A 48,874-nucleotide genomic window follows, 5' to 3' on the forward strand; every position below is an offset into this window, starting at 1 on the left:
TGCTGGCCCCGCCGCTGACCACGGTGGACCTGCCGGGCGAGGAGCTGGGCCGGGCCGGGGTGGCCGCGCTGGCGGCCCTGCTGCGGGGCGAGCCCGCCCCCGAAGTCCCGCCGCTGGCCACCTCGCTGGTGCTCCGGGCCTCGACCGTCCCGGTTCTCTGACGGTCCGCCATCCTGATCTGGCGTTAGTCCTATCGGATGAAAGGCCGTCAGGCCTGGCTTGTCGCTGCCCGGACATGCGGACGGCGCGGGCTGTGATGGGACCATGCGGAGAACCATCCCTCGGGGCCTCACCCGAACATCGCGCCTGGCGGCCGCCTTCGGCCTGCTCTGCGGCACCCTGCTGAGCAGTACCCTCGGCGCCACGCCGGCCCATGCGGCGATCACCTTCAGCAAGACGGTGGACAAGGCCACCCCCGCCCCGGGGGAGAACGTCACCTACACGCTGTCGTACACCTGCTCCACCACGGAGTGCGACAACGCCGTCATCACCGACCAGCTCCCGCCCGAGATGGAGTGGGTCGGCTGGACGCCGGACTCCACCACGGTGGACGTGGCGGGCTCGACGGTGCCCACGGCGGGGGCCAAGGGCGGCACCGCGACCATCAAGATGAAGACCCCGATGGCGCCGGGGACGACGGCCACCGTGAAGGTGGTGCTCAAGTACCCCAACTTCAGCACTGCCAACGGCACCAAGGCCGTCAACAACGCGAGCTTCACCGCCGACAACCAGACCCCCCAGACCGGCTCGGCCACCACCACGGCCGTCGTCCAGCCGCAGTACAACGTCACCAAGGGCGTCCAGACCAGCAGTGCGGACGGCCGCACGGTGACGTACCAGTTCAGCGCCTGCTCCAAGGACCAGGTGCCGAACGTGGACCTGGACGCCAGCCGGCTGGTGGACCAGCTGCCGGCCGGCGCGGTGGTGGACGTCAGCCGCTCGCCCGGCTGGAGCGAGAACCCGGCGGGCAGCAACAACTGGCAGTACGACATCGGCCCGTTCGTCTCCGGGAACGGCCAGGCGGGCTGCCGCAACCCGGGCGTGCTGGTGGTCCACTACCCCGACCCCACCTTCCCGAGCGGCACCACCTCGAAGAACACGGTGGACCTCAAGGGTGACCCGCTGGGCCCCGACCCCGAGCAGGACCTCTCCACGGCCGAGGCGACCACGCCGACCTTCCAGCCGCCGGTCACCGGTGTCGTGGTGCACACCTCGAAGACCTGGGGACCGACCGTCACCTCGGGCGACGTCAACGGCTTCAGCCTGTTCGCCACCAACACCAACGGGCCGATCACCAGCATGGTGATGACCGACCCGGGCACCGGTACCAACCCGGCGAACATCTACAACTGGCTGGACCCGCAGTCGATCCAGCTCGACGCGTGGAACCCGACCTCCATCGTCATGACCTTCCAGTACCGGCTCAACGGTGACCCGACCTGGCTGACCTTCACCGGGGCGAGCCCGTTCAACGGCTCCGCCGCCCGCCGGGTGTTCATCGACCACGGCGCGGGCGACCCGGCGAACGACCGGCTCGGCATCCCGGCCGGCCGCTGGATGGACGGCCTGCAGTTCACCTGGAACGGCCCGATCCCCAGCGGCTGGAGCCCGGGCAACTCGATCCAGGTGCTGACGCAGGTCAACTGGACCGGCCACGACGGCACCCCGGCGACCAACCCGCTGCACAACTGCGTGGACGTCATCGGCACCGACGCGGCGGGCCAGACCGGCACCGCGACCGCCTGCGCCGACACCAGCGTGACGGACGCGACCAACCTCGGCGCCGCCAAGACGACCGTCTCCGGCGCCGTCACCTCGCCCGGCGGCACCACCACCTTCCAGGTGATCCCGTACAACCGCACCGGCAAGGTGCTCGACAAGCCGCTGGTGCTCTTCGACCTGCTGCCGCCGGGCATGGTCTTCGTCGAGGGCAGCGTCCGCAAGGACCCGCAGTGGGCCGACAGCAGGGCGCCGGACGCGGTGAGCGTGCTGCCGGGCAAGGAGGGCCGCCAGCTGGTCAAGATGGTCTGGAACCCGCCGATCCCGGACCAGACCTACCTGCACGACAACCTGGCCTACCGGGTGCTCTTCGACGCCACCGTGGCGGGCAGTGCCAAAACCGGCACCGTCACCAACGACATCTTCGTGACGGCTGAGAACCCGTCACCGCCGGTCACCTGCTTCTACTTCGGCACCGACACCTCCGTGCCGGACTCCGACGACCTCAACGGCAACGGTGACACCACCGAGAAGCTCTGCAAGGCCAGCTCCCAGGTGCAGATCCAGGTGCCGGCCGTGCTGAGGGCGTACAAGGAGGTCAAGGGCGACAAGGACGCCGACTACGGCTCCAGCGGCACCACCTCGCCCGGCGGGGACATCTCGTACCGGATGACCGTCCGCAACGACTCGCCCGAGGCCGTGACCGACTTCATCGCCTACGACCGCCTGCCCACCCCGGGCGACGGCTACGTGCTCAACCCCGACACCGGGCGCGGCTCGACCTGGACGCCCTCGCTCACCGTGCCGCTGACCAGCAGCGACCCGACCGTGGTGATCGAGTACACCACCGACCCGAACCCGTGCCGCCCGGCCGCACTGCCGACCACTCCGGCGAACGCGCCCTGCAACTCCGGCGCGAGCTGGTCCACCACCTTCCCCGGGCCGGGGGTTGCCACCTGGTTCCGGATCCGGCGGCCCGGCTCGATGGCCTCCGGGGAGAGCTTCACACTGACCTGGTCGATGGTCGCCTCGGTCAACGCGCCCGACGCCGGCTTCGCCTGGAACAGCTTCGCCTACACCGCCACCGACAACACCGGCAAGCAGCTGCTGCCGGCCGAGCCGGCCAAGGTCGGCATCGGCGTGCAGTGGCCGCCCACCCCGCCGAACTCGCTGGGCGACTTCGTCTGGGACGACCTGAACAAGAACGGCCTCCAGGACGCGGGCGAGCCGGGCGTCGCGGGTGTGAAGGTGACCCTGATGGACGGACAGGGCCGGGTCGTCCGCGACAAGGACGGCAAGCCGGTCACCACGACCACGGACGGGGGCGGGAAGTACCTCTTCCCGAACCTGCCGAACGGCACCTTCGGCGTGCAGTTCGACCTGGCGACGATCCCGGCCGGCTGGACGGTCACGACCCGGAACGCCGGTTCGGACCCGGCGAAGGACTCGGACGCGGACCCGGCGACGGGGCTGACCCAGACGGTCGCGCTGACGGGTGGCACCGACTACCTGGACCTGGACATGGGCCTGGTGAAGCCCCCGGTGCCGCCGAACTCGCTGGGCGACTTCGTCTGGCACGACCTGAACAAGAACGGTCTGCAGGACGCAGGTGAGCCGGGCGTCGGTGGCGTCCGGGTGTACTTGGTGGATGCCCAGGGGCAGAAGGTCAACGGTGCCGACGGCAAGCCGGTCAGCGTCGTCACGGACGCGGGCGGCAAGTACCTGATCACCGACGTGCCGAACGGGGAGTACGGGGTCCAGTTCGACCTGGGCACCGTCCCGGCCGGGATGAAGGTGACCACCCGCTGGGTGGGCGGCCGGGTGCTGCGCTCGGCGACGGACAACTCGGACGCCGATCCGGCGACGGGTCTGACCCAGACGGTCGCGCTGACCGGTGGCACCGACTACCTGGACCTGGACATGGGTCTGATCACCGAGGAGTCGCCCTCGCCGACCCCGACGCCCACCCCCACCCCGACGCCTGTCCCGACGCCGACTCCCACCCCGACCGCGAGCCCGACGGAGCCGCTGCCGCACACCGGCAGTGACGTGCCGTTCGGTCCGCTGGGTGCGCTGGCCGGTGTGCTGGTGGTGTTCGGTGCGCTGCTGACGTCCCGGCGGAAGGGGCGCCACGGCTGACCCTCAGCGGTCCGAGGCGCCGTTCGCAGCTGCAGGTCAGGCGACTGACTCCAGCTCGCGGGCGGCGCCTCGCGCCGTGTCCGGGGCCGCCTCGGGCATGGGGGTGAACCAGCGGCGGGCGCCGAAGAGCAGCAGGGCGCCGAGGCCGATGCCGCCGGTGGCGCAGAGGGCGACGGCGGTGAGCGAGTGGGCCACCAGCGAGCCGGAGACGGCGTAGCCGGCCGCGTTGCCGGTGGCGAAGAGCGTCACCAGCCAGGCGAAGGCCTCGGTCACGGTGCCGCGCGGGGCCAGCTCGGCCACCAGCACGAAGGCCGCCGCGAGCAGCGGGGCCAGCCCGATGCCGGAGAGCAGCGCGAGGCCGGCCATCGCCCACGGGCCGGGCAGCAGGAGCAGCGGCAGGTAGCCGGCCGCCATGGCCAGGGCCAGCGCCCAGGTGCGGGTCGCGGTGGTGGAGCGCCACTTCACCGCGCCGTACGCGAGTGCGCCGACCAGCCCGCCGAGCGCGGCCAGCGCCAGCAGGGTGCCGGCCCCGCCGGGGAGAGCGCCGGAGTGCTGCTCGGCGTAGGCGATGAAGAGCACGTTCTGCGCGCCGACGGCCCAGCCGGCCCCGGCCAGGCCGACCAGCAGCAGCACCAGCCCCGGCGAGCGCAGCGGCCCGAGCAGCCCGGCCGCTTCGCCGCCGGCGCGGGCCGGGGCCCGCCAGGCGCGGGCGGGGGCGGTGGTCGCCACCACCAGCGCCCCGGCCAGCCCGAGCGCGGCGGCCGTCCACAGGGCTGTGGACGGACCGAAGACCGCCGAGATCCCGGCCACCGCGAGCGGCCCGGCCACGTACAGGATCTGCTGCGAGGCGGAGTCGAAGGCGTACGCGGTGTCGAGCTGCTCCTCCTTCACCACGCTCGGCCAGAGCGAGCGCAGGCAGGGCTCCAGCGGCGGCATCGCGAGCCCGGCTACCGCGGCCCCGAGCGGAGCGGCGATCCCGTTGCCGGGCGCGAGGGCGAGGAGGGCGTACCCGCCGCCGGCCACGACGGCCGAGCCGAGCAGCACCTTGGGCTGGCCCGTCCGGTCCACCAGCCGCCCGAGCACCGGCCCGCCGACGGCCGCCGCGATGGCGTACGCGGCGGTGGCCAGGCCGATCCGGCTGTACGGCGTGCCGGCCTCGCGCAGGGCGAGGGCGATGACCAGCGCGGTCATGCCGGCGGGGAGCCGGCCGAGCAGGGTGCCACCGAGGAGGCGGGTGACGTGGGGGGCGCGGAGCAGTGCGAGATAGCCCATGGTTAAGTAAGTTATACGTATAACTTCATCGGGTCAAACAGTGGAACTGGCCGTGGGGGGATCGGCGTCCTCCTCCTCGGGAAGGACTTCACCAGGCCGTCGTCGGGACCGTCGGCCGCGAACCGGCCCGGAGGGCCGCGCCGGGAAGCCTGCGGCTCCCGGGCCCGACAGGACCGGATGAACACCCCGAACCGCGGCTTCGGCATGGGCCGCTCGATCCGCCGTGCCTCGCTCTTCTGTCTGCTGCTGGTGCTCGCGCTCATGGTGCGCGTCACCTGGATAGCCGTGGCCAAGGCCGACTCGCTCGACAAGAACCCGGCCAACGCCCGCCTGACCATCGACCGCTACTCGGCCCCACTGGGCAACATCCTGGTCGGCGGGCAGCCCGTCACCGGCTCCAAGGCCACCGGCGGCTCCCTCGCCTACCAGCACAGCTACACCGACGGCCCCCGCTACGCCCCCGTCACCGGCTACAGCTCCCAAGCCTATGGCTCCACCCAACTGGAGAACCTCTTCGGCCCGCTGCTCGACGGCTCCGACCCGCGGCTCGCCTCGCCCTTCGACGCGATCTCCCGCTCCCGCCCGGCCGGCGGCGACGTGGTCACGACCATCGACCCGGCCGTCCAGCAGGCCGCCTGGAAGGCCCTCGGTGGCAAGCAGGGCGCGGCCGTGGCCATCGACCCGGCCACCGGCCACATCCTCGCCCTGGTCTCCACCCCCTCCTGGGACCCCAACCGGATCGCCGGCCGCTCCGCCTCCGATGCCGCCGCCTGGAAGGACCTGAGCGCCGACAACGGCGCCGCGATGATCAACAGTGCGCTGCGCTCCACCTACGCACCGGGCTCCACCTTCAAGCTGGTCACTCTCGCGGCCGCGTTGGAGAACGGCCTCTACCGCGACGTCGACCAGCCCACCGACAGCCCCGACCCGTACACCCTGCCCGGCACCCGGACGGTGCTCACCAACGAGAACCCCAGCGCGCCCTGCACCAACGCCACGCTGCGCACCGCGCTGGAGTACTCCTGCAACAACGTCTTCGCCAAGCTGGCCGCCGATCTCGGCGAGGCGAGGATGAAGGCGCAGGCCGAGAAGTTCGGCTTCGGGCTGTCGCAGCTGGACGTGCCGGTGCGGGCCGCGCAGAGCGTCTACCCGTCCGGGATGGAGAACTCCCAGGTGGCCCTGACCGGCATCGGCCAGTTCTCGGTGACCGCGACCCCGCTGCAGATGGCGATGGTCTCCGCGGCCATCGCGGGCGGCGGGGTGCTGATGAAGCCCTCGATGGTCGACAAGCTCACCGACCGCTCGGGCAGGACCGTGCAGGAGTTCAAGCCCGGGCAGCTGGGCGGCCGGGTGATGAGCGACCGGACCGCCGCGCAGCTGCGCTCGGCGATGGTCTCCGTGGTCACCGACGGCACCGGCAGGTCGGCCGCCGTGCCGGGGCTGACCGTCGGCGGCAAGACCGGCACCGCGCAGAACGGCGTCAACAACAGCGGCATCCCGTACGCCTGGTTCACCTCCTACGCGGAGGACTCGTCCGGGCACCGGATCGCCACGGCCGTGGTGGTGCTCGACGGCTCCTCCAACCGCGACCTGGTGAGCGGCGGCGGCATGGCCGCACCGACCGCCAAGGCGATGGCGGAGGCGTATCTGAAGCGGTAGGCGGGTGGTTCGTGGCCGCCGCGTCGCTCGGCGCGGCGGCCCTGTTCGCTGCTCATCTCAAACTAGAACTTTGAACTTCTCAAAGCTTTGTTGCTAGTGTGTCCGTCATGACCGCCACCGACACGCCTTCGCAGCAGGGGCCGGGCTTCGTGCCCGCCGCCCGCGCCGCCGCGTGTCCTCGGGGTGCTGCGGGCGCTGTGGCCTGCGTGTGTCGCAGCTGTATGCGGGCGGTACGTCGCGCCTGACGCCCTGCCTTCCGGGTGTCCTCGTCTGCCGTCGTACCGCCGTTTCCGGCCCCCTTGCTCGCTTTCCTCCCCCGGAGTCGCACCAGCATGTCCACACCTCCTGTCCTCAGTGCTGTCCGGAGAACCCCGTTCTGGGCCCAGATCGTCGGCGGCCTCGTCCTCGGCGTCGCGCTCGGCTTCCTGGCCCGCAGCCAGGACATCTCCTGGCTGACCACCACCCTGGAGACCATCGGCAAGACCTTCGTCCAGCTGCTCAAGCTGGCCGTCCCGCCCCTGGTCTTCACCGCGATCGTGGTCTCCGTCGCCAACCTGCGGAACGTCACCAACGCCGCCCGACTGGCCGTCCGCACCCTGCTCTGGTTCCTGATCACCTCGCTGATCGCCGTCTCCATCGGCCTCGGCCTCGGCCTGCTCACCGACCCGGGCTCCGGCGCGGGGCTCTCGACCACCGGCCTCAAGGCACCCGAGGACGCCGGCTCCTGGGTCGACTTCCTCACCGGCATCATCCCGACCAACATCGCCACCTCCTTCGTCGAGGTGAACGTGCTGCAGATCGTCTTCCTGGCGATCGTCACGGGTGCGGCTGTCCTGAAGCTCGGCGAGAAGGCAGCGCCGGTGCTGAAGCTGAGCGAATCCGTCCTGGAACTCACCCAGATCGCGCTGTGGTGGGTCATCCGCCTCGCCCCGCTCGGCACCCTCGGCCTGATCGGCAAGTCCGTCGCCAAGTACGGCTGGGACCTGCTCAAGCCCTTCGCGACCCTGACCATCGACGTGTACGCCGGCTGCGCGCTCGTGCTCTTCGTCGTCTACTCGCTGCTGCTGCGCTTCGCGGGCGGGCTCAACCCGGTCAACTTCTTCCGCGGCGCCTGGCCCGCCATCCAGCTGGCCTTCGTCTCCCGCTCCTCGGTCGGCACCCTGCCCGTCACCCGCCGGGTCACCGAGCGGCTGGGCGTCCCGCGCGAGTACGCCTCGTTCGCCGTCCCGTTCGGCGCCACCACCAAGATGGACGGCTGCGCCGCGATCTACCCCTCGCTGGCCGCGATCTTCGTCGCCCAGGTCTACGGCATCCACCTGGGCATCGGTGACTACCTGCTGATCGCCTTCGTCTCCGTCATCGGCTCGGCCGCCACGGCGGGCCTCACCGGCGCCATCGTGATGCTCACCCTCACCCTCTCCACCCTCGGCCTCCCCCTCGAGGGCGTCGGCCTCCTCCTCGCCATCGACCCGATCCTCGACATGGTTCGCACCGCGACGAACGTGGCTGGTCAGGCGGTCGTGCCGATCATCGTCGCGGCCCGCGAGAAGACCCTCGACCTGGTGGCCTACAACAACCCGACGGGCGACCTCCTCTCGGAGGACGCAGCGGTTGTCGCTGAGAAGGTCGCCGTCGCGGCCTGACCCATGACGAACAAGCCGGGCCCTCTCCGTTGTTGGGGGAGGGACCGGCTTGCTTGCTCATCAGGACAGCGGTGCGGCGCGCTCAAGGTCGGCATCTGCTGATCTCGACCCCGTCGAGGGTGATGGCCTTGGTCCATTCCGGGCCGGGGCGGAGCGGCGGGGACGGCCGTGAAACAGTGGCGCCCATGCTCCTGCCCCGCGAGAAAGCCCACTTCGTCCTGGCCGGGACCCCGCTGCTCCTGCTCGACGGCGCCCCCGTCCACGAGTCGCTTCCGCTGTTGCATGCCCCGGACGGGGAGATGCCGCTCTGTCCTGGGTGGTCCGTAGCTGCGATGGCCACCATGTGCGTTGTGGACGGCCCTGGTGACGCCGGCTGCCTCATCCCCGCGCTCGGCACCTCCGAATCCGACCCTGCCACCGCGCTCGCGTCGCTGGCCGACTGGAGCAGCGCGGTGGAGCGGACCGGCGGCGCGGTCGTCGTCTCCCTGCCCAGCCTCCCCGAGAACCTCGCCGAGCTCGACTGGCCCTCGATCCTCACCGGCGGCGGCGCCCACGGCGGCTTTGTGCCCACGGCCAGGCCCTGACGGCGTCCCGGCGGCCTGAGAGTGTGCCGACCTCCGGCCAGGGGCACGCGACTGTCTGCGCATGCCGCAGCCTTCGGTTCAGACCGTCTCGTTCCGCTCAAGGATGAGGCTTGTCGAACCGGCGACCAGTCTGAGGTCAACCTCAAGGTGCTCGTGGTAGCCGTCGTGGACATCGGCATCTGCCAGCCCGATCAGCCTCTCGGCGAGCTTGCGGAGCCCGGCGGCATTGGCCGTGATCATGACTTCGTGGTCCGTGCCCTGCACCTTGATCCGAGATTCGTCCATGGCGGCACGCTATCGCGCGCGTGGGGGAGCGGTCTTGGCCGAGCACGCTACGGCCGAGCCGGGGGAGAGCCCGGCTTCTTGCCGTTGCCGTCATGCCTGTGGGCGACACCAGGTGCCCGTTACCCCGCTGTCGGAGCGCCGGGGCGGCTCAGGCCGAGGCGTACCGCGCGCTCGACCGGGGTGTATGCGCCGTCGGCGCGGTCGAGGTCGAGTGGGGCGGCCGACATCAGCGGGGGCTGGGCGAGGAACCTCGGCCGGGTGCCGCGGTTGGGCTGGGCGGCGTGGATCAGGAACGGGTGGCAGAGGTAGACGTCCCCGGCCCGCCCGGTGGCGAGCGCCAGCGGGCGGTCGGGGGCATCGAGCCTGCCCGCGGTGTCCATGGTCCGACAGAGCTCCATGCCGTCGACGCCGCGCTCGCCCAGCGGCTCGAGGAAGGCCGGAACGTCCAGGTGCGAGCCGACCTTGATCCGAGTCGGCCCGTGGTCGGCGTCGACGTCCGAGAACAGGAACAGCATCAGCAGCGACCGCTCACGGGAGCGGAGGTTGAGCCAGTACCCGGTCTCCCCCTCCGGCGTGTAACTGGCATCCATGTGCCACCCGGTGTCGCCGGGGTCGTCGGGATGCGGAAAGCGGATGGGGAACGTACCCAGGCCGATGCGGGGCAACCAGCGGCCCGGGCCGACCAGTTGGTCGAAGGCGCCGTGCAGGCGCTCGGTGGTCGCGGCGCGCTGGAACGGCTCCTGCGCGTACCCCCACAGCCTGACGACCGGCTGGGTCCAGCCGGCGGGATCGTCCGGGTCGAGGCCGGTCTCGCGCCACAGGAACGCCCGGCATTCGTCGGCCAGGGTGCGGGGGAAGGCCTCCTCGAGGCGGACGAATCCATCGGAGACGAATCGGTCGATCTGATCCGAGGTCAAGACGTTCTGCATGCTGCTGCTTTCGATCGAAGTCGGTGAAGGCCAGGAACTGCCGTGGGGCCAACGCTAGGAGGAGCGGCAGAGGCCCGACCCGACCTTCCGGGGGCGGCTCCGGTCGGGTCGAGGGCGGCGGGGCGGGTATATGTCAGGCCGGGTAGCTTGCTGCGGTGGACGAGACGACGGTGCCGACGCGAGGCATGAGAGTCAGTGTGCGGACTCGGCAGGACGTGGTGATCGCCGATCCGGAGTTGTTCCTGGCTGCGGCGCGCCAGGCTTGTCGGGAGCTGAATCCGGACGCCGACGAGGAGGCTGTCGCTGAAGAAGTCCGCGATGTCCACGACGCCGTGTTCACCTTGTTGGAGCGTCACGGCGGGCTTGCCGCCTCCTTGCTCGAACCGCAGGTTCTTCCGCGCCAGGACGGGCTCTCTGCAGCGGGCGAGATCATGCGGATCGTGCTCGACGACCCGATGCCCCTCAAGGATTACGGCTGCTTCCTGCCCGAGGATCCCTTTGCACTTCCGCCCGGCGCATGAGGGAGCCAGGAGGTGGCGGCGTGTCGATCGGCGTGGCCATGGTCACTACGGCCCGGGACAGGTTGCGGGCGGGGGCGGAGCCGGCGGTGGTGTGCGGCGAACTCGCTGTGCGGGCGCGGCGGTGGTCGGATGCGGCACTGGCCGTGGGGCTGGCGCGTGGGATCCCGGAAGCGGACCTGCGGAACCGGCTCGGCGCGGAACTGGAGCGGTGGCAGGACGAATTCCGCCCTGGCGAGGAGGAGGATTACGGCAGGCTGCTCGAGATCCATGGCGCGTTCGACGTCCCCAAGCGGCTCGACGAGCGAGAACTGGTCATCGCGGAACACCTGCGGGCCGCACGGGCCGCAATGGGAGGCCTGGGCAGCGGCCACGCCATCAGCCTCTCCCGACGGTTCGTCACGGGTGAACTGGCCCTCGCCTTCGGCACGCTCGCCCGGTTCGGCCCGCGTCAGGGCCGTGGGCGGCCGACAGAGTTCTGGACAGCGATGGTGGCCGCGGGCGAACTGCTGGATCCGACGGACGGGGACGAGCGCGGGACCGTGGCCCAGGCGCTCGACGAGAGCCGGCTGCGCTTGGCCGAATGCCTCCGCTGAGGGCGGCCCGGGCCAGACGCCATGCCGTCCGTCGGCTCATCGGCTGGCACACGGGCAGCTCAACACTACGGGCTGTCCCCGCTGTCGCCGAGCCAAGCCAGGCCGGGGGGTGCTCCCCCGGGGGCGGGTGAGGTCAGGCGTCGGTGCCGGTGTAGTGGAGGACGTCGAGGGCGAGGTGGATGGCGGCGGTGGTGATGGTGGGGCCGTCGGTGCGGGTGTGGCGGCCGGGGTGGTAGCCGAGGCCGAGGAGGGTGCGGACTCCCCGGGTGGCCGCCGCCTCGACCAGCATGGCGGCGGCCGGGGCGCCCAGTTTGGGGGTGAAGACGGCGAGTTTGGTGCCGCGGTGGCGGCCGACGGTTCGGCGCGGTGGGGCATGGGTGTTCGCCTTCGGGGCTCCGCCGGCCGTCGCCGGGCGAAGATCGTCACGTTACCAGTGTCGGGGGCGGGCGGTACGCTGCGCGGATGATCAACAGCGAGGGGGATGTGGTGCGGATCAGGCCGAAGGCGTTCCATGAGGCCATGGCGGCGGCCGGGTGGCGGGTGCTCGGGGAGGGCGGGTGCGCGTACTTCCGGACCGGGTCGTTCGCGGAAGGGGCCCGATTCGTGCAGGAGGTCGCACAGTTGAGCGGGCCCGCGCCGGATGTGGACCTCAGGCCGGACGGGGTGACGGTGCGGCTGGTCACCGTCACCGAGGAGTACTACGGGCTGACCGAGGCGCATCTCGAACTGGCCCGGGAGATCTCGGCGTTGGCGGAGAAGTTGGGCCTGCGGGCCGATCCGGCGGCGGTGCAGGGGGTGCAGGTCACGCTGGACGCGCTGGGTGACGGGGTGCTGCCGTTCTGGCGGGCGCTGCTCGGGTACGAGCTCCGGGCCGGCAGCCCGGAGGACTTGATCGATCCGCGGCGGCGGGGTGCGCCGTTCTACTTCCAGCAGATGGACGAGCCGCGCCCGCAGCGGAACCGGGTGCACGTGGACGTCTGGCTGCCGTACGACCAGGCCGAGGCGCGGATCGCCGCCGCCCTGGCCGTCGGCGGGCGGCTGGTGACGGACGAACACGCGCCCGGCTACTGGGTGTTGGCCGATCCGGAGGGGAACGAGGCCTGCGTCGGCACCTGTGGCTAGCGAGGGAGCGGGGCGCCGTGCCACTGCCATTCGGTGCGGCGGGGGTGGCCCGGCAGCTCCGCGCGGCCGGTGGCCCAGCGGAGGGTGAGCCAGGGGGCGTGGCCGGTGGGGGCGTCCGGGAAGAGGCGGTGGAGCACCCGGGTGCAGAGCCCGGCGGGGGGATCCCAGGGCAGGCCGAGGCCTTCGGCGAGATCGTGGGTGTGGGCCAGCGCCTCGACCACGGCCATGGCGGTGAAGCCCTCGGGGTCGGAGCTGCCGTACGAGTGGAAGGCCAGGGTGGTGGGCGGGGCCGTCCGCACCATCGCGCCCAGGATGGCGCCGCAGGCCTCGAAGACCTGGAGCAGCCCGGCGGGGCCGGCCGAGCGGTCGGCCCGGATCGCGTTGGCGGGGGCGCCGGCCCGCACCTGGGACCACGCGAAGGGGACGTAGCCGTCCTGCGGCGGTTGCTTCGGGCCGAGTTGGGCCGCGTAGCCGAGGAAGCCGTCGCTCAGGTGCTCGACCGTCTCCCAGCAACTCCACTCCAGCGACCCGGCCTGCCCCTCCCAGGCCTCCGGTGGCGCGGCCCGGAGAGCGGTGAGGGTGAGCCGGACGGCGAGATCGAGGTCGTCCGGGGTGACGCGCTCGGGGGAGAAGGGCGAGGTTGGCTGCATGGCAGGACCGTACCGCGCGGATGATCACCGGTGCGGCGGATTTCCGGCGGGGTTCAGGGGGTGGCGAATGCGGCGGCGTTCTCGGTGGCCCACTGGCGGAAGGTGCGCTCGGGCCGGCCGAGCAGGGTGCGGGTGGTGTCGGCGATCGGGGCCGGGCCGGCGCAGGCGGCGGCCCACAGGGCCAGCAGTGAGGCGACCATCGGGGCGGGCATGAAGCGGCCCAGCTGCTGCTCGGCCTCCGCGTGGGTGATCGTCTCGACGGTGATGTCGCGGTCCAGCACCTCGGCCAGGACGGCGAGTTGCTCGCGGAAGGTGAGGGAGTGCCCGCCGGTGAGGGTGACGGCGCTGCCCCGGAGGGTGGTGCCGGTCAGCGCCTCGGTGGCGATGTCGGCGATGTCCTCGGGGTGGACGGCCGCTACCTGGGCGTCGGGGTAGGCGAGTTGGACGGGGTGGCCCTGGCCGATGGCGCGGGCCCAGCCGAGGGCGTTGCTGGTGAAGGCGTCCGCCCGCAGGAAGGTGCTGGGCAGTCCGGAGGCGGCGAGCGCGCGCTCGACCTGGAGGCTGTGCGAGGCGAGCGGGTCGGTCTCGGCGCCGGGCGCAAGCACCGAGGAGGAGGAGAGCAGGACGACGTGCCCGACACCGGCGGCCCGGGCGGCTTCGGTGAAGGCGGCGATGCCGGCGGGGTTGGGGTAGAGGAAGACCTGGCGTACGCCGTGCAGGGCGGCGGCGAAGGTCTCCGGCCGGTCCAGGGCCAGTTCGGCGGTGCCGACGACATGCCCGTCCGGGACGGTGAGTTCGGCCGGGCGGGCGCTGGCGGCGCGGACCGCGAGGCCGAGGCTGTGCAGGCGAGTGATGACGGCCTGGCCGATCCTGCCGCGCGCGCCGGTGATGAGAACGGTCATGGGAACCCCCGGGAAGTCGATGTCTGCCGAAGCAAGGACATATGCATGCTGACATGCATATAATTGTGAGTCAACACATGCCTTCGGATGTCCATGGACCTACCATGAGCCGCATGACGACGAACGACGCGCCCGCACCAGCCCCGGCCGGGGCGCCGGGTGAGCTGACGGCGGAGGAGCTGCTCGACGCGGTCGGCCCGGCGTTCGGCAAGCTGCGCCGCACCTCGCTGCTGGAGGTCGAGAACCCGATCTCGGCCAAGGACCTGAGCCGCACCCTGGTGCTCGGCCTGGTCCAGGAGCACACCCGGGACTCCGAGAAGGAGGTCACCGTCGGCGCGGTCGCCGAGCTGCTCGGGGTCGACCCCTCGGTGGCGAGCCGGATGGTCACCGACAACATCAAGGCCGGCTACCTGCTCCGGGCCGCCTCCCAGCAGGACGGCCGCCGCACCGTCCTGCACCTCAGCCCGGACGGCGTCGAGCTGATGGCGCGGTTCCGCCGCCACCAGCGCGAGGCCTTCGAGTACATCACCGCCGACTGGGCCGAGCGGGACCAGCTGGAGTTCGCCCGGCTGATGCTCAAGTACGTCGGCTCACTGGACGGGTTGAAGGACCGCCGGGGTTAGGGCCTGTCCGCCAGGAACGCGGTGTCCAGGCGGGCCAGGCGGGCCGGGTCGGCGAGGATGTCGATCTGGGTGATCCGGTCGCCGGTGACGGTGAAGGCGAGGACGGAGAAGAGGCGGCCCTCGGGGGCGGCGGCGATGCCGAGGGTGCCGTTGACCAGGACGGGGCGGGAGGCCGCGGCGAACCGGGCGAACATGAGGGCGTTCGAGGCGACGGCGTGGGCGCCGCGCAGTTCGCGGTTGGTGCCGAGGGCGAGTGCGCCGTAGTCGGCGCGCAGCAGGACGTCCGGGTCGAGGACGGCCAGCAGGGCGTCGAAGTCGCCCTCGCGGGCGGCGGTCTGGAAGGCGTCGACGGCGGCCCGCTGCCGTCCGAGGTCCGGCCTGGGCGGGGCGGCGGAGCGGACCCGGCGGCGGGCGCGGGTGGCGAGCTGGCGGGTGGCGGCCGGGGACTTGTCGACCACGGCGGCGATCTCGTCGAACGGCACGGCGAACATGTCGTGCAGTACGAAGGCGAGCCGCTCGGCGGGGGAGAGCGAGTCGAGCACCACCATCAGCGCCAGGCCGAGCTCGTCGGCCAGCAGGGCGTCGTGCTCGGGCCCGTCGACCCGGTCCAGGATCGGGTCGGGTACGTGCACTCCGAGCAGGTCCTCGCGGCGGGAGGTGCGGGAGCGCAGCAGGTCGAGGCAGATCCGGCCGACCACGGTGGTCAGCCAGCCCGCGAGGTTGGCCACCTCGGTGACGTCGGTGCGGCTGAGCCGCAGCCACGTCTCCTGGACGGCGTCCTCGGCCTCGGCGAGCGAGCCCAGCATCCGGTAGGCCACCGCTCGCAGCTGCGGGCGGTGGGCCTGGAAGCGCTCGGCCAGCCGGTCGTTCTCGGTCACGTGCACATCCTCGCGTCTCGGTCCGTCATGGCTATGACGTTCGGGAGCATCCGGTTGTGACAGCGGGCCGCCGTCGGAGGGCGGTCGAACACAACTGGGCATCACCGAAACGGTGTTGAGCATGCGTCAATCATGTAATGTCCACGTCATGAAGTCTTCTCGGGCTTGGTCGCTCGTCGGTGTGTCCCTCCTGGCGAGTCTGGTGCTCCCGGTCTCCGCCGCCCGCGCACAGGGTGGCGACTGTCTGTCCGTCCGGTCGCCGGTGGTCGACGTCGAGCAGCAGCGGCTGGCCGACCCCCGGACGGGTCTGCTGATCGCGGCGGGTGGGCTGACGCCGTTCGTCGAACGCTTCCCGGCCGCGCTGTGCGGTATGCGCTCCGCCGGGGAGGCGCGGGAGTTGGTGCGGGTCTGGGGGTCGGCGCTGTGGCAGTCGGCCGTCCGGCGGGCGCAGGGGCCGGGCGGTGGCTCCCTGGCGGCGGGGGACGACCGGCCGCTGTACTGGGCCCGGCTCGCGCTGGACCGGCAACTGGACGGCTGGCAGCCGGAGTTCGCGGTGGACGCGGCCGGGCTGCGGCAGGACTTCGAGGACGCCTCGCGAGGGCTCACCGACAACGACTTCCGGGGTACGCCGGGGGTGCGGCGGCTGTTCATCAGCGGGTTCGACCCGTTCGGCCTCGATGCCGAGCTGCGGCGGGCCAACCCCTCGGGGTCGGTGGCGCTGAGCTTGAACGGGCGGCGGGTGACGCTGGCGGACGGGGAGCGGGTGGAGATCCGGGCCGTGGTGCTGCCGGTGCGGTACGCGGACTTCGACCGGGGCATGGTGGAGCGGGCGTTCGGGCGGCGGATGGCGCCCGGGCCGCGGTCGGCCGACCGGATCACCACGATCAGCCAGGGCTACCCGGGCAAGTTCACCCTGGAGGCCTGGGCCGGGCGGGCGCGCTCGGCCGATCCGTACCCCGACAACGAGGGTGCGCTGTCCGGCGGCACGTACCAGAGCCCGGTGGTGGCGCCGGGGATGGGGCCGGGGGCGGAGTTCATCGAGACCTCGCTGCCGACGGCCGCGATGACGGCGGCGGTGCAGACGCCCTGGCCGGTGCTGCTGAACACGACCGTCTCCGAGATCCCGGCGGGCGGCGGCGCGACGGTGGACCGGGAGAACGGGCCGACGCCGGGCTCGCGGGCCGTCGAGGGCGGGGGCGGCGGGTACCTGTCGAACGAAGTCGCCTACCGCAGCAACCGGTTGCGGCTCGAGCTGCGGCCCGACCTGCCGGGCGGGCACCTGCACACGCCGGTGCTCACCGGGTTGCCGGCCGATCCGGCGCAGCTGACGGGCGCGGAGTTCGAGGCGAACGAGGCGGCGATCCGGGCGGAGGTGCAGACGCTGCTCTCGGCGGAGTGGTCGTAGTACGAGGCAGGGGGCCCGCCAGGTCCGATCCGGACCGGCGGGCCCCCTTGGTGTTTCTCGTCATGCTCTGGTGACGGCCCCGGACGGCCGTCGGCGGACCCAGTCGGGGTCCTGAGCGATCAGATCATCAGAGGAGATGAATCAGATGGGGGTGACGTTCTCGGCCTGCGGGCCCTTCGGGCCCTGGGTGACGTCGAAGTTCACCTGCTGGTTCTCCTCCAGCGAACGGAAACCGCTCGCGTTGATGGCGGAGTAGTGGACGAAGACGTCGGGGCCGCCGCCATCCTGGGCGATGAAGCCGAAGCCCTTCTCAGCGTTGAACCACTTGACGGTTCCCTGAGCCATGCCGTTCTCCTTGCGAGGGACGTATTGGACACCACACCGTGTGGCATCCGGTCCGCTGCGCTGATCGCCCCGCCTCCGGAGTGGGTCCGGAGTTTTTCGATAATGCTGAAAAACTACGAAAAGCCCGCGGTTACATGCTCCGCAGGCTTCAAGTACTGCAAGGGGAATCAAACTGCAACTGGATGGAACGGTAGCACGCGAGGGCGGGGCCGACCAGGGGTCTGAGAAGGCGCGGCGCGAGTGTGTCGAGTCCCGGATGAAGGGCCTCGGGGGCCTCGGGCATACCCTGCGGGGAGGGTACGAACAGCGGGTATGTAGGGAGTACGTGGTGACCGGTCGGGATGCGGGTAGCTCGGTGGCGATCAGGCCCAGGGTCGGACATATTCAGTTCCTCAACTGCGTCCCGCTCTACTGGGGCCTGGGCAGGACGGGCAACCTGCTGGACCTGGACCTGACCAAGGACACCCCCGAGAAGCTGAGCGACCAGCTGGTCGACGGCCGGCTCGACCTCGGGCCGATCACCTGCGTGGAGTACCTGCGGCACGCCGACGAGCTGGTGGTGCTGCCGGACATCGCGGTCGGCAGCGACGGCCCGGTGATGTCCTGCGTGATCGTCAGCAAGCTGCCGCTGGCCGAACTCGACGGCCGGAAGGTCGCACTGGGGTCCACTAGCCGTACGTCCGTGCGCCTCGCGCAGTTGCTCCTGGAGGAGCGCGAGGGGGTCAAGCCCGAGTACTTCAGCGCCCCGCCGGACCTCGAGGCGATGCTCGCCGACGCCGACGCCGCCGTGCTGATCGGTGACCCCGCCCTGCGCGCCACCCTCGAGCAGGACCGGCTGGACGGCCTGACCGTGCACGACCTCGGCGCGATGTGGAAGGAGTGGACCGGGCTGCCGTTCGTCTTCGCCGTCTGGGCCGCCCGCCGGGAGTACGTGGACGCCCACCCCGAGCTGGTCGCGGCCGTGCACCGGGCCTTCCTCGAGTCCCGCGACCTCTCGCTGGCCGAGGCCGCCGAGGTGGCCGAGCACGCGGCCCGCTGGGAGTGCTTCGACGCCCCGCTGCTCGAGAAGTACTTCAGCGAGGCGCTGGACTTCTCGCTGGGCGAGCGCCAGCTGGCCGGGATCGCCGAGTTCGCCCGCCGGGTCGGCGCCGACAGCGGCTTCGCCCCGGACGTCCGGGTGACGCTGCTCGAGGGCGCGCCGGTCGCGGGCTGAGGGGCTGAAAAGGCGGCGGGAGGGCCTGGCGTAGGCTGGGCGGGCGTCGCAATCCGCTTGATCTTGGACAGAAAGAAGGCCCGCCCGGTGTCCGAGCACCCTTCCGCCGTTGACCTGCAGGCCGTCCTGGACCGGGCCGCCGCCGGTGGCCGGATCACCCCGGAGGAGGCGCTGGAGCTCTACCGCTCCGCGCCGCTGCACGCACTGGGCTCCGCCGCCGACGCCGTGCGCCGCCGCCGCTACGCCGGTACCGAGCACATCGCGACGTACATCATCGAGCGGAACATCAACTACACCAACGTCTGCGTGACGGCCTGCAAGTTCTGCGCCTTCTACGTCGCCCCCAAGAGCGACAAGGGCTGGTCGCGCGATCTGGACGAGATCCTGCGCCGCTGCGCCGAGACGGTGGAGCTGGGCGGCACCCAGATCATGTTCCAGGGCGGGCACCACCCGGACTACGGCGTGGAGTACTACGAGACCGCCTTCTCGGCGATCAAGAAGGACTTCCCGCAGCTGGTGATCCACTCGCTCGGGGCCTCCGAGGTCGACCACATGGCCCGGATCTCCAAGGTCTCGGTCGAGGAGGCCATCACCCGCATCCACAAGGCGGGCCTGGACTCCTTCGCGGGCGCCGGCGCCGAGCTGCTGCCCGAGCGCCCCCGCAAGGCGATCGCGCCGCTCAAGGAGTCGGGCGAGCGCTGGCTGGAGATCATGGAGGCCGCCCACGGCCTGGGCGTCGAGTCCACCTCCACCATGCTGATGGGCACCGGCGAGACCAACGCCGAGCGGATCGAGCACCTGCGGATGATCCGCGACGTGCAGGACCGCACCGGCGGCTTCCGCGCCTTCATCCCCTACACCTACCAGCCGCAGAACAACCACCTGAAGGGCTCGACCCAGGCCACCGTCTTCGAGTACCTGCGGATGATCGCGATCTCGCGGCTCTTCCTCGACAACATCGCCCACATCCAGGGCTCCTGGCTCACCACGGGCAAGGAGGCCGGCCAGCTCTCGCTGCACTACGGCGCCGACGACCTCGGCTCGGTCATGCTCGAGGAGAACGTGGTCTCGGCGGCCGGTGCCAAGCACCGCTCCAACCTGACCGAGCTGATCCACCTGATCCGGGCCGCCGACCGCGTCCCCGCGCAGCGCTCGACCACCTACGAGCACCTGCGGGTCCTGGACGACCCGGCGAACGACCCGGTCGACCCGCGGGTCGCCTCGCACATCGCCTCCACCGCGATCGAGGGCGGCACCGCGCACCCCGAGCTGAAGATCCTCTCCACCACCTGATGCTCACCCTGCATCGGGCCGGCCTGCTGCTCGCCGACCCTTCGGGCGAGCCGGTGGCGGACGGTGCCGTACTGGTCGAGGGCGACCGGGTGGTCGCCCTCGGGCCGTACGCGCCGGTCGCCGGGGCGCGCGAGCGGGTCTGGGGCGGGCTGCTCACGCCGGGGCTGTGCAACCCGTACGGGCAGTGGCTGTTGGAGACCGCCTACCACCCGGACCCGCGGGAGGAGCTGGGCGAGGAGCCGCTGCTGCTCGACGGCGAGCTGGACGAGACCCGGCGCGGGGGCAGCGCGCGGCGCGGGCTGCAGCGGATGCTCGGGTACGGGACGACGGCGGTGGCCGGGCCGTTCACCTCTGCTGCCGTACGGACCGCCGTGGCGCGGTCGGGGCTGGTCTCCTTCGGCGGCGCCGGGGAGCGGGGCGGCTTGGACCCGCTGGCCGGGGCCGGACTGGCGGCGGCGGTGCACCGGCCGCTGACGGTCGGCGGGCGGGCGGACTTCGCGGTGTTCGCGGTCGGGTCGGTGGCCGAGCTGGGCGAGGCGGGGGCCGGGAGCTGTCTGGCCACCGTGCTGGGCGGGCGCATCCTCTACCGGCGACGGTGAAGCTCTCAAGGTGAGGCTGTGAAAGCTTCGGGCGGCGTGGTCCGATCATCGGGCCGGGGTCCACAGGCAAATGGCTGACAGTCGGCGGGTTTCCTGCTGAAGAGCGGCCAGCATCTGTATTGGTCATACAAACTGATGGATGCTCGCCGTGACCTGAGGCACCGCCAACGGTTACGATCCGGATCAGCCATCCAGCCGTGGGGCCGTCCCCCGGGCGGGTGGTCACCTCACCACCGGGCCCTCCCCAGGCCCATGCCAGGACAGGAACCATGCGACCCGCTCTCCGTCCGCGCGGCCCGAGCCTCGGCCGAGGCTGGTACCTCGCCGCCGTGCTCAGTGCCGCGGTCGCGGTCGGCATGTGCCTGCTCGGCTGGCGCCAGGCCGACCAGGCGGACCGGATCGCCGCCAACCCCGTCCGGGTCCAGGGCACCGTGACGCAGCTGCCGGCCGGCAGCGCGACGTACAGCGCCGTGAGCTACCGGGCCGATGGGCAGCAGCGGACGGCGGCGGACCTCTGGCTGCCGGGGGACGTGAAGGTCGGGGACTCGATCTGCCTGGAGCACGCGGCCAGAGACGCCGGTGCCGTGCGGGTGTGCGGCGAGCGGTACCCGCAGCCGGTGGGCATCAGCCTGGCGCGGATCAGCGTGCCGGTGGCCCTGCTCCTCTTCCTCGGCTGCGCCTACCGGATCTGGCGCCACAACCGCAGCACGCCCCGCGCCGGGCGCCCCCGCGTCACCATCGCCTTCGCCACGGAGGGCATGCCGGCCCTGACCCACGGCAAGCGCTCCCGCCGCCGCAGGCGGCGCCGCGCCCTGCGCTGAGACGTGCTGTTGCACCGTCGGGGGGCAGCACCCGCAGGGGCGCGAGGAACCGCGCGACCAGCCGTGTGCGGCATGCTGCCCACCGCCTCGCGCAGTTCCTCGCGCCCCCAAACAGGTGGTGCAACTGAGCGCCGGAGGCCAGTGCATAGGATGGCCGGGTGACCCGAGCCTCTCTGGACAAGCAGCCGCACGAAGTCGCCGCGATGTTCGACGACGTCGCGGCGAAGTACGACCGTACGAACGATGTGCTCTCCCTCGGTCAGGCGCGGGCCTGGCGCCGGGCGGTGGCGGATGCGGTGGACGCCGGGCCCGGGCAGCTGGTGCTCGACCTGGGGGCCGGGACGGGCACCTCCTCGCTGCCGTTCGCGGCGGCCGGGGCACAGGTCGTGCCGTGCGACTTCTCGATCGGGATGCTCACCGAGGGCAAGCAGCGCCACCCCGAGCTGGCGCTCACCGCGGGCGACGCCACCCGGCTGCCCTTCGCGGACGACTCCTTCGACCGCACCACGATCTCCTTCGCGCTGCGCAACGTCCAGGACACCGACGCCGCCCTGCGCGAGCTGTACCGGGTCACCAAGCCCGGCGGCCGGGTGGTCATCTGCGAGTTCTCCACCCCCACCTGGACGCCGTTCCGGACGGTCTACACCGAGTACCTGATGCGGGCCCTCCCGCCGGTCGCCACCGCCGTGAGCAGCAACCCGGACGCGTACGTCTACCTCGCCGAGTCGATCCGGGCCTGGCCCGACCAGCCGGCGCTGGCCGCGAAGCTGCAGGAGGCGGGCTGGGGCAAGGTCGCCTGGCGCAACCTCACCGGCGGCATCGTCGCGCTGCACCGGGGCACCAAGCCCGCTGCCTGAGTTACCGTCAGCCCAAATTCCCACCCCAGCAGGAGTGTGCCCACCGTGTCCCAGACCACCGTCGAGCCGGCCGGCGAGACCAACGAGACCGTGGAGAGCAGCGCGGACGTCATCGTGGTGGGTGCGGGCCCGGCGGGCTCGACCACCGCGTACTACCTGGCGCAGGCCGGTCTCGACGTGCTGCTGCTGGAGAAGACCGAGTTCCCCCGGGAGAAGGTCTGCGGCGACGGCCTGACACCGCGCGCCACCAAGCAGCTGGTGGACATGGGCATCGACGTCTCGACCGAGGCCGGCTGGCTGCACAACAAGGGCCTGCGGATCATCGGCGGCGGCGTCCGGCTCGAGCTGGACTGGCCGGAGCTGGCCTCCTTCCCGGACTACGGGCTGGTCCGCAAGCGGGCCGACTTCGACGAGGTGCTCGCCCGGCAGGCGCAGAAGGCCGGCGCACGGCTGTACGAGAAGTGCAACGTCTCCGGGCCGGTGCTCGACGACCGGACCGGCCGGATCACCGGTGTCACCGCCAAGCTGGGCGAGGACAAGCGCCCGGTGGTCTTCAAGGCCCCGCTGGTGGTCGCCGCCGACGGCAACTCGACCAGGCTCTCGCTCGCCATGGGCCTGCACCGCCGGGAGGACCGCCCGATGGGCGTCGCCTACCGGACGTACTTCACCTCGCCGCGGCACGACGACGACTACCTGGAGTCCTGGCTGGAGCTGTGGGACACCCGGGGCGGGCAGCGCAAGCTGCTGCCGGGCTACGGCTGGGTCTTCGGCATGGGCGACGGCACCTCCAACGTGGGCCTGGGCATCCTGGACTCCTCGCCCGCCTTCGGCGAGCTGGACTGGCGCGAGGTGCTCAAGGCCTGGTGCGCGAGCATGCCGGCCGAGTGGGGCTACACCCCCGAGAACATGACCGACCCGATCCGCGGCGCCGCGCTGCCGATGGCCTTCAACCGGCAGCCGCACTACACCCGGGGCCTGCTCCTGGTCGGCGACGCCGGCGGCATGGTCAACCCCTTCAACGGCGAGGGCATCGCCTACGCGATGGAGTCCGGCCAGATCGCCGCCCGGGTCATCTCCCAGGCCCACGCCCGCGTCACCCCCGGCGGCCGGGAGAAGGCCCTGCACGCCTACCCCGCCGCCCTCAAGGACGTCTACGGCGGCTACTACACCCTCGGCCGCGGCTTCGTGAAGCTGATCGGCAACCCCAAGATCATGCAGCTCGCCACCCAGCGCGGCCTCACCCACCCGATGCTGATGAAGTTCGTCCTCAAGCTCCTCGCCAACCTCACCGACCCCACCGGCGGCGACGCGATGGACCGCATCATCAACGGCCTGGCGAAGGTCGCGCCGAACGCCTGAGCCGGCTCTGCGAAAGGCCCCGCCGTGGCTACGGCGGGGCCTTTGTGCGCGCGTTCACGAGCTCAGCCCGCGCGGACCGGCTCCGGGGTCGTGGGGACGAGGTGTGCCGGAGTGGGGCGGCGGACCAAGGTGAGGACGGCGGCTGCGCCGAGCAGGCCGAGGAGGCCCGAGAGCAGGAAGGCGTCCCGCAGGCCGGAGGCGAAGGCGGTGTGCACGGCAGGGGCCGCCTCGGGCGTACGGCTGATCAGGGCGCCGGCCTGGCCGCCGGTCAGCAGGCGGGCCGGGATGCCCGAGGGGAGGGAGTGGCTCAGGCCGGCCTGGAAGACGGCGCCGAGGACGGCGATGCCCAGGGCGTTGCCCAGCTGGCGGGCGGTGTTGAGGGCGCCGCCGGCCATGCCGGCCCGCTCCGGCGGGACGGCTGCCATGGCGGCCGCCGCCATCGCGGGGGTGGCGAGTCCGACCCCGGCGCCGGTCACGGCGAGGCCTGGGACGAGGACCGTCCAGGTGGAGTCGGCGCCGATCAGGGTGAGCAGCAGGGCGCCCAGCCCGATCAGCACCAGGCCGCCGCCGACCGTCCAGCGGGCGGGTGCGTCGTGCAGCTTCTTGCCCGCGACACCGGCGACCACGAAGGCCGTCACGCTCATCGGCAGCATGGCGAGGCCGGCCGTCACCGGGCCCATGCCCCGGACCGACTGCAGCCAGAGGGAGACGTAGACGAAGTAGGAGAAGGCGGCGACGGAGAGCAGCAGGCCGCCGGCCATGATCCCGACGAAGGCGGGGTTGCGGAACAGCGCGAGGTCGAGCATCGGCCGCTTGCTGCGCGCCTCTATGAGGATGAAGGCCAGCAGCGAGAGCGCGGCGAGGGCGAAGAGCCCGAGCGTGGTGGTCGAGCCCCAGCCGTTGTCGCCGACCCGGATCAGCGCGTAGGTGACCGAACCGGCGGCGAGGGTGAAGGTGAGCAGGCCGGGCAGGTCCACCCCGGTGCCGTGCGGGTTGCGGGACTCGCGCACCACCTTGAGGGTCAGCGCGATGGCGGCCACGCTGACCGGCAGGTTGACGTAGAAGATCCAGCGCCAGTCGAGGTGTTCGGTGAGCAGCCCGCCGAGCACCGGCCCGGCCGCGGCGGCCGCGCCGTTCACCGAGCCCCAGACGCCGAAGGCGATGCCCCGGTCCCGGCCCTGGTAGGCGTGGCTGAGCAGGGCCATGGTGGTGGCGAACATCGCAGCGCCGCCGATGCCCTGGAGGCCGCGGAAGGCGATCAACTGGGCCGGGCCGGTGGCCAGTCCGCAAGCCAGCGAGGCGGCGGCGAAGACGACCAGGCCGGCCAGGTAGACCTTGCGGCGCCCGATCCGGTCGGCGAGCGAGCCCGCGCCGAGCAGCAGGGCGGCGAGCGCGAGGGCGTAGATGTCAAGCACCCACTGCAGGTCGGCGAAGGTGGTGTGCAGGCTGGTCGCCATGTCGGGCAGGGCGACGGTCACGATGGTGACGTCCACCAGCAGCATGAACGCCCCCAGGCACACCGCGGTCAGCGGCAGCCACTTGCGCATCGGCCTCTCCTCGGTCGCGGGCCGGGGCAACCGCTGCCCCGGGCGGCTCCGAAGGTCTCACCCGCTGCCGGTCGTGGCCCATCCAGAGCCCCTGTGATGGCGGAATCCGACAGGGGAGAGGGGTGTGATGATGGAAAGCATGGACGAGGTGGCGGAGCTCGACGAGCTCGACAAGGCCGTGGTGCAGGCGCTGATGGTGGACGGCCGGGCCGCGTTCAGCCGGATCGCCGAGGTGCTGGAGGTCTCCGACCAGACGGTGATCCGCCGCTACCGGCGGCTGCGCACCGAGGGCCTGCTGCGGGTGGTCGGCCTGCCGCTGGGCGAGAAGGTCGGCCTGTACCAGTCCTGGCTGCGGGTGCAGTGCACCCCGGACGCGGCTCTCACGGTGGCCGACGGACTGGCCCGGCGGCCGGACATCTCCTGGGTGACGCTCAACTCCGGTGGTACGGAGATCCATTGCATCGCCAAGGCCCGTACCCGGCAGGACCGGGACAGCCTGCTGCTGCAGAAGCTGCCGGGCACCCGGCGGGTGACGGGCATCTCGGCGCACACCGTGCTGCGGATCTTCATGGGCGGTCCGGGCCTGTGGTCCGGGCTCGACGTGCTGCGGCCGGACCAGATCGCCGCGCTGCGGCGGCCGGTCGACCACGGTGGGCCCAAGGTGCGGCTGGACGGGGCCGAGCTGGCCCTGCTCGCCGAGCTCGGGCGGGACGGGCGGACGGGCCATGCCGAACTCGCCCGTGCCACCGGGCTGTCCGAGTCGACGGTGCGGCGCAGGCTGGAGCAGCTGCGGGCCGAGGGGGCGCTCTACTTCGATGTGGAGATCGACCCGCAGCACTTCGGCTACCGCACCCAGGCGGTGCTGCTCGCGACCGTGGCGCCGTCCGAACTGGCCGCCGCCGGTGCGGCGTTGAGCAGTCACCGGGAGGTGCCGTTCGCCGCCGCGATCACCGGCCCGGCCAACCTCCTCGCGGTGGTGGTCTGCCGGGACGACGACGCACTGTACGAGTACCTGACCAGCCACATCGGCGCCCTCTCCACCGTCCGGCAGCTGGAGGTCGTGCCGGTGCTGCGGACGGTGAAGCGGGCGGGCATGCTGATGGACGGCGCGCGCCTGGTGGATCCCTAGCGCTTGATGGCCACCCGCTTGATGTCCACCTTGAGGTTCGGGAAGCCGTCGCCGGGGTTGTTCTGGTCGTCCTCGCCGCCGGCGGCGATCTTCTGCAGCACGTCCAGGCCGGCCGTGACCTTGCCGAACGGGGTGTAGGCGGGGGAGAGCTTGGTGTCCTTCCAGACGAAGAAGAACTGGCTGCCGTTGGTGTTCGGGCCGGCGTTGGCCATCGCCACCGTCCCGGCGGGGTAGGTCGCGCCGGTGAGGTTCTCGTCGGGGAAGGAGTAGCCCGGGCCGCCGCTGCCGGTGCCGGTCGGGTCGCCGCACTGCAGCACGTATATCCGCTGGGTGGTGAGGCGGTGGCAGTGGGTGCGGTTGAAGTAGTCGTGCTCGGCCAGGAAGCGGAATGAGAAGGTCGTGCACGGGGCCTTGTCGGTGAGCGCCTGGAAGGTGATCGAGCCCTGGCTGGTCGCGAGCGTCGCGTGGTAGGGCTTGGCCGCCTTCTTGGCGTCGAAGACCGGGATGCCCTTGAAGTTGTCGGCGGGCACCGCCGGGGTGTACGTGCAGCTCGCGGTGGCCGGCGCCGTGGTGGCGGGGGCGGCGGCGGCCGTCCCGACCGAGGTGGCCAGCGGCAGCGTGGTGGTGGCGAGCAGCAACGCCCAGTGCTTGAGCTTCACTTGGCAGATCCTCTGCGGCGAGTGGGGCGGATTGTCATGACCAGTCACCTGTGCCCCGTGGGGCTGGAGCGCAACCCTGTGACATTCCGGGCAGGGCGTACGCGACTTGACATAGCCTGATCAATCCAGTTGATCACTGGCGGTGACGGGGGAAGAATTGCCACGCAACCCCTGTGTTCGCCGCACAGTCCGGCCGCACACCCGCCGGTGAGCACCGTCCAAAGGCGTACGGGCGCTTCCCGCATTCACGCCCGGAGGGCACTGATGCGTAGTCAGACCACCCGAGACCTCCCCCTGCTCGCCGTCGCGGTGGTCTGGGGCTCCAGCTTCCTGGTCCTCAAGCAGGTCGCCACCCAGGAGACGGCCATCGGCACGCTGGTGCTGCGCTTCGGCATATCGGTGCCGTTGCTGGCCCTGTTCGCCTGGCGCGGGCTGCGTACGCTGCGCTGGCGGGAGTGGGCCGGCGGCGCCTCGCTCGGCCTGATCCTGGCCGCGATCTTCCTGATGGAGACCTACGGCGCGATCCACACCTCGGCCACCAACGCCGGGCTGATCGTCAGTCTCACCATGGTCTTCACCCCGCTCGCCGAGAGCGCCGTGCGGCGCACCGCGCTGCCGAAGGCCTTCCTCGGCGCGGCGTTCATGTCCGTGGTCGGCGTCGCGCTGCTCACCGGCGGCGGCTTCCAGGCGCCCAAGTCCGGTGACCTGCTGATCCTCGGCTCGGCGCTGATCCGGACGGTGCACGTGCTCGCGATGTCCCGGGCGAAGTGGATCAAGGGTACCGACGCGCTCAGCCTCACCTGGCTCCAACTCGGCACCGCTGCGGTGGTGTTCGCACTGGTCTCGCCGTTCGTCGGCGCCTCGCCGCTGGCCGTGGCCCGCTCCTACGGCGCTGCCGAATGGGCCGGACTGCTCTACCTCGCCCTGCTCTGCACGCTGTTCGCCTTCCTGGTGCAGATGTGGGCCGTCCGGGCCACCTCGCCCTCGCGGGTCAGCCTGCTGCTCGGCACCGAGCCGCTCTGGGCCGCCCTCTTCGGCACCGCGCTCGGCGGCGACCGGCTGAGCATCCTCGCCCTGTTCGGCGGGGTGCTGGTGCTGGCCGGCACCGAGTGGGGCCGCCGCGCCTCCGCGCCGCCCGCCCCGGCGCCGGCCGTGCCCGAGCGGGAGCCCGAACTGGTCTGACCCCGCCCCTGCTGCCCCCGCCGCCCCCGCCGCCCCCGCCGTCACCCGACGGCGGGGGCGGCGTCGTTTCCGGCCGCGTCGACCGCTTGTGAACGAAAGGTCAAATGGCCGCCAGCAGCCGTCCACCCGGGAGGGTGAGGCTCTCTATCACGTCAACCTGAGTCCCAGAAATTTGCCGTGGGCGCATGATCATTGATATAGCGCAAGGCCGTTGACCAGCCGCTTCGGAAGCGAATGCGACAGTATGTGGTCATTTGCCTGCACTGCGTGGATAGTTCGCGACTTGATCGTCTTGGTGATCGTTTGCGAGGTGGTGCAGATCACAAAGATCGTCCAGAACTGCGTGTCGCAGATCACAAGCCGACGGGCATAGGATGCGCTCGTTCCCGGCCTTGTGAACTGCCTCACATGGGGTGGATCTCGGGAACCGGATCACAGGGTCGACGTAGCGTGACCCGATGGTTCCGAACTGCAGTCAGGGACGACTGGACGGAGGGAGCGGGGGCTCATGAATGCCTACGCGCCGATCCTCGTACTCGGTGCCATCGCGGCGGCGTTCGCGGTCGGCTCCGTCGTGATGGCCTCACTGACCGGCCCCAAGCGGTACAACCGGGCCAAGTTGGAGGCGTACGAGTGCGGTATCGAACCGACCCCGCAGCCGGTGGGCGGCGGCCGGTTCCCGATCAAGTACTACCTCACGGCGATGCTCTTCATCGTCTTCGACATCGAGATCGTCTTCCTCTACCCCTGGGCCGTGAGCTTCGACGCCCTGGGGATCTTCGGGTTGGTCGAGATGCTGCTCTTCATCGCCACCGTCTTCGTCGCGTACGCCTACGTCTGGCGGCGCGGCGGTCTGGAGTGGGACTGACACCCGCGCCCAGCTTGTGAACGCGGGGGCAAAGCACCGGACTTGAGAGGCTGAGAGGTTTCTGATGGGAATCGAGGAGAAGCTGCCCAGCGGCTTTCTGCTCACCAGCGTGGAGACGGCCGCGGGGTGGGTGCGCAAGGCGTCGCTCTTCCCGGCCACCTTCGGGCTGGCCTGCTGCGCGATCGAGATGATGACGACGGGGGCCGGCCGCTACGACCTGGCCCGCTTCGGCATGGAGGTCTTCCGGGGCTCGCCCCGCCAGGCGGACCTGATGATCGTGGCCGGGCGGGTCAGCCAGAAGATGGCCCCGGTGCTGCGCCAGGTGTACGACCAGATGGCCAACCCGAAGTGGGTCATCTCGATGGGCGTCTGCGCCTCTTCCGGCGGGATGTTCAACAACTACGCGATCGTCCAGGGCGTCGACCACATCGTGCCGGTGGACATCTACCTGCCCGGCTGCCCGCCGCGGCCGGAGATGCTGATGGACGCGATCCTCAAGCTGCACGAGAAGATCCAGCACGAGAAGCTCGGCGTGAACAAGCGCCGCGCCGAGGAGCTGGCCGAGGAGCTCGCCCTGCACGCCACCCCGACCAGCGAGATGCGGGGGCTGCTGCGATGAGCGAGAACGTACCCGTCGCCCGCTCCGGGGAGCCGCGCCGTGAGCTGCCGGTCGAGGTGATCGGCAGCCGCCAGGGCATGTTCGGCGCCCAGGGCACCGGCGACACCTCCGGCTTCGGCGGTCTGGTCGCCCCCGTCGCGCTGCCCCCGGCCAGCCGGCGCCCGTACGGGCACGGCTGGTTCGACGAGGTGGCGGACGAGTTCGAGGGCGCGCTCGAGGAGCAGGGCCTCGACCCGGCCGAGGTGATCGAGAAGACCGTGGTGGACCGCGGCGAGCTCACCTTCCACGTCGCCCGCGAGCACCTGCTGGCCGCCGCCCGCACCCTGCGGGACGACCCGGCGCTGCGCTTCGAGCTCTGCCTCGGGGTGAGCGGCGTGCACTACCCGCACGACAAGGGCCGCGAGCTGCACGCCGTCTACCACCTGCGCTCGATCACCCACGGCCGCCTGCTGCGCGTCGAGGTGACCGCTCCGGACAGCGACCCGCGGGTGCCGTCGGTGGTCAGCGTCTACCCGACCAACGACTGGCACGAGCGCGAGGCCTACGACTTCTTCGGCCTGGTCTTCGACGGCCACCCCGCGCTGACCCGGATCATGATGCCGGACGACTGGCTGGGCCACCCGCAGCGCAAGGACTACCCCCTCGGCGGCATCCCGGTCGAGTACAAGGGTGCCCAGATCCCGGCTCCCGACCAGCGGAGGTCGTACTCATGAGCACCCAGTACGAGTCCACCTCCCGGGAGACCACCGAGGGCCGGGTCTTCACCGTCACCGGTGGGGACTGGGGCGAGGTGGTGGAGGCCGTCGGCCGGGCCGACGACGAGCGGATCATCGTCAACATGGGCCCGCAGCACCCGTCCACGCACGGTGTGCTGCGGCTGATCCTGGAGATCGACGGCGAGACCGTCACCGAGGCCAGGTGCGGGATCGGCTACCTGCACACCGGCATCGAGAAGAACATGGAGTTCCGCTCCTGGGTCCAGGGCACCACCTTCGTGACCCGGATGGACTACCTGACCCCGATCTTCAACGAGACGGCGTACTGCCTCGCGGTGGAGAAGCTGCTCGGCATCACGGACGACGTCCCGGACCGCGCCAGCGTGATCCGGGTGCTGATGATGGAGCTCAACCGGATCTCCTCGCACCTGGTGTGCCTCGCCACCGGCGGCATGGAGATCGGCTCCACCACGCTGATGATCTACGGCTTCCGGGACCGCGAACTCATCCTGGACGTCTTCGAGTTGGTCACCGGCCTGCGGATGAACCACGCGTACGTCCGCCCCGGCGGCCTGGCCCAGGACCTGCCGCCCGGTGCGGTGGACCAGATCCGCGAGGCCGTGAAGACGCTCCGCTCCCGGATGCACGAGTACGACAAGCTGGCCACCGGGAACCCGGTGTTCAAGGCCCGCCTGGTGGACGTCGGCTTCCTCGACCTGGCCGGCTGCCTGGCGCTCGGCGCCACCGGTCCGATCCTGCGGGCCACCGGCCTGCCGCACGACCTGCGCAAGACGGACCCGTACTGCGGCTACGAGAACTACGACTTCGAGGTCGCCACCGCCGACACCGCCGACTCCTTCGGGCGCTTCCTGATCCGCCTGGAGGAGATGAAGCAGTCCCTGCGGATCGTCGAGCAGTGCCTGGACCGGCTGGCGCCCGGCCCGGTGATGGTGGCGGACAAGAAGATCGCCTGGCCCGCCCAACTGGCCGTCGGGCCGGACGGGATGGGCAACTCGCTGGACCACATCCGGAAGATCATGGGCACCTCGATGGAGGCCCTGATCCACCACTTCAAGCTGGTCACCGAGGGCTTCCGGGTGCCGGTCGGCCAGGCGTACACGGCGGTCGAGTCGCCCAAGGGCGAGCTCGGGGTGCACGTGGTCAGCGACGGAGGGACGCGCCCGTACCGCGTCCACTTCCGCGACCCCTCGTTCACCAACCTGCAGACGATGGCGGCGATGTGCGAGGGCGGCCAGGTCGCCGACGTGATCGTCGCGGTGGCCGGGATCGACCCGGTGATGGGAGGCGTGGACAGGTGAGCAACAGCACTGATCTCGGGCTGCCGGCCCTGCCGGCCAAGCCCTACCCGGCCGAGGTGCAGGCCCGACTGGCCGAGGACGCGCGCGAGTTGATCGGGCGCTACCCGGTGTCGCGGTCCGCGCTGCTGCCGCTGCTGCACCTGGTGCAGGCCGAGGAGGGCTTCGTCTCCCCGAGCGGAGTCCGCTTCTGCGCCGAGCAGTTGGAGCTGACCACCGCCGAGGTGACGGCCGTCGCCACCTTCTACAGCATGTACCGGCGCCGGCCCGCCGGTAAGTACCACGTGGGCGTGTGCACCAACACGCTCTGCGCGGTGCTCGGCGGCGACCAGATCTTCGCCGAGCTGCAGGACCACCTGGGCATCGGCAACAACGAGACCACCGCTGACGGCGAGATCTCGATCGAGCACATCGAGTGCAACGCGGCCTGCGACTACGCCCCCGTGGTGATGGTCAACTGGGAGTTCTTCGACAACCAGACGCCGGAGAGCGCCAAGCAGCTGGTCGACGACCTGCGAGCCGGCCGCGAGGCCGAGCCGACCAGGGGCGCCCGGCTCTGCTCCTTCAAGGACACCGCGCGCATCCTGGCCGGCTTCCCCGACGAGCGCCCCGGCGCCGTGGACGCCTCCGGCGCGGGCGGCGCCCCCTCGCTGGCGGGCCTGCGGCTCGCCAAGGGCGAGACGCTGCCCGGCACTTCGGGCACCAAGGTGGTCTCCCCCCGGCACGAAGGGACGGAAGCGTGATGACCTCCGCAGAGCCGGCCGAGAAGCTCCTCTCGCCCGTACTCTCCGCCTCCTGGGACGACACCCGCCCCTGGACCCTCGACACCTACCGCCGCCACGACGGGTACCAGGGCCTGCGCGCCGCGCTGGCCATGCAGCCTGACGAGGTGATCGCGCTGGTCAAGGACTCCGGCCTGCGCGGGCGCGGCGGGGCCGGCTTCCCGACCGGCATGAAGTGGCAGTTCATCCCGCAGAACGACGGCAAGCCGCACTACCTGGTGGTCAACGCCGACGAGTCCGAGCCGGGCACCTGCAAGGACATCCCGCTGCTGTTCGCCAACCCGCACTCGCTGATCGAAGGCATGATCATCGCGTCCTACGCGATCCGCTGCGACCACGCCTTCATCTACCTGCGCGGCGAGGTCGTGCCGGTGCTGCGGCGCCTCCACGCCGCCGTGGCCGAGGCGTACGAGGCGGGCTACCTCGGCAAGAACATCCTCGGGTCCGGGATCGATCTCGACATCACCGTGCACGCGGGCGCCGGGGCGTACATCTGCGGTGAGGAGACGGCGCTGCTCGACTCGCTCGAGGGCCGCCGCGGCCAGCCGCGCCTGCGGCCGCCGTTCCCCGCCATCGCCGGTCTGTACGCCTGCCCGACGGTGGTCAACAACGTCGAGTCGATCGCCTCGGTGCCGCCGATCCTGGCCAAGGGCACCGAGTGGTTCAAGTCGCTGGGCACCGAGAAGTCGCCCGGCTTCACGCTCTACTCGCTCTCCGGGCACGTCACCAACCCCGGCCAGTACGAAGCGCCGCTGGGCGTCACGCTGCGCCAGCTGCTCGACGTCAGCGGCGGCATCCGGCCCGGCCACCGGCTCAAGTTCTGGACGCCGGGCGGAAGTTCGACGCCGATGTTCACCGACGAGCACCTGGACGTCCCGCTCGACTACGAGGGCGTGGGCGCGGCCGGCTCGATGCTGGGCACCAAGGCGCTGCAGGTCTTCGACGAGACCACCTGCGTGGTGCGGGCCGTCACCCGGTGGACGGAGTTCTACGCCCACGAATCCTGCGGCAAGTGCACCCCGTGCCGTGAAGGCACCTACTGGCTGGTGCAGTTGCTCAAGCGGATCGAGGCCGGCGAAGGCGTCCAGGGCGACCTGGAGAAGCTGCTCGACATCGCCGACAACATCAACGGCAAGTCCTTCTGCGCGCTCGGCGACGGCGCCGCGAGCCCGATCGTCTCCTCGCTGCAGTACTTCCGGGCCGAGTACGAGCGCCACCTCACCGAGCGGCGCTGCCCGTTCGATCCGGCCGCCGCCACCGTCTGGGCCGACCGGCCGCAGACCCACGACCCCGCCACCGAGAGGGAGGTGCACGCGTGACCGCCCTCGAAACAAGCACCGACCTGGTGACCCTCACCATCGACGGCGTCGAGGTCCAGGTCCCCAAGGGGACGTTGGTGATCCGCGCGGCCGAGCAGATCGGCACCCAGATCCCCCGCTTCTGCGACCACCCGCTGCTCGACCCCGCCGGGGCCTGCCGCCAGTGCATCGTGGAGATCGAGGGCCAGCGCAAGCCCGTCGCCTCCTGCACCATCCCGGTGGCCGAGGGCATGGTGGTGCGCACCCAGGTCTCCTCGCCGGTGGCCGAGAAGGCCCAGCGCGGCGTGATGGAGCTGCTGCTGATCAACCACCCGCTGGACTGCCCGGTCTGCGACAAGGGCGGTGAGTGCCCGCTGCAGAACCAGGCGATGTCCACCGGCGAGACCGACTCGCGCTTCGAGGGCATGAAGCGCACCTACGAGAAGCCGGTGCCGATCTCCACCCAGGTGCTGCTCGACCGCGAGCGCTGCGTGCTCTGCGCCCGCTGCACCCGCTTCTCGCAGCAGATCGCCGGTGACCCGTTCATCGAGCTGGTCGAGCGCGGCGCGCTGCAGCAGGTCGGCACCGGCGCCGACGAGCCGTTCGCCTCCTACTTCTCGGGCAACACCATCCAGATCTGCCCGGTCGGCGCGCTCACCTCGGCGGCCTACCGGTTCCGCTCGCGGCCCTTCGACCTGGCCTCCTCACCGAGCGTCTGCGAGCACTGCTCCTCGGGCTGCTCGCTGCGCACCGACCACCGGCGCGGCAAGGTGCTGCGGCGCCTGGCCGGAGACGACCCGGCGGTGAACGAGGAGTGGAGCTGCGACAAGGGCCGGTTCGCCTTCCGCTACGGCCAGTCGCGCGAGCGGCTGACCACCCCGCTCGTCCGCAACGCCGACGGCGAACTCGCCCCAGCCTCCTGGCCGGAGGCGCTGGCCGCCGCCGCCGAGGGGCTGCGCGGGGCGCGCGCCGCGGTGCTCACCGGCGGCCGCGTGACGGTCGAGGACGCCTACGGCTACGGCAAGTTCGCCCGGGTGGTGCTCGGCACCAACGACGTGGACTTCCGGGCCCGCCCGCACAGCGGCGAGGAGGCGGACTTCCTGGCCGCCGCCGTCGCCGGGCGGGGCGTGGACCTGGACGGTCAGGGCGTCTCCTACGCCGACCTGGAGCAGGCGCCGGCCGTGCTGCTCGCGGGCTTCGAGCCCGAGGAGGAGTCGCCGATCGTCTTCCTGCGGCTGCGCAAGGCCAACCGGGCGCACGGGCTGCCGGTCTTCTCGATCGCCACCCACCGCTCCCGGGGCCTGGGCAAGCTGCACGGCGCGCTGCTGCCCGCCGCCCCCGGCACCGAGGCCGAGTGGCTGGCCGCGCTGGCCGACGACGAAGCGCTCGGCGACGACGCGGGCAAGGCGGCCACCCTGCTGCGGCAGCCCGGCGCCGTGATCATGGTCGGCGAGCGGCTGGCCGCCGCCTCCGGCGCGCTCACCGCCGCGCTGCGGCTGGCCCACGCGACCGGCGCCCGGCTGGCCTGGGTGCCGCGCCGGGCGGGGGAGCGCGGGGCGATCGAGGCCGGTGCGCTGCCCGGGCTGCTGCCCGGCGGGCGCCCGGTGACGGCCGCCGCCGCCCGCGCCGAAGCCGCCGCCACCTGGGGTGTGGCCGACCTGCCGGCCCGGCTCGGCCGGGACACCGACCAGATCCTGGCCACCGCCGCCCACGGCGACCTCGACGCGCTGGTGCTCGGCGGGCTCGACCTGGACGACCTGCCCGACCCGGCGCTGGCCGAGGAGGCGCTCGGCCGGGTGCCGTTCGTGGTCTCGCTGGAGCTGCGGCCGAGCGCCGTCACCGAGCGGGCCGACGTGGTCTTCCCGGTGGCCGCCGTGGCCGAGAAGGCCGGTACCTTCCTGGACTGGGAGGGCCGGGTGCGGATGTTCGAACCCGCGCTCAAGGGCGACCAGCTGATGCAGCGTCAGCTGCAGTCGGACGTGCGGGTGCTGAACATGCTCGCCGACGCGCTCGGCACCAGGCTCGGCCTGCCCGACGTCCGCGCCGCCCGCCTCGAGCTGGACCGTTTCACCCCGTGGGCGGGCGACCGCCCGGCGGCCCCCGCCGCGCACCCCGCGCCGCTGCCGCGCCCGGCCACCGGCCAAGCCGTGCTGGCCGGCCACCGGCTGCTGCTCGACCAGGGCTCGCTGCAGCGCGGGGACGAGCACCTCGCCGGCACCCGGCACGCGGCCGTGGTCCGGCTGAGCCCGGTGACCGCCAAGGAGATCGGCGCCGATCGATCCGTCCGGGTGACCGGACCGGCCGGTTCGCTGGTGCTGCCACTTGAACTGACCGACGACCTGCCGGACCGCACCGTGTGGATCCCGCTGAACTCCACGCCGGGCGGGGCGTACCGGACGCTCGGCACCACCGTCGGCCACCTGGTGACCATCGCTGCTGTCACCGGGGAGGTGGCTTCGTGAACACGACTCTCGCCGCGTACGAGACGCTCGGCTTCTTCGGGCGTGACCCGTGGTGGCTGGTGCTGCTCAAGGCGGTCTTCGTCTTCGCCTTCCTGGTGCTCACCGTGCTGATCGCGATCGTCTGGGAGCGCAAGGTCGTCGCCTGGATGCAGCTGCGGATCGGCCCGAACCGGCACGGCCCCTGGGGCATGCTGCAGTCGCTGGCCGACGGCATCAAGCTGGCCCTCAAGGAGGACCTGGTCGTCACCGGGGCCGACAAGGTGGTCTACGTGCTGGCCCCGGTCGTCTCGGCGATCCCGGCCTTCATGGCCTTCGCGGTGATCCCCTTCGGCCCGGCGGGCAACGAGATCTCCATCTTCGGCACCCGCACCCCGATGCAGCTCACGGACCTGCCGATCGCCCTGCTCTACATCCTGGCCACCGCCTCGATCGGCATCTACGGCATCGTCCTTGCCGGCTGGTCGTCGGGGTCGACGTATCCCCTTCTCGGCGGGCTGCGCTCGGCGGCCCAGATGGTCAGCTACGAGATCGCGATGGGCCTGTCCTTCGCGGCGGTCTTCATCTACTCGGGCTCGATGTCCACCTCGGAGATCGTCGCCTCGCAGCAGCCGACCTGGTTCGCGGTGCTGCTGCCGGTCTCGTTCATCGTCTACATCATCGCGATGGTCGGCGAGACCAACCGGGCGCCCTTCGACCTCCCGGAGGCCGAGGGCGAGCTGGTCGGCGGCTTCAACACCGAGTACAGCTCGCTGAAGTTCGCGATGTTCATGCTCGCCGAGTACGTCAACATGGTGACCGTCTCGGCCGTCGCCTCGACGCTCTTCCTCGGCGGCTGGCGGGCCCCGTGGCCGGTCTCGACCTTCTGGGCCGGGGCCAACCACGGCTGGTGGCCGATGCTCTGGATCACGCTGAAGATCCAGCTGCTGCTGTTCTTCTTCATCTGGCTGCGCGGCACCCTGCCCCGGCTGCGCTACGACCAGTTCATGAAGCTGGGCTGGAAGGTGCTCATCCCGGTCTCGCTGGTCTGGCTGGTGATGGTGGCCAGCGTGCGGGCGCTGCGCAACGAGGGCTACGACTTCGGCAAGGTGGTGCTCTACGTGGGCGCGCCGATCGCCGTGATCCTGCTGCTCGCCCTGCTGCGGGACTTCTTCAAGCACCAGAAGGAGCCCGAGAAGCCCGCGGTCGCCGCCGAGTTCGACCCGATGGCGGGCGGCTACCCCGTACCGCCGCTGCCCGGCCAGGAGCTCCCGCCGGTGCCGCGCAGGCGCAGCCGCGCGCCGCAACTGCAGGACGCCCTCAACGGGGCCGACCATTCCGAGGGGAGCTGACCCGATGCCTGACTCCGAAGAGAAGCCTTCGATCCTGGGCCCGGCCGCAGGCTTCGGCGTGACCTTCAAGGCCATGTTCAAGAAGCGCCTGACCGAGCAGTACCCGGAGCAGAAGAAGCCCACCGCTCCGCGCTTCCACGGCCGCCACCAGCTGAACCGGCACCCGGACGGCCTGGAGAAGTGCGTCGGCTGCGAGCTGTGCGCCTGGGCCTGCCCGGCCGACGCGATCTACGTCGAGGGTGCGGACAACCGCGACGAGGAGCGGTACTCCCCCGGGGAGCGCTACGGCGCGGTCTACCAGATCAACTACGCCCGCTGCATCCTGTGCGGGCTCTGCGTCGAGGCCTGCCCGACCCGGGCACTGACCATGACCAACGAGTACGAACTCGCCGACTCCTCGCGGGAGTCGCTGATCTTCACCAAGGAGCAGCTGCTGGTCGGGCTGACCGAGGGCATGGTCGACAGCCCGCACGAGTACTACCCGGGTGCCGACGAAGGCGCGTACTACCGGGGCGAGGTCACCGAGGCGGCGCCCGGCACCGAGCAGCAGGAGCGCACGGTGCGGGACCGGGAGGTGTCGTCATGACCTCCACGGGTGAGGCCGTGCAGTTCTGGATCCTCGCGGTGATCGCGGTGGGCGGGGCGCTCGGCATGCTGCTGCTCAAGAAGGCCGTGCACAGCGCCCTCTGCCTGGCGGCCACCATGCTGGCGCTGGCGGTCTGCTACATGGCCCAGGGCGCCGTCTTCCTGGGCGTCGTGCAGATCGTGGTCTACACCGGCGCGATCATGATGCTCTTCCTGTTCGTGGTGATGCTGGTCGGCGTCACCTCGGCCGACTCCCTGAAGGAGCAGCTGAAGGGCCAGCGGATCGCCGCCGTGCTCTGCGGGCTCGGCTTCGGGGTGCTGCTCATCGCGGGCATCGCCAACGCGCACCTGAGCCACTTCACCGGCCTGGGCGAGGCGAACGCCGAGGGCAACGTGCAGGGCCTGGCCCGGCTGATCTTCACCAAGTACGTCTGGGCCTTCGAGGTCACCGGCGCACTGCTGATCACGGCCGCGATCGGCGCCATGGTGCTGACCCACCGCGAGCACGTGAAGGCTCCGGCGACCCAGCGCGAGCTGGCCGCCCAGCGGGTCAAGGACAACCTCCAGGTGCCGCCGCTGCCGGCCCCCGGCGTCTACGCCCGGCACAACGCGGTGGACGTCCCGGCCCTGCTGCCGGACGGCACCGTGGCCGAGGACTCGGTGATGGGCACCCTGCGCGAGCGCGGCCAGATCCGTGACGTCAGCCAGGACATGCTGCGCCGGATGGCCGAGCTGGAGGGCAACACCGCCGAGTGGCTGGGCCGCGCGCCCTCCGCCCGCCCGGCCGTGACCGGCCCCCGGCGAGAGGAGCTGGCGTCCGCCTCCAACGGCAAGGCTTCGAACGGTAAGGAGGAGTCGGAGTGAACCCGGTCAACTACCTGTACCTGGCAGCGCTGTTGTTCACCATCGGCGCCTCCGGGGTGCTGATCCGGCGCAACGCCATCGTGCTGTTCATGTGCGTGGAGCTGATGCTCAACGCCTCGAACCTCGCGCTGGTGACCTTCTCCCGCCTGCACGGCAACCTGGACGGCCAGATCATCGCCTTCTTCACCATGGTGGTCGCGGCGGCCGAGGTCGTCGTCGGTCTCGCCATCATCGTGAGCATCTTCCGGGCGAGGCACTCGGCCTCGGTCGACGACGCCAACCTGATGAAGCTGTAGGGGCCAGGGTGAACACTCTCATTCCGCTGCTCGTGGCGGCCCCGCTGGCCGGCGCCGCCCTGCTGCTGCTCGGCGGGCGCCGCCTGGACCGCTTCGGTCACTGGCTCGGCCTCCTCGCCGCCGTGCTCTCCTTCGTCTTCGGCCTGGTGCTCTTCGCCGGCATGCTGGGCCGCTCGACCGAGCAACGCGCGGTGCACCAGCACCTGTTCAGCTGGATCCCGGTGAACGGCTTCCAGGCCGACGTCTCCTTCCAGCTCGACCAACTCTCCGTCACCTTCGTGCTGTTGATCACCGGTGTCGGCTCGCTGATCCACCTCTACTCGGTGGGGTACATGGCGCACGACGAGCGCCGCCGCCGGTTCTTCGGCTACCTCAACCTCTTCCTGGCCGCCATGCTGATGCTGGTGCTGGCGGACAACTACCTGCTGCTGTACGTCGGTTGGGAGGGCGTCGGTCTCGCGTCCTACCTGCTGATCGGCTTCTGGCAGCACAAGCCGAGCGCGGCCGTCGCCGCCAAGAAGGCCTTCCTTGTCAACCGCGTCGGTGACGTGGGCCTGTCGATCGCGATCATGCTGATGTTCACCCAGTTCGGGGACTTCAGCTTCACCGGGGTCTTCGCCACGGCGCACGACGCGAGCGAGGGCAAGCTGACGGCCATCGCGCTGATGCTGCTCCTCGCCGCGTGCGGCAAGTCGGCCCAGGTGCCGCTGCAGTCCTGGCTCGGGGACGCGATGGAGGGCCCGACCCCGGTCTCGGCCCTGATCCACGCGGCCACCATGGTGACCGCCGGGGTCTACCTGATCACCCGCTCGCACGCGATCTTCGACCTGGCGCCGGACGCGCAGACGGTCGTGGTGGTGGTCGGCGCCGTCACGCTCCTCTACGGTGCGATCGTCGGTTGCGCCAAGGACGACATCAAGAAGGCACTGGCCGGCTCGACCATGTCGCAGATCGGCTACATGATCCTGGCGGCCGGCCTCGGCCCGATCGGGTACGCCTTCGCGATCATGCACCTGGTGACCCACGGCTTCTTCAAGGCCGGGCTCTTCCTCGGCGCCGGTTCGGTCATGCACGGCATGAACGACGAGGTGGACATGCGCCGTTACGGGGCCTTGCGGAAGTTCATGCCGGTCACCTTCGTCACCTTCGGGCTCGGCTACCTGGCCATCATCGGCTTCCCCGGACTGTCCGGCTTCTTCTCCAAGGACAAGATCATTGAGGCGGCCTTCGCCAAGGGCGGCACCGAGGGCTGGATCCTCGGCCTCTGCGCCCTGATCGGCGCCGCCGTCACCGCGTTCTACATGACCCGCGTGATGATCATGACCTTCTTCGGTGAGAAGCGCTGGGCCCAGGACGAAGACGGCCACGAGCCGCACCCGCACGAGTCGCCGTCGACCATGACGCTGCCGATGATCGTGCTGGCCTTCGGCTCGGTCTTCGCCGGTGGGATCTTCGCCTTCGGCAGCTCCTTCGTGAACTGGCTGGAGCCCGTCACCGGCCACGCCGAGGGCGACTCCCCGCTGCAGCCGATCGTGGTCACCCTGCTCACCTCGCTGGTGGTCGCGGGCGGCGTGCTGGTCTCGTACCTGATGTACGGCCGCTCGCCCGTCCCGGTCACCCCGCCGGTCGGCTCGCTGCTGACCCGCGCGGCCCGGCGGGACCTGCTGCAGGACGACATCAACCACGCCCTCCTGGTGCGACCCGGCTCGGCGCTCACCGCCGCGCTGGTCTACCTGGACAGCCGCGCGCTGGACGGGTTCGTCAACGGTCTGGCCGCCGCGATCGGCGGCATCTCCGGCCGCCTGCGTCGGGTGCAGACCGGGTACGTCCGCTCCTACGCGCTCTCCATGCTCGGCGGCACGGTCGTGCTGGTCGCCACCACTCTCCTGATGAGGTCCGTCTGATGGCTCATCCGAACGCCCGGCGGGAGGTCCGGCCATGAGTTACCTGCTGACCGCCACCTGTGCCGTCCCGGCGGTGGGCGCGGTGCTCACCGCCGCCCTGCCCGCCGGCTCCGACGAGACGCGCCGCCGCACCACCAAGGCCGTCGCGCTCACCGTCTCGCTCGCCACCCTGGTGCTGACCGCCGTCATCGCCGCCCGCTTCGACTCCGGCGGCGCGAGGTACCAGCTGACCGAGTCGTACAGCTGGATCCGCTCCTTCGGGATCAGCTTCTCGCTCGGCGTGGACGGCATCGGTGCCGTGCTCGCCCTGCTGACCGCCGTGCTCGTGCCGGTGGTGATGCTGGCCTCCTGGAACGACGCCGACCCGGTGCGCAATCCCGACGGCACCTTCGAGAACCTCCGGCGCACCCAGGCGTTCTTCGCCCTGGTGCTCGCGGTGGAGGCGATGGTGCTGGTCTCCTTCCTGGCGACCGACGTCTTCGTGTTCTACGTGTTCTTCGAAGCCATGCTGATCCCGATGTACTTCCTGATCGGCGGCTTCGGCGACCGCGCGGGCGGCCCGGACTCCGGGGCCCAACGCTCGTACGCCGCCGTCAAGTTCCTGCTCTACAACCTGCTCGGCGGGCTGGTCATGCTGGCCGCCGTGGTCGGCCTGTACGTGATCGCCTCCGACCAGGGCTTCGCGAGCTTCGACCTGCCGACGCTCACCAACGCGATCTCCGACGGCAAGCTGGTGATCGACCCGACGGCCGAGAAGGCGCTCTTCCTGGGCTTCTTCTTCGCCTTCGCCGTCAAGGCCCCGCTCTGGCCGCTGCACACCTGGCTGCCGAACGCGATGGGTGAGGCCACCGCCGGAACGGCCGTGCTGATCACGGCAGTTGTCGACAAGGTCGGCACCTTCGCGATGCTGCGGTTCTGCCTCGGGCTCTTCCCGCACGCCTCGCGCACCTTCGGCCCGGCGATCCTGGTGCTCTCGCTGATCGGGATCGTCTACGGCGCGCTGCTCGCGGTGGGGCAGAAGGACATCAAGCGGCTGGTGGCCTACGCCTCCATCTCGCACTTCGGCTTCATCATCATGGGCATCTTCGCCTTCACCAGCCAGGGCCAGAGCGGCGCCACGCTCTACATGGTCAACCACGGCATCTCCACCGCCGCCTGGATGCTCGTCGCGGGCTTCCTGATCTCCCGCCGCGGCTCGCGCCTGATCGCCGACTTCGGCGGGGTGCAGAAGGTCGCCCCGGTGCTCGCCGGGACGTTCCTGCTGGGCTGCCTGGCCACCCTCTCGCTGCCGGGCATGGCGCCCTTCGTCAGCGAGTTCCTGGTGCTGGTCGGCACGTTCAGCAAGTACCCGGCGCTGGGGATCGTGGCGACCTTCGGCATCGTGCTCGCCGCGCTCTACGCGCTGCTGCTCTACCAGCGCACCATGACCGGCCCGGTCAAGGCCGGGGTCGAGGGCATGAGCGACCTCAAGGTCCGCGAACTGCTCGTGGTCGCCCCGCTGGTGGCGCTCACCCTGCTGCTCGGGGTCTACCCGAAGCCGCTCACCGACCTGGTGAACCCGGCCGTCAACGCGACCCTCTCCCAGGTGCACCAGTCCGACCCGGCACCGGCCCACCCGGTCGCCGCCACCTCCGGAGGTGAGCAGAAGTGAACCACGCCCTCTACCTCGCGGCGACGGGCGGCAACAGCCCGAGCATCCCGGCCCCGCACGTGGAGTACGCCCAGCTCTCGCCGATGCTGATCGTCTTCGGCGCGGCCGTGCTCGGCATCCTCGCCGAGGCCTTCCTGCCCCGGAAGGCCCGGTACGCCAGCCAGCTGACCGTGGCCCTGGCGGGCCTGTGCGGCGGCTTCGCCGCCGTGGTGATCCTGGCGGCGCAGGGCCACGGCTCCACCAAGTCCGGCCTGCTGGCCATGGGCGCGGTGGCGCTGGACGGCCCTGCGCTCTTCATCCAGGGCGTCATCCTGCTCACCGCGATCGTGGCCGTGCTCGGCTACGGCGAGCGGCGCCTCGAGCCGCGGCTGAACGGCTCCTCGGTGGACGCCTTCGCCGCCCAGGGCGCCGCGGTGCCCGGCAGCGAGCAGGAGCGCCAGGCCACCATGGCCGGGTTCACCACCACCGAGGTCTACCCGCTCACCCTCTTCGCCGTCGGCGGCATGCTGCTCTTCCCGGCCGCCAACGACCTGCTGACCATGTTCGTCGCGCTCGAGGTGTTCTCCCTCCCGCTCTACCTGCTCTGCGCGCTGGCCCGCCGCCGGCGGCTGCTCTCGCAGGAGGCGGCGGTCAAGTACTTCCTGCTCGGCGCCTTCGCCTCGGCCTTCTTCCTCTTCGGCACCGCGCTGCTCTACGGCTACGCGGGCAGCGTCTCGCTGCCGGAGATCGCCGACGTGATCGCGGGCACCGCCCCGACCACCCCGGCGCTGGCCGTCACCACCCAGAACGACGCGCTGCTGCTGATCGGCCTGGCCATGCTGGCCGTCGGCCTGCTCTTCAAGGTCGGCGCGGTGCCCTTCCACTCCTGGACGCCGGACGTCTACCAGGGCGCCCCGACGCCGGTCACCGGCTTCATGGCGGCCGCCACCAAGACGGCGGCCTTCGGCGCGCTGCTGCGCCTCTTCTACGTCGCCTTCCCCGGCCTGCGCTGGGACTGGCGGCCGGTGATGTGGGGTGTGGCGATCCTCACCATGGTGGTCGGCGCGATCCTGGCCGTCACCCAGCAGGACGTGAAGCGGCTGCTCGCCTACTCCTCGATCGCCCACGCCGGCTTCATCCTCACCGGCGTGATCGCGACCAACAAGCAGGGGCTCGGCGCCGTCCTCTTCTACCTGCTCGCGTACTCCTTCGTGACGCTGGGCGCCTTCGCCGTGGTCACCCTGGTCCGCGACTCCAAGGGCGAGGCGACCCACCTCTCCAGCTGGGCCGGGCTCGGGCGGCGCTCGCCGCTGCTCGCGGCGGTCTTCGCGCTCTTCCTGCTCGCCTTCGCCGGCATCCCGCTGACCAGTGGGTTCACGGGCAAGTTCGCGGTCTTCCAGGCCGCGGCGGCGGGCGGGGCGACCCCGCTGGTGATCGTCGGTGTGCTCAGCTCGGCCGTCGCGGCCTTCTTCTACATCCGCGTCATCGTGCTGATGTTCTTCTCCGACCCGCAGCCCGGCGGCCCCGCCGTCGCGGTGCCGAGCGCCATGACGGCCACCGCCATCGCGCTCGGGGTGCTCGTCACCCTGGGCCTGGGGCTGCTGCCGCAGTACTTCCTGGATCTCGCCTCGAAGGCCGCCGTCTTCGTCCGCTGATCTTCCCCCAGCCTTCGGCCGGGGGGACCCCCTCTTCGACGAGGCCCGTGGCACACGTCCACGGGCCTCGTCGTACGCGCGGAGGCGCAGATCCGCACGCCCGTGCAGTGATCCACTCGCGACCGGATACCCTCCTTGTAGGCCAGGGGGCACTCAAGGACCAGGCCGCAGATTCGACCAGGGACAGGAGTGGTCTTCGTGACCGTCGTGGGGCCCTTCGGGCTGAGCGTGCAGGACCGCGATCTGACCCGGGACGTCCAGACCGGGATGGACGCCGTGGAGGCCGCGCTCGCCGAGGCCGTCAAGAGCGACATCCCGTTCATCACGATCACCGCCAGCCACCTGATCGAGGCCGGCGGCAAGCGCTTCCGTCCGCTGCTCGTGATGCTGGCCGCCCAGTTCGGCGACGCGAACGCCCCCGGCGTGGTGCCCTCCGCCGTGGTCGTGGAGCTGACCCACCTGGCCACGCTCTACCACGACGACGTGATGGACGAAGCCCCCGTCCGCCGGGGCGCCCCCAGCGCCAACGCCCGCTGGGACAACTCCGTCGCCATCCTCACCGGCGACTTCCTCTTCTCCCGCGCCTCCCAGGTGCTCGCCGACCTCGGCCCCGAGGCCGTCCGGATCCAGGCCGACGCGTTCGAGCGCCTCGTCACCGGCCAGATCCTGGAGACCGCCGGGCCCGTCCCCGGCCAGGACCCGCTGCAGCACTACCTCGACGTGCTCTCCGGCAAGACCGGCTCGCTGATCGCCGTCTCCTGCCGCTTCGGCGCGCTGATGGCCGGCGCCGAGCCGTGGATGGTCGACATCCTCACCCAGTACGGCGAGCGGATGGGCACCGCCTTCCAGCTGGCCGACGACGTGCTCGACATCGCCTCCGACGGCCACGAGTCCGGCAAGACCCCCGGCACCGACCTGCGCGAGGGCGTCCCGACCCTCCCGATCCTGCTCCTCCACCAGACCGAGGTGGACCCGGCCGACCCCGAGGACGTCCGCCTGCGCGAGCTGCTGTCGCAGGACCTCTCCGAGGACGACGACCTCCACGCCGAGGCCCTGCGCCTCCTGCGTCGCCACCCCGCCCTCGAGCGCGCCCGCCGCGAGACGCTGCGCTATGCGGAGGAGGCCCGTGCGCTCCTCGCTCCGCTCCCGGACTGCCCGGCGAAGGACGCCCTGCAGGGGCTCTGCGACGCCGTAGCCATTCGCACGATGTAGTAGTTGCACTATCAGGGGCGCGAGGAACTGCGCGAAGTCGGAAGATGACAGGCCTGTGCCTTCCGCACTCGCGCAGTTCCTCGCGCCCCTGGGCGTTGCAAGCTGATCTGGGAGGGGAAAGCACATGCTCCGTGTGGTCATCGCCGAGGACTCCGTGCTGCTGCGGGAGGGGCTGATCCGGCTGCTCACCGACCGGGGGCTGGAGGTGGTGGCGGCCGTGGGGGACGGCGAGGCCCTGCTCAAGACCGTCCACGACCTGGCCGGGGAAGGCGCTCTGCCGGACGTGGTGGTGGCGGACGTGCGGATGCCGCCCACGCACACGGACGAGGGCGTGCGGGCCTGTGTGACGCTGCGCGGGCTGTACCCGCGGCTGGGCGTCCTGGTGCTGTCGCAGTACGTCGAGGAGCAGTACGCGGGCGAGCTGATCGCCGGCTCCACCCAGGGCGTGGGGTACCTGCTGAAGGACCGGGTGGCGGAGGTCCGCGAGTTCGTGGACGCGGTGGTCCGGGTGGCGGGCGGCGGTACGGCGCTGGACCCCGAGGTGGTGCAGCAGCTGCTCATGCGCAGCCGCCGCGGCGACACCCTGGCGGGCCTCACCCCGCGCGAGCGGGAAGTCCTCGGACTGATGGCCGAAGGCCGTACTAATGCGGGGGTCGCGAAGCAGTTGGTGATCTCCGACGGAGCCGTCGAGAAACACGTGAGCAGTATTTTCCAGAAGCTCGGACTCGCCCAGAGCGGCGCCGACCACCGCCGGGTGCTCGCGGTGCTCACCTATCTCAACTCCTGATCTTCACAAGGGGAATTGGGGCGTCTCAATTAATGAGCCGATCGGTCTCGACCGGAGGGATTCGGGACCAGTCGGGACGGATCGGGTACGGTCCGAGAATGGTTCGTTGTTGAACTTGACGAGGAGGTTTACACACCTACGTCGCTTGTCCTGAGTTCCGGCTCGGCGCCGACGGGCCGCCGTAGGATGCGACTGGTGCACCAGGCGGACGGGGCACACGGCTCACGCCCGCGGCTGGTCGCCCCACGAGGAGGTCCGCGGCAGTGACCAGTCAGGTCGATCAGTCTGAGACAGTGGACGGCTCGGACGGCGAAGGGGCCAGTGGCTCCACCGCCCCGGGCGGTGGCACGCTACGGCCCGCCAAGCCGATCCGTCGGCTGGACCGGGTGATCATCCGATTCGCCGGGGACTCCGGTGACGGTATGCAGCTCACGGGTGACAGATTCACCTCGGAGACGGCGTCGTTCGGCAACGACCTCTCCACGCTGCCGAACTTCCCCGCCGAGATCCGGGCCCCTGCCGGGACTCTGCCGGGTGTCTCCAGCTTCCAGCTGCACTTCGCCGATCACGACATCCTGACCCCCGGCGACGCGCCGAACGTGCTGGTCGCGATGAACCCGGCCGCCCTCAAGGCGAACCTGGCCGATCTCCCGCGCGGCGCGGAGATCATCGTCAACACCGACGAGTTCACCAAGCGTGCCCTGGCCAAGGTCGGCTACGCCGCCGACCCGCTGACCGACGGCTCGCTGGAGGCGTACCACCTGCACCCGGTGCCGCTGACCTCGCTCACGGTGGAGGCGCTCAAGGAGAGCGGGCTGGCCCGCAAGGACGCCGAGCGGGCGAAGAACATGTTCGCGCTCGGGCTGCTCTCCTGGCTGTACCACCGGCCGACGCAGAGCACCGAGGCGTTCCTGCGGCAGAAGTTCGCCAAGAAGCCGGACATCGCGGAGGCCAACATCACGGCCTTCCGGGCGGGTTGGAACTTCGGCGAGACCACCGAGGACTTCGCGGTCTCCTACGAGGTGCCCCCGGCGGCACTGCCGGCCGGCACCTACCGCAACATCTCGGGCAACCTGGCGCTGTCCTACGGCCTGATCGCGGCGGGGGAGCGCAGCGGCCTGCCGCTGTTCCTCGGCTCCTACCCGATCACCCCGGCCTCCGACATCCTGCACGAGCTGTCCAAGCACAAGAACTTCGGCGTGCGGACGTTCCAGGCCGAGGACGAGATCGCCGGCATCGGCGCCGCGCTCGGCGCGGCCTTCGGCGGCGCACTGGGCGTCACGACCACCTCGGGCCCGGGTGTGGCGCTGAAGTCGGAGACCATCGGCCTGGCGGTGTCGCTCGAACTCCCGCTGCTCGTGGTCGACATCCAGCGCGGCGGCCCGTCCACCGGCCTGCCGACCAAGACCGAGCAGGCCGACCTGCTGCAGGCCATGTTCGGCCGCAACGGCGAGGCGCCGGTGCCGATCGTGGCTCCGGCCACGGCGGCCGAGTGCTTCGATGCGGCGATCGAGGCGGCCCGGATCGCGGTCACCTACCGCACGCCCGTGCTGCTGCTCTCGGACGGCTACCTGGCGAACGGCTCCGAGCCGTGGCGGGTGCCCGAGGTTGACGAACTCCCGGTGATCGAGCCGAAGTTCGCCACCGGCCCGAACCACGTCACCGAGGACGGCACGGAGGCCTTCTGGCCGTACAAGCGCGACCCGCAGACGCTGGCCCGCCCGTGGGCGGTGCCCGGTACGGCCGGGCTCGAGCACCGGATCGGCGGCATCGAGAAGCAGGACGGCACCGGCAACATCTCCTACGACCCGGCGAACCACGACTTCATGGTCCGCACCCGCCAGGCGAAGATCGACGGCATCGACGTCGCCCCCGTGGTGGTGGACGACCCGAGCGGCGACGCCCGTGTCCTGGTGCTCGGCTGGGGCTCGACCTACGGGCCGATCACGGCCGCCGTGCGGCGAGTCCGGGCGGACGGCGGCTCGGTGGCGCAGGCGCACCTGCGCAGCCTGAACCCCTTCCCCGCCAACCTCGGTGCGGTGCTGCGCGGTTATGACCGGGTGATCGTGCCCGAGATGAACCTGGGTCAGCTCGCCCTGCTGCTGCGGGCCAAGTACCTGGTGGACGCGCAGTCCTACAACCAGGTGCGTGGACTGCCGTTCAAGGCGGCCCAGTTGGCGGATGTGCTGTGGGCGGCGATCGGCACGCTGGACGCCGGTCTCGACGGAGTCGGAGAAGGGAACGAGGAGAACGATGTCTGAGGGCTTCCGCTCGTTGAAGCTGGTGCCGAAGTCCGACTCGCCGTTGAGCGCACGGGACTTCAAGACGGACCAGGAAGTCCGGTGGTGTCCGGGCTGCGGTGACTACGCGATCCTGGCCGCCGTGCAGTCCTTCATGCCCGAGCTCGGCATCAAGCGCGAGAACACCGTGTTCGTCTCCGGCATCGGCTGCTCCTCCCGCTTCCCGTACTACATGAACACCTTCGGGATGCACTCCATCCACGGCCGCGCCCCGGCCATCGCCACCGGTCTGGCCGCCTCCCGCCCCGACCTGTCGGTGTGGGTGGTCACGGGCGACGGCGACGCGCTCTCCATCGGCGGCAACCACCTCATCCACGCCCTGCG

At 71.2% G+C, this 48,874-nt stretch carries 46 protein-coding genes (1 of these 46 running past the window's edge); 36 read left to right on the forward strand and 10 right to left on the reverse strand.

The annotated features are described in order from the left end of the window. Both ABT095_RS11265 and ABT095_RS11270 read left to right on the forward strand, forming a co-directional pair. A protein-coding gene (locus ABT095_RS11265) for a LacI family DNA-binding transcriptional regulator (RefSeq protein ID WP_350529078.1) crosses the window boundary here: on the forward strand, positions 1 to 161 show its end. Its footprint begins 856 nt before the window's first position; only the last 161 of its 1,017 coding nucleotides appear in the window; its start codon lies off the left edge, out of view; its stop codon occupies positions 159 to 161. Between the two features lie 103 nt (positions 162 to 264). Next, complete coding sequence (locus tag ABT095_RS11270; RefSeq protein WP_350529079.1) at positions 265 to 3,858, forward strand: SdrD B-like domain-containing protein; 3,594 nt, start codon at positions 265 to 267, stop codon at positions 3,856 to 3,858. Positions 3,859 to 3,894: 36 nt separating this feature from the next. Here ABT095_RS11270 and ABT095_RS11275 read toward each other — a convergent pair whose 3' ends face one another. Continuing rightward, complete coding sequence (locus tag ABT095_RS11275; RefSeq protein ID WP_350529080.1) at positions 3,895 to 5,130, reverse strand: MFS transporter; 1,236 nt, start codon at positions 5,128 to 5,130, stop codon at positions 3,895 to 3,897. Positions 5,131 to 5,334: 204 nt separating this feature from the next. On the opposite strand from ABT095_RS11275, the gene ABT095_RS11280 reads away from it, so the two are divergent. The 3 genes from ABT095_RS11280 (at position 5,335) to ABT095_RS11290 (ending at position 9,016) form a co-directional block, all read left to right on the forward strand. After that, the gene (locus ABT095_RS11280) at positions 5,335 to 6,789 is read left to right on the forward strand and encodes a peptidoglycan D,D-transpeptidase FtsI family protein (RefSeq protein WP_350529131.1); all 1,455 of its coding nucleotides are present in this window, start codon (positions 5,335 to 5,337) and stop codon (positions 6,787 to 6,789) included. Positions 6,790 to 7,121: 332 nt separating this feature from the next. Beyond that, complete coding sequence (locus ABT095_RS11285; protein WP_350529081.1) at positions 7,122 to 8,432, forward strand: dicarboxylate/amino acid:cation symporter; 1,311 nt, start codon at positions 7,122 to 7,124, stop codon at positions 8,430 to 8,432. 185 nt (positions 8,433 to 8,617) lie between these two features. Then, positions 8,618 to 9,016 carry a hypothetical protein gene (locus tag ABT095_RS11290; RefSeq protein WP_350529082.1) on the forward strand — a complete coding sequence of 133 codons (399 nt, stop codon included), beginning with the start codon at positions 8,618 to 8,620 and terminating at the stop codon, positions 9,014 to 9,016. 78 nt (positions 9,017 to 9,094) lie between these two features. Here ABT095_RS11290 and ABT095_RS11295 read toward each other — a convergent pair whose 3' ends face one another. Both ABT095_RS11295 and ABT095_RS11300 read right to left on the reverse strand, forming a co-directional pair. Further along, a complete protein-coding gene (locus ABT095_RS11295) occupies positions 9,095 to 9,301 on the reverse strand; it encodes an Imm32 family immunity protein (protein ID WP_350529083.1) in 207 nt (68 codons plus the stop codon). A gap of 119 nt (positions 9,302 to 9,420) precedes the next feature. Beyond that, positions 9,421 to 10,230, reverse strand: a complete 810-nt coding sequence (locus ABT095_RS11300) for a phytanoyl-CoA dioxygenase family protein (protein WP_350529084.1) — start codon at positions 10,228 to 10,230, stop codon at positions 9,421 to 9,423. A 155-nt stretch (positions 10,231 to 10,385) separates the two neighbouring features. Between ABT095_RS11300 and ABT095_RS11305 the strand changes: the two genes are divergently transcribed. Then, positions 10,386 to 10,751 (forward strand): hypothetical protein, encoded by a 366-nt coding sequence (locus ABT095_RS11305; RefSeq protein ID WP_350529085.1) that lies wholly within the window; start codon positions 10,386 to 10,388, stop codon positions 10,749 to 10,751. A 20-nt stretch (positions 10,752 to 10,771) separates the two neighbouring features. Then, complete coding sequence (locus tag ABT095_RS11310; RefSeq protein ID WP_350529086.1) at positions 10,772 to 11,344, forward strand: hypothetical protein; 573 nt, start codon at positions 10,772 to 10,774, stop codon at positions 11,342 to 11,344. 133 nt (positions 11,345 to 11,477) lie between these two features. Here the strand turns inward: ABT095_RS11310 and ABT095_RS11315 are convergent, their stop codons facing one another. Further along, positions 11,478 to 11,633 (reverse strand): hypothetical protein, encoded by a 156-nt coding sequence (locus tag ABT095_RS11315; RefSeq protein WP_350529087.1) that lies wholly within the window; start codon positions 11,631 to 11,633, stop codon positions 11,478 to 11,480. A gap of 173 nt (positions 11,634 to 11,806) precedes the next feature. On the opposite strand from ABT095_RS11315, the gene ABT095_RS11320 reads away from it, so the two are divergent. After that, entirely contained in the window at positions 11,807 to 12,466 is a 660-nt protein-coding gene (locus tag ABT095_RS11320) for a 4a-hydroxytetrahydrobiopterin dehydratase (protein WP_350529088.1), read from the forward strand. Here the strand turns inward: ABT095_RS11320 and ABT095_RS11325 are convergent. Together ABT095_RS11325 and ABT095_RS11330 are read right to left on the reverse strand one after the other, a co-directional pair. After that, positions 12,463 to 13,116 (reverse strand): maleylpyruvate isomerase mycothiol-dependent enzyme family protein, encoded by a 654-nt coding sequence (locus tag ABT095_RS11325; RefSeq protein WP_350529089.1) that lies wholly within the window; start codon positions 13,114 to 13,116, stop codon positions 12,463 to 12,465. The genes ABT095_RS11320 and ABT095_RS11325 overlap by 4 nt on opposite strands. 53 nt (positions 13,117 to 13,169) lie before the next feature. Beyond that, positions 13,170 to 14,018 carry an SDR family oxidoreductase gene (locus ABT095_RS11330; RefSeq protein ID WP_350529090.1) on the reverse strand — a complete coding sequence of 283 codons (849 nt, stop codon included), beginning with the start codon at positions 14,016 to 14,018 and terminating at the stop codon, positions 13,170 to 13,172. 113 nt (positions 14,019 to 14,131) lie between these two features. Here ABT095_RS11330 and ABT095_RS11335 point away from each other — a divergent pair, with 113 nt between their 5' ends. Then, positions 14,132 to 14,641 carry a MarR family winged helix-turn-helix transcriptional regulator gene (locus tag ABT095_RS11335; RefSeq protein ID WP_350529091.1) on the forward strand — a complete coding sequence of 170 codons (510 nt, stop codon included), beginning with the start codon at positions 14,132 to 14,134 and terminating at the stop codon, positions 14,639 to 14,641. Here ABT095_RS11335 and sigJ read toward each other — a convergent pair. Continuing rightward, the gene (gene sigJ, locus ABT095_RS11340) at positions 14,638 to 15,519 is read right to left on the reverse strand and encodes an RNA polymerase sigma factor SigJ (protein ID WP_350529092.1); all 882 of its coding nucleotides are present in this window, start codon (positions 15,517 to 15,519) and stop codon (positions 14,638 to 14,640) included. The genes ABT095_RS11335 and sigJ overlap by 4 nt on opposite strands. Before the next feature lie 148 nt (positions 15,520 to 15,667). Between sigJ and ABT095_RS11345 the strand changes: the two genes are divergently transcribed. Then, positions 15,668 to 16,924, forward strand: coding sequence for a pyroglutamyl-peptidase I (locus ABT095_RS11345; protein ID WP_350529093.1), 1,257 nt, complete (start codon positions 15,668 to 15,670; stop codon positions 16,922 to 16,924). Positions 16,925 to 17,065: 141 nt separating this feature from the next. Here the strand turns inward: ABT095_RS11345 and ABT095_RS11350 are convergent, their stop codons facing one another. Next, positions 17,066 to 17,269, reverse strand: a complete 204-nt coding sequence (locus ABT095_RS11350) for a cold-shock protein (RefSeq protein ID WP_104817891.1) — start codon at positions 17,267 to 17,269, stop codon at positions 17,066 to 17,068. 328 nt (positions 17,270 to 17,597) lie between these two features. Between ABT095_RS11350 and ABT095_RS11355 the strand changes: the two genes are divergently transcribed. From ABT095_RS11355 to ABT095_RS11380, 6 genes are all read left to right on the forward strand, one after another. After that, positions 17,598 to 18,482, forward strand: coding sequence for a menaquinone biosynthetic enzyme MqnA/MqnD family protein (locus tag ABT095_RS11355; RefSeq protein ID WP_350529094.1), 885 nt, complete (start codon positions 17,598 to 17,600; stop codon positions 18,480 to 18,482). A gap of 87 nt (positions 18,483 to 18,569) precedes the next feature. Beyond that, positions 18,570 to 19,775, forward strand: coding sequence for a cyclic dehypoxanthinyl futalosine synthase (gene mqnC, locus ABT095_RS11360; RefSeq protein ID WP_350529095.1), 1,206 nt, complete (start codon positions 18,570 to 18,572; stop codon positions 19,773 to 19,775). Further along, positions 19,775 to 20,374, forward strand: coding sequence for a hypothetical protein (locus tag ABT095_RS11365; protein WP_350529096.1), 600 nt, complete (start codon positions 19,775 to 19,777; stop codon positions 20,372 to 20,374). The genes mqnC and ABT095_RS11365 overlap by 1 nt, the downstream gene beginning before the upstream one ends. A gap of 269 nt (positions 20,375 to 20,643) precedes the next feature. Next, positions 20,644 to 21,195, forward strand: a complete 552-nt coding sequence (locus tag ABT095_RS11370) for a hypothetical protein (RefSeq protein ID WP_350529097.1) — start codon at positions 20,644 to 20,646, stop codon at positions 21,193 to 21,195. 158 nt (positions 21,196 to 21,353) lie between these two features. Next, positions 21,354 to 22,052: a demethylmenaquinone methyltransferase gene (locus ABT095_RS11375; RefSeq protein WP_350529098.1), complete on the forward strand. Its 699-nt coding sequence runs from the start codon at positions 21,354 to 21,356 to the stop codon at positions 22,050 to 22,052. A gap of 45 nt (positions 22,053 to 22,097) precedes the next feature. After that, complete coding sequence (locus ABT095_RS11380; protein WP_502884855.1) at positions 22,098 to 23,411, forward strand: geranylgeranyl reductase family protein; 1,314 nt, start codon at positions 22,098 to 22,100, stop codon at positions 23,409 to 23,411. Between the two features lie 62 nt (positions 23,412 to 23,473). On the opposite strand, the gene ABT095_RS11385 is transcribed toward ABT095_RS11380, so the two are convergent. After that, positions 23,474 to 24,958: an MFS transporter gene (locus ABT095_RS11385; protein ID WP_350529099.1), complete on the reverse strand. Its 1,485-nt coding sequence runs from the start codon at positions 24,956 to 24,958 to the stop codon at positions 23,474 to 23,476. Positions 24,959 to 25,097: 139 nt separating this feature from the next. On the opposite strand from ABT095_RS11385, the gene ABT095_RS11390 reads away from it, so the two are divergent. After that, on the forward strand, positions 25,098 to 26,087 hold the full coding sequence (locus ABT095_RS11390) for an Lrp/AsnC family transcriptional regulator (protein WP_350529100.1): 990 nt from the start codon (positions 25,098 to 25,100) through the stop codon (positions 26,085 to 26,087). On the opposite strand, the gene ABT095_RS11395 is transcribed toward ABT095_RS11390, so the two are convergent. Then, complete coding sequence (locus ABT095_RS11395; RefSeq protein WP_350529101.1) at positions 26,084 to 26,746, reverse strand: peptidylprolyl isomerase; 663 nt, start codon at positions 26,744 to 26,746, stop codon at positions 26,084 to 26,086. The genes ABT095_RS11390 and ABT095_RS11395 overlap by 4 nt on opposite strands. A gap of 264 nt (positions 26,747 to 27,010) precedes the next feature. Between ABT095_RS11395 and ABT095_RS11400 the strand changes: the two genes are divergently transcribed. The 19 genes from ABT095_RS11400 to ABT095_RS11490 form a co-directional block, all read left to right on the forward strand. After that, positions 27,011 to 27,928 (forward strand): DMT family transporter, encoded by a 918-nt coding sequence (locus ABT095_RS11400; protein WP_350529102.1) that lies wholly within the window; start codon positions 27,011 to 27,013, stop codon positions 27,926 to 27,928. A gap of 508 nt (positions 27,929 to 28,436) precedes the next feature. After that, complete coding sequence (locus ABT095_RS11405) at positions 28,437 to 28,796, forward strand: NADH-quinone oxidoreductase subunit A (protein ID WP_014137597.1); 360 nt, start codon at positions 28,437 to 28,439, stop codon at positions 28,794 to 28,796. A 64-nt stretch (positions 28,797 to 28,860) separates the two neighbouring features. Continuing rightward, entirely contained in the window at positions 28,861 to 29,415 is a 555-nt protein-coding gene (locus tag ABT095_RS11410; RefSeq protein WP_350529103.1) for a NuoB/complex I 20 kDa subunit family protein, read from the forward strand. Beyond that, a complete protein-coding gene (locus ABT095_RS11415; RefSeq protein ID WP_350529104.1) occupies positions 29,412 to 30,128 on the forward strand; it encodes an NADH-quinone oxidoreductase subunit C in 717 nt (238 codons plus the stop codon). Before ABT095_RS11410 ends, ABT095_RS11415 begins: the two co-directional genes overlap by 4 nt. After that, entirely contained in the window at positions 30,125 to 31,450 is a 1,326-nt protein-coding gene (locus ABT095_RS11420; RefSeq protein ID WP_350529105.1) for an NADH-quinone oxidoreductase subunit D, read from the forward strand. Before ABT095_RS11415 ends, ABT095_RS11420 begins: the two co-directional genes overlap by 4 nt. Next, complete coding sequence (gene nuoE, locus ABT095_RS11425; protein ID WP_350529106.1) at positions 31,447 to 32,190, forward strand: NADH-quinone oxidoreductase subunit NuoE; 744 nt, start codon at positions 31,447 to 31,449, stop codon at positions 32,188 to 32,190. Before ABT095_RS11420 ends, nuoE begins: the two co-directional genes overlap by 4 nt. Continuing rightward, on the forward strand, positions 32,190 to 33,548 hold the full coding sequence (gene nuoF, locus ABT095_RS11430) for an NADH-quinone oxidoreductase subunit NuoF (RefSeq protein WP_350529107.1): 1,359 nt from the start codon (positions 32,190 to 32,192) through the stop codon (positions 33,546 to 33,548). Before nuoE ends, nuoF begins: the two co-directional genes overlap by 1 nt. After that, positions 33,545 to 35,989 carry an NADH-quinone oxidoreductase subunit G gene (locus tag ABT095_RS11435; RefSeq protein ID WP_350529108.1) on the forward strand — a complete coding sequence of 815 codons (2,445 nt, stop codon included), beginning with the start codon at positions 33,545 to 33,547 and terminating at the stop codon, positions 35,987 to 35,989. The genes nuoF and ABT095_RS11435 overlap by 4 nt, the downstream gene beginning before the upstream one ends. Then, the gene (gene nuoH / locus ABT095_RS11440) at positions 35,986 to 37,317 is read left to right on the forward strand and encodes an NADH-quinone oxidoreductase subunit NuoH (protein WP_350529109.1); all 1,332 of its coding nucleotides are present in this window, start codon (positions 35,986 to 35,988) and stop codon (positions 37,315 to 37,317) included. The genes ABT095_RS11435 and nuoH overlap by 4 nt, the downstream gene beginning before the upstream one ends. Before the next feature lie 4 nt (positions 37,318 to 37,321). Continuing rightward, positions 37,322 to 37,903 carry an NADH-quinone oxidoreductase subunit NuoI gene (gene nuoI, locus ABT095_RS11445; protein WP_350529110.1) on the forward strand — a complete coding sequence of 194 codons (582 nt, stop codon included), beginning with the start codon at positions 37,322 to 37,324 and terminating at the stop codon, positions 37,901 to 37,903. Beyond that, positions 37,900 to 38,766 carry an NADH-quinone oxidoreductase subunit J gene (locus tag ABT095_RS11450; protein ID WP_350529111.1) on the forward strand — a complete coding sequence of 289 codons (867 nt, stop codon included), beginning with the start codon at positions 37,900 to 37,902 and terminating at the stop codon, positions 38,764 to 38,766. Before nuoI ends, ABT095_RS11450 begins: the two co-directional genes overlap by 4 nt. After that, a complete protein-coding gene (nuoK, locus tag ABT095_RS11455) occupies positions 38,763 to 39,062 on the forward strand; it encodes an NADH-quinone oxidoreductase subunit NuoK (protein WP_350529112.1) in 300 nt (99 codons plus the stop codon). The genes ABT095_RS11450 and nuoK overlap by 4 nt, the downstream gene beginning before the upstream one ends. Before the next feature lie 8 nt (positions 39,063 to 39,070). Continuing rightward, on the forward strand, positions 39,071 to 40,966 hold the full coding sequence (gene nuoL, locus ABT095_RS11460) for an NADH-quinone oxidoreductase subunit L (protein WP_350529113.1): 1,896 nt from the start codon (positions 39,071 to 39,073) through the stop codon (positions 40,964 to 40,966). A 34-nt stretch (positions 40,967 to 41,000) separates the two neighbouring features. After that, complete coding sequence (locus ABT095_RS11465; protein WP_350529114.1) at positions 41,001 to 42,617, forward strand: NADH-quinone oxidoreductase subunit M; 1,617 nt, start codon at positions 41,001 to 41,003, stop codon at positions 42,615 to 42,617. After that, entirely contained in the window at positions 42,614 to 44,251 is a 1,638-nt protein-coding gene (gene nuoN / locus ABT095_RS11470; protein WP_350529115.1) for an NADH-quinone oxidoreductase subunit NuoN, read from the forward strand. Before ABT095_RS11465 ends, nuoN begins: the two co-directional genes overlap by 4 nt. A gap of 198 nt (positions 44,252 to 44,449) precedes the next feature. Then, the gene (locus ABT095_RS11475; RefSeq protein ID WP_350529116.1) at positions 44,450 to 45,463 is read left to right on the forward strand and encodes a polyprenyl synthetase family protein; all 1,014 of its coding nucleotides are present in this window, start codon (positions 44,450 to 44,452) and stop codon (positions 45,461 to 45,463) included. Positions 45,464 to 45,587: 124 nt separating this feature from the next. Further along, entirely contained in the window at positions 45,588 to 46,250 is a 663-nt protein-coding gene (locus tag ABT095_RS11480; protein WP_350529117.1) for a LuxR C-terminal-related transcriptional regulator, read from the forward strand. Between the two features lie 263 nt (positions 46,251 to 46,513). Continuing rightward, positions 46,514 to 48,511 (forward strand): 2-oxoacid:acceptor oxidoreductase subunit alpha, encoded by a 1,998-nt coding sequence (locus ABT095_RS11485; RefSeq protein ID WP_502884856.1) that lies wholly within the window; start codon positions 46,514 to 46,516, stop codon positions 48,509 to 48,511. After that, the coding region (locus ABT095_RS11490) for a thiamine pyrophosphate-dependent enzyme (protein WP_350529118.1) at positions 48,504 to 48,874 on the forward strand (371 nt) is incomplete at its 3' end. The genes ABT095_RS11485 and ABT095_RS11490, both read left to right, overlap by 8 nt.

Origin of the sequence: Kitasatospora sp. NPDC002227 (assembly GCF_040296285.1) — a bacterium.
Lineage (GTDB): Bacteria > Actinomycetota > Actinomycetes > Streptomycetales > Streptomycetaceae > Kitasatospora.

Excerpts from the sequence above, each read along its gene's own strand:
- ABT095_RS11270 (WP_350529079.1), top strand. The coding sequence starts at position 265 with ATGCGGAGAACCATCCCTCGGGGCCTCACCCGAACATCGCGCCTGGCG.
- ABT095_RS11275 (WP_350529080.1), bottom strand. The coding sequence starts at position 5,130 with ATGGGCTATCTCGCACTGCTCCGCGCCCCCCACGTCACCCGCCTCCTC.
- ABT095_RS11280 (WP_350529131.1), top strand. The coding sequence starts at position 5,335 with ATGGGCCGCTCGATCCGCCGTGCCTCGCTCTTCTGTCTGCTGCTGGTG.
- ABT095_RS11285 (WP_350529081.1), top strand. The coding sequence starts at position 7,122 with ATGTCCACACCTCCTGTCCTCAGTGCTGTCCGGAGAACCCCGTTCTGG.
- ABT095_RS11290 (WP_350529082.1), top strand. The coding sequence starts at position 8,618 with ATGCTCCTGCCCCGCGAGAAAGCCCACTTCGTCCTGGCCGGGACCCCG.
- ABT095_RS11295 (WP_350529083.1), bottom strand. The coding sequence starts at position 9,301 with ATGGACGAATCTCGGATCAAGGTGCAGGGCACGGACCACGAAGTCATG.
- ABT095_RS11300 (WP_350529084.1), bottom strand. The coding sequence starts at position 10,230 with ATGCAGAACGTCTTGACCTCGGATCAGATCGACCGATTCGTCTCCGAT.
- ABT095_RS11315 (WP_350529087.1), bottom strand. The coding sequence starts at position 11,633 with ATGCTGGTCGAGGCGGCGGCCACCCGGGGAGTCCGCACCCTCCTCGGC.
- ABT095_RS11320 (WP_350529088.1), top strand. The coding sequence starts at position 11,807 with ATGATCAACAGCGAGGGGGATGTGGTGCGGATCAGGCCGAAGGCGTTC.
- ABT095_RS11325 (WP_350529089.1), bottom strand. The coding sequence starts at position 13,116 with ATGCAGCCAACCTCGCCCTTCTCCCCCGAGCGCGTCACCCCGGACGAC.
- ABT095_RS11330 (WP_350529090.1), bottom strand. The coding sequence starts at position 14,018 with ATGACCGTTCTCATCACCGGCGCGCGCGGCAGGATCGGCCAGGCCGTC.
- ABT095_RS11335 (WP_350529091.1), top strand. The coding sequence starts at position 14,132 with ATGACGACGAACGACGCGCCCGCACCAGCCCCGGCCGGGGCGCCGGGT.
- ABT095_RS11345 (WP_350529093.1), top strand. The coding sequence starts at position 15,668 with ATGAAGTCTTCTCGGGCTTGGTCGCTCGTCGGTGTGTCCCTCCTGGCG.
- ABT095_RS11350 (WP_104817891.1), bottom strand. The coding sequence starts at position 17,269 with ATGGCTCAGGGAACCGTCAAGTGGTTCAACGCTGAGAAGGGCTTCGGC.
- ABT095_RS11365 (WP_350529096.1), top strand. The coding sequence starts at position 19,775 with ATGCTCACCCTGCATCGGGCCGGCCTGCTGCTCGCCGACCCTTCGGGC.
- ABT095_RS11370 (WP_350529097.1), top strand. The coding sequence starts at position 20,644 with ATGCGACCCGCTCTCCGTCCGCGCGGCCCGAGCCTCGGCCGAGGCTGG.
- ABT095_RS11385 (WP_350529099.1), bottom strand. The coding sequence starts at position 24,958 with ATGCGCAAGTGGCTGCCGCTGACCGCGGTGTGCCTGGGGGCGTTCATG.
- ABT095_RS11390 (WP_350529100.1), top strand. The coding sequence starts at position 25,098 with ATGGACGAGGTGGCGGAGCTCGACGAGCTCGACAAGGCCGTGGTGCAG.
- ABT095_RS11400 (WP_350529102.1), top strand. The coding sequence starts at position 27,011 with ATGCGTAGTCAGACCACCCGAGACCTCCCCCTGCTCGCCGTCGCGGTG.
- ABT095_RS11405 (WP_014137597.1), top strand. The coding sequence starts at position 28,437 with ATGAATGCCTACGCGCCGATCCTCGTACTCGGTGCCATCGCGGCGGCG.
- ABT095_RS11410 (WP_350529103.1), top strand. The coding sequence starts at position 28,861 with ATGGGAATCGAGGAGAAGCTGCCCAGCGGCTTTCTGCTCACCAGCGTG.
- ABT095_RS11415 (WP_350529104.1), top strand. The coding sequence starts at position 29,412 with ATGAGCGAGAACGTACCCGTCGCCCGCTCCGGGGAGCCGCGCCGTGAG.
- ABT095_RS11420 (WP_350529105.1), top strand. The coding sequence starts at position 30,125 with ATGAGCACCCAGTACGAGTCCACCTCCCGGGAGACCACCGAGGGCCGG.
- nuoF (WP_350529107.1), top strand. The coding sequence starts at position 32,190 with ATGACCTCCGCAGAGCCGGCCGAGAAGCTCCTCTCGCCCGTACTCTCC.
- nuoI (WP_350529110.1), top strand. The coding sequence starts at position 37,322 with ATGCCTGACTCCGAAGAGAAGCCTTCGATCCTGGGCCCGGCCGCAGGC.
- ABT095_RS11450 (WP_350529111.1), top strand. The coding sequence starts at position 37,900 with ATGACCTCCACGGGTGAGGCCGTGCAGTTCTGGATCCTCGCGGTGATC.
- ABT095_RS11465 (WP_350529114.1), top strand. The coding sequence starts at position 41,001 with ATGAGTTACCTGCTGACCGCCACCTGTGCCGTCCCGGCGGTGGGCGCG.
- ABT095_RS11480 (WP_350529117.1), top strand. The coding sequence starts at position 45,588 with ATGCTCCGTGTGGTCATCGCCGAGGACTCCGTGCTGCTGCGGGAGGGG.